This is a genomic window from Microbacterium sp. 22195 (assembly GCF_052056515.1).
Lineage (GTDB): Bacteria > Actinomycetota > Actinomycetes > Actinomycetales > Microbacteriaceae > Microbacterium.
Genome location: NZ_JBQEPE010000001.1, coordinates 538,393 through 593,356, shown reverse-complemented (window position 1 = coordinate 593,356; position 54,964 = coordinate 538,393). Strand labels below are relative to the sequence as shown.

At 70.3% G+C, this 54,964-nt stretch carries 53 protein-coding genes, 3 tRNA genes and 1 pseudogene (1 of these 57 cut by a window edge); 31 read left to right on the top strand and 26 right to left on the bottom strand.

The genetic code is table 11. The features are described 5' to 3' along the window. Positions 1 to 1,635 carry the 5' portion of a maltotransferase domain-containing protein gene (locus ACTJJ4_RS02915; RefSeq protein ID WP_440941936.1) on the bottom strand. 438 nt of this gene lie to the left of the window's left edge, so the window shows 1,635 of its 2,073 coding nt (coding positions 1–1,635); the start codon lies at positions 1,633 to 1,635; the stop codon falls past the left edge of the window. A gap of 75 nt (positions 1,636 to 1,710) precedes the next feature. Continuing rightward, positions 1,711 to 3,780 (bottom strand): glycogen debranching protein GlgX, encoded by a 2,070-nt coding sequence (gene glgX, locus ACTJJ4_RS02910; protein ID WP_440941935.1) that lies wholly within the window; start codon positions 3,778 to 3,780, stop codon positions 1,711 to 1,713. A 110-nt stretch (positions 3,781 to 3,890) separates the two neighbouring features. On the opposite strand from glgX, the gene ACTJJ4_RS02905 reads away from it, so the two are divergent. From ACTJJ4_RS02905 to ACTJJ4_RS02885, 5 genes are read left to right on the top strand one after another with little or no spacing between them, the layout of a single operon-like run. Further along, positions 3,891 to 5,078 (top strand): cysteine desulfurase family protein, encoded by a 1,188-nt coding sequence (locus ACTJJ4_RS02905; RefSeq protein ID WP_440941934.1) that lies wholly within the window; start codon positions 3,891 to 3,893, stop codon positions 5,076 to 5,078. Positions 5,079 to 5,088: 10 nt separating this feature from the next. Then, complete coding sequence (mnmA, locus tag ACTJJ4_RS02900; RefSeq protein WP_440941933.1) at positions 5,089 to 6,183, top strand: tRNA 2-thiouridine(34) synthase MnmA; 1,095 nt, start codon at positions 5,089 to 5,091, stop codon at positions 6,181 to 6,183. A 40-nt stretch (positions 6,184 to 6,223) separates the two neighbouring features. Further along, positions 6,224 to 8,545: an NAD-dependent DNA ligase LigA gene (ligA, locus tag ACTJJ4_RS02895; RefSeq protein WP_440941932.1), complete on the top strand. Its 2,322-nt coding sequence runs from the start codon at positions 6,224 to 6,226 to the stop codon at positions 8,543 to 8,545. Beyond that, on the top strand, positions 8,538 to 9,053 hold the full coding sequence (locus tag ACTJJ4_RS02890) for an AAA family ATPase (protein WP_440941931.1): 516 nt from the start codon (positions 8,538 to 8,540) through the stop codon (positions 9,051 to 9,053). The genes ligA and ACTJJ4_RS02890 overlap by 8 nt, the downstream gene beginning before the upstream one ends. Next, on the top strand, positions 9,050 to 9,481 hold the full coding sequence (locus ACTJJ4_RS02885) for a GNAT family N-acetyltransferase (RefSeq protein WP_440941930.1): 432 nt from the start codon (positions 9,050 to 9,052) through the stop codon (positions 9,479 to 9,481). Before ACTJJ4_RS02890 ends, ACTJJ4_RS02885 begins: the two co-directional genes overlap by 4 nt. Before the next feature lie 167 nt (positions 9,482 to 9,648). On the opposite strand, the gene ACTJJ4_RS02880 is transcribed toward ACTJJ4_RS02885, so the two are convergent. From ACTJJ4_RS02880 to ACTJJ4_RS02850, 7 genes are all read right to left on the bottom strand, one after another. Further along, a complete protein-coding gene (locus ACTJJ4_RS02880; RefSeq protein WP_440941929.1) occupies positions 9,649 to 9,999 on the bottom strand; it encodes a nuclear transport factor 2 family protein in 351 nt (116 codons plus the stop codon). A 4-nt stretch (positions 10,000 to 10,003) separates the two neighbouring features. Then, entirely contained in the window at positions 10,004 to 11,908 is a 1,905-nt protein-coding gene (locus tag ACTJJ4_RS02875; RefSeq protein WP_440941928.1) for a DEAD/DEAH box helicase, read from the bottom strand. A gap of 44 nt (positions 11,909 to 11,952) precedes the next feature. After that, positions 11,953 to 13,653, bottom strand: a complete 1,701-nt coding sequence (locus ACTJJ4_RS02870) for a long-chain-fatty-acid--CoA ligase (RefSeq protein ID WP_440941927.1) — start codon at positions 13,651 to 13,653, stop codon at positions 11,953 to 11,955. A gap of 49 nt (positions 13,654 to 13,702) precedes the next feature. Then, on the bottom strand, positions 13,703 to 14,503 hold the full coding sequence (locus tag ACTJJ4_RS02865) for an ABC transporter permease (RefSeq protein WP_440941926.1): 801 nt from the start codon (positions 14,501 to 14,503) through the stop codon (positions 13,703 to 13,705). Positions 14,504 to 14,511: 8 nt separating this feature from the next. Then, positions 14,512 to 15,432, bottom strand: coding sequence for an ABC transporter permease (locus ACTJJ4_RS02860; RefSeq protein ID WP_440941925.1), 921 nt, complete (start codon positions 15,430 to 15,432; stop codon positions 14,512 to 14,514). Positions 15,433 to 15,512: 80 nt separating this feature from the next. Further along, positions 15,513 to 16,682, bottom strand: coding sequence for an ABC transporter substrate-binding protein (locus tag ACTJJ4_RS02855; protein WP_440941924.1), 1,170 nt, complete (start codon positions 16,680 to 16,682; stop codon positions 15,513 to 15,515). Between the two features lie 37 nt (positions 16,683 to 16,719). Beyond that, positions 16,720 to 17,802 carry an ABC transporter ATP-binding protein gene (locus tag ACTJJ4_RS02850; RefSeq protein ID WP_440941923.1) on the bottom strand — a complete coding sequence of 361 codons (1,083 nt, stop codon included), beginning with the start codon at positions 17,800 to 17,802 and terminating at the stop codon, positions 16,720 to 16,722. A gap of 112 nt (positions 17,803 to 17,914) precedes the next feature. On the opposite strand from ACTJJ4_RS02850, the gene ACTJJ4_RS02845 reads away from it, so the two are divergent. From ACTJJ4_RS02845 to gatB, 5 genes are read left to right on the top strand one after another with little or no spacing between them, the layout of a single operon-like run. Further along, entirely contained in the window at positions 17,915 to 18,682 is a 768-nt protein-coding gene (locus tag ACTJJ4_RS02845) for a FadR/GntR family transcriptional regulator (protein WP_440941922.1), read from the top strand. Positions 18,683 to 18,697: 15 nt separating this feature from the next. Beyond that, positions 18,698 to 19,483 (top strand): PDC sensor domain-containing protein, encoded by a 786-nt coding sequence (locus tag ACTJJ4_RS02840; RefSeq protein WP_440941921.1) that lies wholly within the window; start codon positions 18,698 to 18,700, stop codon positions 19,481 to 19,483. 40 nt (positions 19,484 to 19,523) lie between these two features. Beyond that, entirely contained in the window at positions 19,524 to 19,823 is a 300-nt protein-coding gene (gene gatC / locus ACTJJ4_RS02835; RefSeq protein ID WP_285632389.1) for an Asp-tRNA(Asn)/Glu-tRNA(Gln) amidotransferase subunit GatC, read from the top strand. Beyond that, entirely contained in the window at positions 19,820 to 21,334 is a 1,515-nt protein-coding gene (gene gatA, locus ACTJJ4_RS02830; RefSeq protein WP_440941920.1) for an Asp-tRNA(Asn)/Glu-tRNA(Gln) amidotransferase subunit GatA, read from the top strand. Before gatC ends, gatA begins: the two co-directional genes overlap by 4 nt. Continuing rightward, entirely contained in the window at positions 21,334 to 22,848 is a 1,515-nt protein-coding gene (gene gatB / locus ACTJJ4_RS02825) for an Asp-tRNA(Asn)/Glu-tRNA(Gln) amidotransferase subunit GatB (RefSeq protein ID WP_440941919.1), read from the top strand. Before gatA ends, gatB begins: the two co-directional genes overlap by 1 nt. A gap of 16 nt (positions 22,849 to 22,864) precedes the next feature. Here gatB and ACTJJ4_RS02820 read toward each other — a convergent pair whose 3' ends face one another. Together ACTJJ4_RS02820 and ACTJJ4_RS02815 are read right to left on the bottom strand one after the other, a co-directional pair. Next, positions 22,865 to 23,461 (bottom strand): TetR/AcrR family transcriptional regulator, encoded by a 597-nt coding sequence (locus ACTJJ4_RS02820; RefSeq protein ID WP_440941918.1) that lies wholly within the window; start codon positions 23,459 to 23,461, stop codon positions 22,865 to 22,867. Positions 23,462 to 23,539: 78 nt separating this feature from the next. Continuing rightward, complete coding sequence (locus tag ACTJJ4_RS02815; protein WP_440941917.1) at positions 23,540 to 23,914, bottom strand: SPW repeat protein; 375 nt, start codon at positions 23,912 to 23,914, stop codon at positions 23,540 to 23,542. A 127-nt stretch (positions 23,915 to 24,041) separates the two neighbouring features. Between ACTJJ4_RS02815 and dinB the strand changes: the two genes are divergently transcribed. The 3 genes from dinB to ACTJJ4_RS02800 are packed head-to-tail and all read left to right on the top strand — an operon-like array spanning position 24,042 to position 26,219. Further along, a complete protein-coding gene (gene dinB / locus ACTJJ4_RS02810; protein WP_440941916.1) occupies positions 24,042 to 25,298 on the top strand; it encodes a DNA polymerase IV in 1,257 nt (418 codons plus the stop codon). 38 nt (positions 25,299 to 25,336) lie between these two features. Beyond that, complete coding sequence (locus ACTJJ4_RS02805) at positions 25,337 to 25,654, top strand: hypothetical protein (protein WP_292703323.1); 318 nt, start codon at positions 25,337 to 25,339, stop codon at positions 25,652 to 25,654. Next, a complete protein-coding gene (locus ACTJJ4_RS02800) occupies positions 25,638 to 26,219 on the top strand; it encodes a hypothetical protein (protein WP_440941915.1) in 582 nt (193 codons plus the stop codon). The genes ACTJJ4_RS02805 and ACTJJ4_RS02800 overlap by 17 nt, the downstream gene beginning before the upstream one ends. A gap of 10 nt (positions 26,220 to 26,229) precedes the next feature. Here the strand turns inward: ACTJJ4_RS02800 and ACTJJ4_RS02795 are convergent, their stop codons facing one another. The 3 genes from ACTJJ4_RS02795 to ACTJJ4_RS02785 are packed head-to-tail and all read right to left on the bottom strand — an operon-like array spanning position 26,230 to position 27,328. After that, the gene (locus ACTJJ4_RS02795; RefSeq protein WP_440941914.1) at positions 26,230 to 26,700 is read right to left on the bottom strand and encodes a DUF2017 family protein; all 471 of its coding nucleotides are present in this window, start codon (positions 26,698 to 26,700) and stop codon (positions 26,230 to 26,232) included. Beyond that, a complete protein-coding gene (gene clpS, locus ACTJJ4_RS02790) occupies positions 26,697 to 26,987 on the bottom strand; it encodes an ATP-dependent Clp protease adapter ClpS (protein ID WP_292703626.1) in 291 nt (96 codons plus the stop codon). Before clpS ends, ACTJJ4_RS02795 begins: the two co-directional genes overlap by 4 nt. Next, positions 26,984 to 27,328: a metallopeptidase family protein gene (locus ACTJJ4_RS02785; protein WP_440941913.1), complete on the bottom strand. Its 345-nt coding sequence runs from the start codon at positions 27,326 to 27,328 to the stop codon at positions 26,984 to 26,986. The genes clpS and ACTJJ4_RS02785 overlap by 4 nt, the downstream gene beginning before the upstream one ends. A 109-nt stretch (positions 27,329 to 27,437) precedes the next feature. On the opposite strand from ACTJJ4_RS02785, the gene ACTJJ4_RS02780 reads away from it, so the two are divergent. The 3 genes from ACTJJ4_RS02780 to ACTJJ4_RS02770 are packed head-to-tail and all read left to right on the top strand — an operon-like array spanning position 27,438 to position 30,343. After that, a complete protein-coding gene (locus tag ACTJJ4_RS02780) occupies positions 27,438 to 28,991 on the top strand; it encodes a glycosyltransferase family 39 protein (RefSeq protein WP_440941912.1) in 1,554 nt (517 codons plus the stop codon). Beyond that, entirely contained in the window at positions 28,984 to 29,748 is a 765-nt protein-coding gene (locus ACTJJ4_RS02775; protein WP_440941911.1) for a polyprenol monophosphomannose synthase, read from the top strand. The genes ACTJJ4_RS02780 and ACTJJ4_RS02775 overlap by 8 nt, the downstream gene beginning before the upstream one ends. Further along, positions 29,741 to 30,343, top strand: coding sequence for a GtrA family protein (locus tag ACTJJ4_RS02770; RefSeq protein ID WP_440941910.1), 603 nt, complete (start codon positions 29,741 to 29,743; stop codon positions 30,341 to 30,343). Before ACTJJ4_RS02775 ends, ACTJJ4_RS02770 begins: the two co-directional genes overlap by 8 nt. On the opposite strand, the pseudogene ACTJJ4_RS02765 reads toward ACTJJ4_RS02770, so the two are convergent. From ACTJJ4_RS02765 to orn, 4 genes and pseudogenes are all read right to left on the bottom strand, one after another. Next, positions 30,283 to 31,320: pseudogene (locus tag ACTJJ4_RS02765) on the bottom strand (sensor histidine kinase); the annotation flags it as partial. The gene ACTJJ4_RS02770 and the pseudogene ACTJJ4_RS02765 sit on opposite strands and share 61 nt — an antisense overlap. A 248-nt stretch (positions 31,321 to 31,568) precedes the next feature. Next, positions 31,569 to 32,261 carry a response regulator transcription factor gene (locus tag ACTJJ4_RS02760; RefSeq protein ID WP_440941909.1) on the bottom strand — a complete coding sequence of 231 codons (693 nt, stop codon included), beginning with the start codon at positions 32,259 to 32,261 and terminating at the stop codon, positions 31,569 to 31,571. Positions 32,262 to 32,340: 79 nt separating this feature from the next. After that, positions 32,341 to 32,413, bottom strand: a tRNA-His gene (locus ACTJJ4_RS02755). 36 nt (positions 32,414 to 32,449) lie between these two features. Next, a complete protein-coding gene (gene orn / locus ACTJJ4_RS02750) occupies positions 32,450 to 33,076 on the bottom strand; it encodes an oligoribonuclease (RefSeq protein WP_292703239.1) in 627 nt (208 codons plus the stop codon). Between the two features lie 46 nt (positions 33,077 to 33,122). Between orn and ACTJJ4_RS02745 the strand changes: the two genes are divergently transcribed. Beyond that, positions 33,123 to 33,195: transfer RNA gene (locus tag ACTJJ4_RS02745), tRNA-Arg, on the top strand. 39 nt (positions 33,196 to 33,234) lie between these two features. On the opposite strand, the gene ACTJJ4_RS02740 is transcribed toward ACTJJ4_RS02745, so the two are convergent. Then, positions 33,235 to 34,233, bottom strand: a complete 999-nt coding sequence (locus ACTJJ4_RS02740) for a hypothetical protein (RefSeq protein ID WP_440941908.1) — start codon at positions 34,231 to 34,233, stop codon at positions 33,235 to 33,237. A gap of 90 nt (positions 34,234 to 34,323) precedes the next feature. Here ACTJJ4_RS02740 and ACTJJ4_RS02735 point away from each other — a divergent pair, with 90 nt between their 5' ends. Next, positions 34,324 to 35,829 carry an acetyl-CoA hydrolase/transferase family protein gene (locus ACTJJ4_RS02735; protein ID WP_440941907.1) on the top strand — a complete coding sequence of 502 codons (1,506 nt, stop codon included), beginning with the start codon at positions 34,324 to 34,326 and terminating at the stop codon, positions 35,827 to 35,829. A gap of 17 nt (positions 35,830 to 35,846) precedes the next feature. Here ACTJJ4_RS02735 and ACTJJ4_RS02730 read toward each other — a convergent pair whose 3' ends face one another. After that, positions 35,847 to 36,110 carry a hypothetical protein gene (locus tag ACTJJ4_RS02730; protein WP_440941906.1) on the bottom strand — a complete coding sequence of 88 codons (264 nt, stop codon included), beginning with the start codon at positions 36,108 to 36,110 and terminating at the stop codon, positions 35,847 to 35,849. A gap of 85 nt (positions 36,111 to 36,195) precedes the next feature. Here ACTJJ4_RS02730 and ACTJJ4_RS02725 point away from each other — a divergent pair, with 85 nt between their 5' ends. Beyond that, on the top strand, positions 36,196 to 37,098 hold the full coding sequence (locus tag ACTJJ4_RS02725) for an alpha/beta fold hydrolase (RefSeq protein ID WP_440941905.1): 903 nt from the start codon (positions 36,196 to 36,198) through the stop codon (positions 37,096 to 37,098). Here the strand turns inward: ACTJJ4_RS02725 and ACTJJ4_RS02720 are convergent. Beyond that, positions 37,070 to 37,543 carry an Lrp/AsnC family transcriptional regulator gene (locus ACTJJ4_RS02720; protein ID WP_285632329.1) on the bottom strand — a complete coding sequence of 158 codons (474 nt, stop codon included), beginning with the start codon at positions 37,541 to 37,543 and terminating at the stop codon, positions 37,070 to 37,072. The two genes, ACTJJ4_RS02725 and ACTJJ4_RS02720, sit on opposite strands and share 29 nt — an antisense overlap. Before the next feature lie 167 nt (positions 37,544 to 37,710). Here ACTJJ4_RS02720 and pdhA point away from each other — a divergent pair, with 167 nt between their 5' ends. Genes pdhA through ACTJJ4_RS02705 form a run of 3 tightly spaced genes read left to right on the top strand, consistent with a single transcriptional unit; the run spans position 37,711 to position 41,214 of the window. Continuing rightward, the gene (gene pdhA, locus ACTJJ4_RS02715; RefSeq protein WP_440941904.1) at positions 37,711 to 38,823 is read left to right on the top strand and encodes a pyruvate dehydrogenase (acetyl-transferring) E1 component subunit alpha; all 1,113 of its coding nucleotides are present in this window, start codon (positions 37,711 to 37,713) and stop codon (positions 38,821 to 38,823) included. A gap of 1 nt (position 38,824) precedes the next feature. Beyond that, positions 38,825 to 39,838, top strand: coding sequence for an alpha-ketoacid dehydrogenase subunit beta (locus ACTJJ4_RS02710; protein WP_440941903.1), 1,014 nt, complete (start codon positions 38,825 to 38,827; stop codon positions 39,836 to 39,838). After that, complete coding sequence (locus tag ACTJJ4_RS02705; protein WP_440941902.1) at positions 39,835 to 41,214, top strand: dihydrolipoamide acetyltransferase family protein; 1,380 nt, start codon at positions 39,835 to 39,837, stop codon at positions 41,212 to 41,214. The genes ACTJJ4_RS02710 and ACTJJ4_RS02705 overlap by 4 nt, the downstream gene beginning before the upstream one ends. Before the next feature lie 66 nt (positions 41,215 to 41,280). Here the strand turns inward: ACTJJ4_RS02705 and ACTJJ4_RS02700 are convergent, their stop codons facing one another. Continuing rightward, complete coding sequence (locus tag ACTJJ4_RS02700) at positions 41,281 to 41,874, bottom strand: TetR/AcrR family transcriptional regulator (protein ID WP_440941901.1); 594 nt, start codon at positions 41,872 to 41,874, stop codon at positions 41,281 to 41,283. 97 nt (positions 41,875 to 41,971) lie between these two features. On the opposite strand from ACTJJ4_RS02700, the gene ACTJJ4_RS02695 reads away from it, so the two are divergent. From ACTJJ4_RS02695 to ACTJJ4_RS02675, 5 genes are read left to right on the top strand one after another with little or no spacing between them, the layout of a single operon-like run. After that, positions 41,972 to 43,525: a carboxyl transferase domain-containing protein gene (locus ACTJJ4_RS02695; RefSeq protein WP_440941900.1), complete on the top strand. Its 1,554-nt coding sequence runs from the start codon at positions 41,972 to 41,974 to the stop codon at positions 43,523 to 43,525. A gap of 5 nt (positions 43,526 to 43,530) precedes the next feature. Continuing rightward, complete coding sequence (locus ACTJJ4_RS02690; RefSeq protein WP_440941899.1) at positions 43,531 to 45,423, top strand: ATP-binding protein; 1,893 nt, start codon at positions 43,531 to 43,533, stop codon at positions 45,421 to 45,423. After that, positions 45,420 to 46,586 carry an acyl-CoA dehydrogenase family protein gene (locus tag ACTJJ4_RS02685; protein WP_440941898.1) on the top strand — a complete coding sequence of 389 codons (1,167 nt, stop codon included), beginning with the start codon at positions 45,420 to 45,422 and terminating at the stop codon, positions 46,584 to 46,586. Before ACTJJ4_RS02690 ends, ACTJJ4_RS02685 begins: the two co-directional genes overlap by 4 nt. Positions 46,587 to 46,612: 26 nt before the next feature. Then, positions 46,613 to 47,089, top strand: coding sequence for a MaoC family dehydratase (locus ACTJJ4_RS02680; RefSeq protein WP_292703215.1), 477 nt, complete (start codon positions 46,613 to 46,615; stop codon positions 47,087 to 47,089). Beyond that, on the top strand, positions 47,089 to 47,892 hold the full coding sequence (locus ACTJJ4_RS02675; protein ID WP_440941897.1) for an HpcH/HpaI aldolase/citrate lyase family protein: 804 nt from the start codon (positions 47,089 to 47,091) through the stop codon (positions 47,890 to 47,892). The genes ACTJJ4_RS02680 and ACTJJ4_RS02675 overlap by 1 nt, the downstream gene beginning before the upstream one ends. Positions 47,893 to 47,913: 21 nt before the next feature. On the opposite strand, the gene ACTJJ4_RS02670 is transcribed toward ACTJJ4_RS02675, so the two are convergent. Continuing rightward, positions 47,914 to 48,501 carry a histidine phosphatase family protein gene (locus ACTJJ4_RS02670; protein WP_440941896.1) on the bottom strand — a complete coding sequence of 196 codons (588 nt, stop codon included), beginning with the start codon at positions 48,499 to 48,501 and terminating at the stop codon, positions 47,914 to 47,916. 9 nt (positions 48,502 to 48,510) lie between these two features. After that, the gene (locus ACTJJ4_RS02665; protein ID WP_440941895.1) at positions 48,511 to 49,356 is read right to left on the bottom strand and encodes a Sir2 family NAD-dependent protein deacetylase; all 846 of its coding nucleotides are present in this window, start codon (positions 49,354 to 49,356) and stop codon (positions 48,511 to 48,513) included. 70 nt (positions 49,357 to 49,426) lie between these two features. Between ACTJJ4_RS02665 and ACTJJ4_RS02660 the strand changes: the two genes are divergently transcribed. After that, positions 49,427 to 50,248, top strand: coding sequence for a TrmH family RNA methyltransferase (locus ACTJJ4_RS02660; protein ID WP_440941894.1), 822 nt, complete (start codon positions 49,427 to 49,429; stop codon positions 50,246 to 50,248). 48 nt (positions 50,249 to 50,296) lie between these two features. Here ACTJJ4_RS02660 and ACTJJ4_RS02655 read toward each other — a convergent pair whose 3' ends face one another. Continuing rightward, the gene (locus ACTJJ4_RS02655; RefSeq protein WP_440941893.1) at positions 50,297 to 51,127 is read right to left on the bottom strand and encodes an SGNH/GDSL hydrolase family protein; all 831 of its coding nucleotides are present in this window, start codon (positions 51,125 to 51,127) and stop codon (positions 50,297 to 50,299) included. A 111-nt stretch (positions 51,128 to 51,238) separates the two neighbouring features. Between ACTJJ4_RS02655 and ACTJJ4_RS02650 the strand changes: the two genes are divergently transcribed. The 3 genes from ACTJJ4_RS02650 (at position 51,239) to ACTJJ4_RS02640 (ending at position 54,756) form a co-directional block, all read left to right on the top strand. After that, positions 51,239 to 52,978: a DEAD/DEAH box helicase gene (locus tag ACTJJ4_RS02650; RefSeq protein ID WP_440941892.1), complete on the top strand. Its 1,740-nt coding sequence runs from the start codon at positions 51,239 to 51,241 to the stop codon at positions 52,976 to 52,978. A gap of 130 nt (positions 52,979 to 53,108) precedes the next feature. Continuing rightward, entirely contained in the window at positions 53,109 to 54,197 is a 1,089-nt protein-coding gene (locus tag ACTJJ4_RS02645) for a VIT1/CCC1 transporter family protein (protein WP_440941891.1), read from the top strand. A 103-nt stretch (positions 54,198 to 54,300) separates the two neighbouring features. After that, entirely contained in the window at positions 54,301 to 54,756 is a 456-nt protein-coding gene (locus tag ACTJJ4_RS02640; protein ID WP_440941890.1) for an SRPBCC family protein, read from the top strand. A gap of 47 nt (positions 54,757 to 54,803) precedes the next feature. Here ACTJJ4_RS02640 and ACTJJ4_RS02635 read toward each other — a convergent pair. Next, positions 54,804 to 54,888, bottom strand: a tRNA-Leu gene (locus ACTJJ4_RS02635). Positions 54,889 to 54,964 lie beyond the last annotated feature (76 nt).

Below are 54,964 nucleotides of genomic sequence, written 5' to 3'. Positions count from 1 at the left end.
CTCCTCGGACCCCGGCCGGGCGACGTTCTCGATGAGCTCGTAGCCGGCGTAGACGCCCCAGGTGGGGGCCGCGGTCGCGGCGATGCAGGCGCGGATGCGATACGCCGCGCGCCCGCCGTACTGCAGGTACTCGGTGAGGATGTCGTGGGTGTTCACGAACAGGTTTGGCCGCATGTAGTCGCTGGTCTCCTGCGACACGCTGGTGAGGAACTCCTCGAGTTCGGCCTTGGTGTTGCGCCAGGTGAAGTAGGAGTAGCTCTGCTGGAAGCCGACCGCGGCGAGCGCGCGCATGACCGCCGGGCGGGTGAACGCCTCGGCGAGGAACACGACGCCGGGATCCTTCGCGTTGACCTGTGCGATCAGCCACTCCCAGAACTGCAGCGGCTTGGTGTGCGGGTTGTCCACCCGGAAGATCCGCACGCCCAGGCCGACCCAGTGCCTGACGACGCGCAGCATCTCGGCGTAGATGCCCTCGGGGTCGTTGTCGAAGTTCAGCGGATAGATGTCCTGGTACTTCTTGGGCGGGTTCTCGGCGTACGCGATGGTGCCGTCAGGGAGCGTGGTGAACCACTCCGGATGCTCGGCGACCCATGGATGGTCGGGGGATGCCTGCAGGGCGAGATCCAGGGCGACCTCGAGGCCCTGCTTCTGGGCCGCGCGCAGCAGCGCTGTGAAATCCTTCTCGGTGCCGAGCTCGGGATGCAGTGCGTCGTGCCCGCCGTCGGGGGATCCGATCGCGTAGGGCGAGCCGGGGTCGCCGGGCTCGGTGGTCAGGGTGTTGTTGCGCCCCTTGCGGTTGGTCTCGCCGATCGGATGCACGGGCACCAGGTACAGCACGTCGAAGCCCATCCCTGCGACGCCGGGCAGGCGCTTGATCGCGGAACGGAACGTGCCGCTCTTGACCGTGCCGTCCTTGCGTCGTACGGCGCCCTCGGAGCGCGGGAAGAACTCGTACCAGGAACCCACGCCCGCGCGGGCGCGCTCGACGGTCAGCTCGAGCCAGTCGCTCACGGAGCCGAGCGACGCCATCGGACGGTCCGCGAAGACGGCGGCGAGGCCGGAATCCGTCGACACCGCGGTGAGCTCACCGGCCTCCGCTCCCTTCAGCCGCTTCACGGCGCCGCGCAGCCGGGTGCGCTCGGCCGTCGGGCGATCCTTCTCGGCCGCAGCGGAGGTCAGCAGTTTCGCACCGAGAGCGCTCATGACCGCGATGTCGACTCCGGCCTCCGCCTTGACGGATGCTGCGTGCGCCCAGGTGGCGAAGTCGTCCGCGAAGCCTTCGAAGCGGTACCGCCACGGGCCCTCGAGGTCGAGGGCGATGTCCGTGACCCAGCGGTCGGTGCCGTCCTGTCGCGCGGTGAGCCGGTGCAGGGACTCCCCGCCGGCGGGATCGATCAGGCGCACGTGCACGCCGATGCGATCGTGGCCCTCGCGGAAGGAGACGACGCCGAAGGGCACGACCTCGCCTGCGAACGCCTTCGGCGGGTATCCCTGGGGCACATGCGGGGTGGGGGAGAAGAGCGGGATCCTCCCCGCCTTCACGCCTTCCGGGGTGCCGGTCTCGGCGGCAGGCCGCAGAGGAATCCGGGCGGGGCTTCTCAGCGCCGCGGGTTCTTGAGCGGTTCGTGCTGCCACACCATGAATGTACCGCTCAGCGGGCCCCGCGCCAGCCCATCGGATCGCGGGTTACGAGGCGCGTGGGGAATCCGGTCATTCCACCCGGAACAGGCGCATCGAGGTGCCCGGAACGGGCAGCACCTCGCCCGGTGCATGCCGGCGCTGCTCGCTCTGCGGCGTGTCGTCCGCGCTGGACCACAGCTCGACGAACGCCGTCGCGCCCTCGATCGAGTCCGGCAGTCGCACGTCGATCGGCGACTCGGTGCCGTGCACGATCAGCAGGATGCGATTGGACGCGCCGTTCTCAGGGACGCTGGCCGCCACGTACTGCAGGGTGCGGTTGCGGGGGTCGTTCCACTGCTCGACCTCCATGGTCTCGCCGTTCTGGTCGAACCAGTCCATCACCGAGGAATCGGGGATGTGTTCACCCAGCCGCGCGTACCTGCTCGGACGCAGGGCCGGGTTCTCGGCGCGCAGGCGGGTGAGCAGGGCGACGTGCGCCGTGAGATCGCGCTGCCACTCCTCGTGCTCCCAGTTCAGCCAGCTCAGCGGCGAGTCCTGGCAGTAGGCGTTGTTGTTGCCGCGCTGCGTGCGCCCGAATTCGTCACCGGCCGTGATCATCGGGACGCCGGCCGACAGCAGCAGGGTGCCCAGCAGGTTGCGCATGGCCTTGCGGCGCTGCGCGAGGATCGTGGGATCGTCGGTGGGACCCTCGACGCCGTGGTTGAACGAGCGGTTCATGTCAGCGCCGTCGCGGTTGCCCTCGCCGTTGGCCTCGTTGTGCTTCACGTCGTACGCGACCAGGTCGTGCAGCGTGAAGCCGTCGTGCGCGGTGACGAAGTTGATGCTCGCCAGCGGGCCGCGCTCCTCGCTGTACGTGTTGGCGGAGCCCGCGAGCCGGTTCGCGAAGCCGCCGATGCCCACGGGCGCCGAGGCGCGGCGGGCGTAGTCGATGTCGCTCAACCAGAAGTTGCGGGCGCGATCGCGGTAGCGGTCGTTCCACTCGCTCCAGCCGTCGGGGAAGTTGCCGGTCTGCCATCCGCCCAGGCCCACGTCCCAGGGCTCGGCGATGATCTTGACATCCTGCAGGACCGGGTCGGTGCGGATCGCCGTCAGGAGCGGATGCTCGCGGTCGTACTCGTGGTTGGCGTCGCGGCCGAGCGCCGTGGCGAGGTCGAACCGGAAGCCGTCGATCTGCATCTCGGTCGCCCAGTACCGCAGCGAATCGAGCACCAGGCGCGCCGCGGCATCCGTCGCGGTGTTGACGGTGTTCCCGACGCCGGTGGTGTCGATGTAGCTGCCGTCCGGCTGCTGGCGGTAGTAGAGCGCGTTGTCGATGCCGCGCAGGCTCGAGCGCGGGCCGCCGAGGCCCTCCTCGCAGGTGTGGTTGTACACCACGTCGAGGATGACCTCCAGGCCCGCCTCGTGCAGGAGCTTGACCATGCCCTTGAACTCGGCGAGCACGGCCTCCGGGCCCTCCTTGCGGGCCGACTCGCTGGCGTAGGCGTTGTGCGGCGTGAAGAAGCTCAGCGTGTTGTAGCCCCAGTAGTTCGTCAGGCCCTTCTCGAGCAGCCGCGGCTCGGGCACGAACGCGTGCACCGGGAGCAGTTCGATCGCGGTCACGCCGATGCTCTTGAAGTACTCGATCATGGCCGGGTGGGCGAGCCCGGCGTAGGTGCCGTGCAGCGCGGCCGTGACGTCGGGGTGGCGCTTGGTGAGGCCCTTGATGTGCCCCTCGTAGATCACGGTGCGGTCCATCGGCGTGTTCGGCTTGCGCACGCCGCCCCAGTCGAAGCCGTCGGCGATGACGACGGAGCGCCACTCCTCGTAGCCGTCGCCCTGCGCGAGCCCGCGTCCGTACGGGTCGAGCAGCAGGGTCTCGGCGTTGAACGTGTTGCCTGGTCCGTGCGGACCGTCCACGCGCAGCGAGTAGCGCGCACCGGGCTGCAGCAGATCGGTCGTGACCTCCCAGACGCCCCCGGGCTTGCGGTCCAGCGGCACCTGGGCGGTCTCCCAGTCCAGGTCGTCGGCGTCGAAGACGACGACTTCGACCGAGGAGGCGTTCTGCGACCAGACGCGGAGCGTGGCGACGCCGTCGTGCAGGCGCACGCCGAGATCGTCGAGAGCGGAGCCGCCGAGGGACGGGGTGGACTGCGCGGGCATGAGGAACAGCCTAAACGTGCGCGGCGGACGGCCGTGAATCCGGGTGCCGGGACTGCTGAGCCTCGGTTCCGACAGCCCGCCCAGGGTTGTGGGGAGGCGACAATGGAGGGATGCGGTTCTACCTGGATCATGCGGCCACGTCACCTCTGCGCCCCGAGGCGCGGGAGGCGTGGCTGGCGGCGACCGACATCATCGGGAACGCCTCTTCCACGCATGGAGCCGGTCAGGATGCGCGGCGTGTGCTGGAGGAGTCCAGGGAGCGCGCGGCTGCCGCGCTGGGCTGCGAGCCGATCGAGGTGGTCTTCACCTCGGGCGGGACCGAGTCGATCAACACCGCCCTGCACGGGCTCTGGCGCTCGCGAGGAGCAGGGACGGACGCCGTGGTGCTGCCGGACGGCGAGCATCACGCGACCCTGGACACCGTCGCGGCCCTCGCGGAGGACGGCGCCGACGTGCGTGCGGTCCCGCTGGACCCGACGGGGCGGATCTCCGTGGAGCGGTTCGCCGTCGCGCTGAGTGAGGGTGGTGCCACTGCCGCCCTCGCGACCGCGCTGGCGGCGAACAACGAGGTCGGGACAGTCAACGACAGCGCGGCCCTGGCCGCGGCGGCGTCGGGTGCCGGCGTTCCGTTCCATCTGGACGCGGTAGCGGCGTGGGGGCACGTCCCGCTGTCGTTCCGCGCGCTGCGCGGTGATGCGTCCCCCGGCGCCGGGCTGGTCGCGATGACGGTGGCCGGTCACAAGCTCGGCGCCCCGGTGGGCATCGGCGCACTGGTCGTCGCACGGACCGCGCGTCTGGCGCCGCTGCTGCACGGCGGAGCACAGCAGCGCGGGCTCCGCGCGGGCACCCAGGACGTCGCCGGCGCTGCGGCCTTCGCCGTGGCCCTGGAGCTGGCCGAGGCCGAACGGGTCGCCGAGGCCGCACGTCTGACCGCTCTGCGGGACCGCCTGATCTCCGGCATCCGCACGGCGGTGCCCCGGGCCGAGCTTCTCGGCGATCCGGCCGACAGACTGCCGGGCAACGCGCACGTGCTCTTCCCCGGCGCCGTCGGGGAGAGCCTGCTGTTCCTGCTCGACATGGGCGGCATCGCGGCCTCCACGGGTTCGGCGTGCCAGGCCGGCGTGGCGGAGCCGTCGCACGTGGTCCTCGCACTCGGGCGCAGCGAGCAGGACGCGCGCAGCGTGCTGCGGTTCTCGCTCGGGCGCACCTCCACCGTCGCGGACGTCGACGCCGTGCTCGCGGTGATCGCGGACGCGTACGCGCGCGCATCCGGCCCTCGATCAGGCGCGCGTTCGTAGACTGGATGCCATGCGTGTTCTGGCGGCGATGAGCGGTGGAGTCGACTCGGCGGTGGCGGCGGCCCGCGCCGTCGAAGCCGGCCACGACGTCGTCGGCGTGCACCTGGCGCTGTCCCGCGCCGGAGGCACGCTGCGCACCGGCAGCCGCGGATGCTGCACGATCGAGGACGCCCTGGATGCCCGGCGCGTGGCCGACCTGCTCGGCATCCCGTTCTACGTGTGGGACTTCTCCGAGCGCTTCCGCGATGACGTGATCGAGGACTTCATCTCGGAGTACCGCGCCGGTCGCACTCCGAACCCGTGCCTGCGCTGCAACGAGAAGATCAAGTTCGCAGCCCTCCTGGAGCGCGCGCTGGAGCTCGGTTTCGACGCGGTCTGCACCGGGCACTACGCGACACTGGTGGACGGCGACGGAGGCCTGGAGCTCCACCGGGCGTCCGACAGCGCCAAGGACCAGTCCTACGTGCTGGGAGTGTTGAACGCGCAGCAGCTCGCGCACACCTACTTCCCACTGGGCTCCACGCCGTCCAAGGCGATCGTGCGAGCCGAGGCCGCCGAGCGCGGTATCAGCGTGGCGCAGAAGCCCGACAGCCACGACATCTGCTTCATCCCCGACGGCGACACGCGCGGATGGCTGGCCGAGAAGGTCGGCGCGGAGACGGGCGAGGTGATCGACCGCACCGGAGCCGTGGTGGGCACGCACGAGGGCGCGCACGCGTTCACGGTCGGTCAGCGTCGCGGGCTGCGCCTGGGCGTTCCCGCCGCCGACGGGAAGCCGCGATTCGTGCTGGAGGTCCGTCCGGTCACCAACACGGTCGTGGTCGGCCCCAAGGAGGCGCTCGCGATCGCGGAGATCTCGGGGGTGCGGTTCTCCTGGGCCGGCCCCGCGCCGCAGGCCTCCGAGTTCGCCTGCGAGGTGCAGATCCGCGCCCACGCCGACCCCGTGCCCGCGACCGCGTTCGTGACTGATGAGGGCGTGCGCGTCGTGCCCGAGCATCCGTTGGACGGCGTCGCACCAGGCCAGAGCGCCGTGATCTACGTCGGCACCCGCGTGCTCGGGCAGTTCACGATCGACACCACCGTGTCGGCCGTCCCCGTCGGCTGAGGTCCCCACCCGTGTCGGTGCTCGCTCGTAGACTTGCGGGGTGCCGGAGAACATCTCACTGGAAGACGCCCGCAGCGAGGCCGAGGAGCTGACCACCCGCATCCTCGACGCGAAGGACGCGTACTACGGACGCGACACATCGCTGGTCGACGACGCCACCTACGACGGCTGGATGCGCAGGCTGGAGGAGCTCGAGCGGCTGCATCCCGAGCTGCAGGGCCAGGACTCGCCCACCCAGATGGTGGGCGCGGCGGAGTCCACGGGGCTGGACACCATCGAGCACGCCGAGCGGATGCTGAGCCTGGACAACGTGTTCTCGCTCGACGAGCTGCGGGACTGGGAGACCAAGACGCGCGCCGCCGCCGGACGCGACGTCGCGTGGCTCACCGAGCTGAAGATCGACGGCCTCGCGATCAACCTGCGCTACGAGAACGGCGTCCTCACCTCGGCCGCCACCCGCGGTGACGGACGCGTCGGCGAGATCGTCACCGAGAACGCGCTGCGCCTGCCCGAGATACCCGAACGGCTGTCCGGCACGGGGCACCCTGAGATCGTCGAGGTGCGCGGCGAGGTCTTCATCCCGGTCGCGGCCTTCGAGCGCCTCAACGCCGCGCAGGCGGCCTTCCGCGACCGCGCCTACGCCGACGCTCTCGCACGCTGGGAAGCGCGCGGCGGTGCAGGCAAGAAGCCGTTCGACGAGGAGAAGGCCAGGGCGGCCGCCGCACGCCGCTTCCCGTCCTTCGCCAACCCGCGCAATGCCGCCAGCGGTGGCCTCCGTCAGCAGCTCGACAAGAAGAGCGGTCTCGAGCTGGAGGCGGGCCTGCTGCGCACCGAGTCGCTGGCGCTGTACGTGCACGGCATCGGCGCCTGGCCGAACCCGCCGGTCGCCGCGCAGAGCGAGGTGTACGACCTGCTCGCGGAATGGGGGCTGCCGACCAGTCCGCACACGAAGGTGTGCCACTCGACCGACGAGGTCGCCGAGTTCGTCGCGCACTACGGTGAGCATCGGCACGACATCGAGCACGAGCTGGACGGCATCGTCGTCAAGGTCGACGAGCTCGCACTGCACGCGGAGCTCGGGGAGACCAGCCGGGCGCCGCGCTGGGCCATCGCCTACAAGTACCCGCCCGAGGAGGTGCAGACCAAGCTCCTCGACATCGTCGTCTCGGTCGGCCGCACCGGGCGCGCGACGCCGTTCGCGGTGATGGCTCCCGCGCACGTGGCGGGGTCGGTGGTGCGTCAGGCGACGCTGCACAACAAGGACGTCGTCAAGGCCAAGGGCGTGCTGATCGGCGACACCGTGGTGCTGCGCAAGGCGGGAGACGTGATCCCCGAGGTGCTCGGTCCTGTGGTCGAGCGCCGCGACGGCACCGAGCGCGAGTTCGTCATGCCCGTCGGATGCCCGGAGTGCGGCACGCCGCTGCGCCCCATGAAGGAGGGCGACATCGACCTGCGCTGCCCGAACGCGCGCTCGTGCCCGGCCCAGGTGCGCGGGCGTGTGGAGCACATCGGGTCCCGCGGAGCGCTGGATGTGGAGGCGCTCGGTGAGGTGACGGCCGCCGCGCTCACGCAGCCCAGCCATCCCGCGGTGCCGCCGCTGGACACCGAGGCCGGACTGTTCTCGCTCTCCCTGGAGCAGATCGTGCCGATCTCGGTGGTGGTGCGGGACTCCGAGACGGGGCTACCGAAGGAGGACGAGGACGGGATCGTCAAGACCCGCTCGCCGTTCAGCCGGAACCCCACCGCCGACGAGAAGAAGGCGGGGATCGAGGGCCCGCAGCCGTCGTCCGCCGCGGTGAAGCTGCTCGCCGAGCTGGAGAAGGCAAAGACCAAGGAGCTGTGGCGGCTGCTGGTGTCGCTGAACATCCGCCATGTCGGCCCGGTCGCCGCGCGCGCTCTCGCGCAGTGGTTCGGCTCGCTCGACGCGATCCGTGCCGCATCGCGGGACGAGCTGGCAGCGGTGGAAGGCGTGGGCGGCATCATCGCCGACTCGCTGCTGAACTGGTTCGAGGTCGACTGGCATCAGGACATCGTGCGGCAGTGGGCGGATGCCGGTGTGCAGTGGTCCACGCCCGGCCACCCGGGCCCGGGCGCGGCGGTCGCCGAGGGCGGCGTGCTGGAAGGCCTCACCGTCGTCGCCACAGGATCCCTGGACGGCTACACGCGCGAGGGCGCGCAGGAGGCGATCATCAAGGCCGGCGGCAAGGCGGCGTCGTCCGTCTCCAAGAAGACCGATTTCGTCGCGGCAGGGCCCGGGGCGGGGTCGAAGCTCGCGAAGGCCGAGGAGCTCGGCATCCGGGTGCTGGACGCCGCGCAGTTCCACGTGCTGGTGACACAGGGCCCGGACGCCCTGGATGCCTGACCGTCTCATCGTCCTGAACGGGATGGCCGGAGCGGGGAAGACGACGCTCGCCCGCCCGCTGGCCACGGAGCTCGGCGTGCCGTTCGTGTCGAAGGATGCCCTTAAGGAGGCTCTCGGGGATGCGGTGGACGCACGACTGCCCACCCGAGCGCTCGGTGCCCTCGCGGCGGATGCGCTGTGGCGCATCGTCGGAATGCTGGAGGCGACGGTGCTCGTCGAGTCGGTCTGGCTGGCCGACCGCGACGAGGAGTGGTTCCGGCGCGGCTGGGAGTCCGCAGGTTCGCCGGCGGGTGTGGAGGTGTGGTGCGAGGCGCCGCGCGGGGTCATGCGCGAGCGGTTCTTCACCCGGCCACGGCACGCCGTGCACGACGACCAGGGCAGACGCGAGGAGTGGGAGCGGTTCGCGGATGCGGCGCGGCCGATGACAGGGTTCCCGGTGCTGCACGTCGACACCACCGGTCCCGTCGACGTGACCGCCCTCGCCCGCGCTGTGAAGGAGATGCTGTGAACGATGCGAACCTGGTGGACCTGGAGCCCGAGGACACGCGCTGGATTCGCGCCCTGCCCGTGCTGCGGGAGCTGCGCCCGCACCTGACGGACGAGCTGTTCGCCCAGGTGATGCGCGAGGCGGGACCGCAGGGGCTCCGGTTCACGGCGGTCTTTGTCGGCGAGCGGTGCGTGGCGATCGCGGGATGGCGGATCGTGGCCAGCACCAGTGCCATCCGCAAGCTGTACATCGACGACCTGTCCACGGCCGCGTCCGACCGGTCGCGCGGATACGGGCGGATGCTGATGGACGAGCTGCGCGAGCGGGCCGTCGCCGCCGGCTGCCGATCCCTGGAACTGGACTCCGGGGTGCAGCGCTTCGACGCGCATCGGTTCTACCTTCGCGAGCGGATGAGCATCACCGCGCACCACTTCGATCTCGACCTCTGAGCGGGTCTGGGCTCGCGTTCGTGGACGCGCCGCAGAATACGGCCGGCGGCCCGCTTCCAGATTATCGTCCTGGCCGCGATCATGGCCACGGGCTCCGTCACCGCCGTGCTCGTGGCGATCTGGCGGGGCGCCGTCGCCACGCGCGTCGCCGTGCCGCGCTGATCCGGTCAGCCCGTGGGTGTGCCCTGATGGTGCACCAGACGCCAGCCGCTGGACTCGCGATGCCAGAGCGAACTGCGCAGCGCCTGCCGGTCCGCCATGCGGGATCGCCAGAGAACGAGTACCACGTCGTCGGCGACCGCGCGGGCCTCGAGATCGTGCACTTCGATGACGCCCTCGTCCTCACCGGCGAGCTCGGCGATGATCTCGGTGCGGCTCCAGACCTGACCTGACGCCCCGAACTCCGTGAACTCGGGGGCGAGCAGCTCCTCGAGCCGGGCGGCATCGGAACGGCACGCGGGTGTCTGGAGCTCGCGCTCCAGCGCGAGCACCAGATCGAGGTCGCTGCTCTCGGGCATTCGCTCAGCCCTTGTGACGGGGCTTCCGGGCCGGACGGTCATCGCGCTCGAAGCGATCGCCGCGAGCGGGTTGGTCATCCCGGGAGTAGCCCCGGTCGCGACCCGCGTCACGCCCGCGTCGGTCGTCCTGGTATCCGCCACGGCGATCGCCGTCGCGGCGATCGCCGTCACGAGGCGCACGGCGGTTCGGCACGCCGCGATCGGGCTTGATCTCGATCAGGCGACCGGAGATGCGGGTGTCGCGCAGCTTCTCGAGCACGGAGGCGTCGAGGCCCACGGGCAGCTCCACGATGGAGAAGTCCGGCTTGATCGCGATCGCACCGAAGTCGTCACGGCCGAGGCCGCCCTCGTTGGCCAGGGCGCCCACGATCTGACGCGGTTCCACACGATGACGGCGGCCCACCTCGATGCGGTACGCGGCATAGTCGCCACGACCACGGCGCTCGCGCGGGCCACGGTCCGCGCGCTCCGGCCGGTCGGACCGCTCCCGCGGAGGACGGTTGTCGCGCTCGACGGCCCGCGACAGCTCGTCGCGCTCCGGGTCCAGCAGCAGCGGGGTGTCGCCCTGTGCGACGACCGCCAGGGCGGCGGCCACGTCGGCCTCGGGGACGTCGTGGTGGCGCACGTAGTGGGCGATGATGTCGCGGAACGCCTCGATCCGGCCGGCCTCCTCGAGCGCGGCCGTGATGGCGTCGTCGAAGCGGTTCAGGCGGGTGGTGTTGACGTCCTCGGTGGTCGGCAGCTGCATCTGCGTCGGCTGTTGACGGGTCGCCTTCTCGATGTGCTTGAGCAGGTAGCGCTCGCGCGGGGTGATGAAGCTGATCGCATCGCCCTTGCGTCCTGCGCGGCCGGTGCGACCGATGCGGTGCACATAGGACTCGGTGTCCGTGGGGATGTCGAAGTTCACCACGTGGCTGATCCGCTCCACGTCCAGACCGCGCGCGGCGACGTCGGTGGCGACGAGGATGTCGAGCTTGCCGTCCTTGAGCTGGTTCACGCTGCGCTCGCGTTGCACCTGCGGCACGTCGCCGTTGATCGCCGCGGCGGAGTATCCACGGGCGCGCAGCTTCTCGGCGAGGGTCTCGGTCTCGTTCTTCGTGCGCACGAAGACGATCATCCCGTCGAAGTTCTCGACCTCGAGGATGCGGGTCAGGGCATCCACCTTCTGCGCGTACGAGACGACGAGGTACCGCTGGGTGATGTTCTGGTTCGTGGTCGTCTTGCCCTTGATGGCGACCTCTTCGGGGTCGCGCAAGTACTGCTGCGCCAGGCGGCGGATGGTCGTGGGCATGGTTGCCGAGAACAGCGCGACCTGCTTGTCCTCGGGCGTCTGAGCCAGAATCTGCTCGACATCCTCGGCGAAGCCCATCTTCAGCATCTCGTCGGCCTCGTCGAGCACGAGGTACTTCAGCTCGGAGAGGTCGAGGGTGCCCTTTGCCTGGTGATCCATGATGCGGCCCGGCGTGCCGACGACGATGTGAACGCCTCGGCGCAGCGCGGACAGCTGCACGCCGTAGGCCTGTCCGCCGTAGACCGGGAGCACGCGGACGTCCTTCATACGCGCGGAGTACGCCTCGAACGCCTCGCACACCTGCAGCGCCAGCTCACGCGTCGGGGCGAGCACCAGCACCTGGGGCGTCTTCTGCGACAGGTCGAGGTTCTCGAGCACCGGCAGCGCGAATGCGGCGGTCTTGCCGGTGCCCGTCTGCGCGGTGCCGAGCACATCGCGCCCCTGGAGCAGCAGCGGGATGGTCGCCGCCTGGATGGGCGAGGGCGTCTCGTAGCCGAGGTCGCGGACGGCCTTCAGGACGGGACCGGTGATGCCGAGTTCGTCGAAGCCCGGCTTCGCGGTCTCCTCAGTCAGGGGGGAGGAGTCGGTGGGCACGGCGGCGTTATCGTCAGCAGTCACCAGCTAACGATAGTGCCTGCGCCTGTACGACCGCAGGAAGAGGTTCAGGAGCCGGAGGTCAGGGAGACCAGCTTCTCCTTCACCTGGCGCCGCAGCACCTTGCCGATCAGCGACTTGGGCAGCTCGTCGACCACGAAGATGCGGCGCGGGACCTTGTAGGGCGTGAGGATCCCGCGGGCGAACTCGCGGATCGCCTCGACGTCCACGTCCTTGTCGCCGTCCACGACGATCGCGGCGACGACCTCCTCGCCGGAGTGCTCGCTGGGAAGCCCGACGACGGCTGCGTCCACGACGTCCGGATGCTGGCGCAGGGCGCCTTCGACCTCGGTCGGGGCGACGTTGAAGCCGCCGGTGATGATGAGCTCCTTGATGCGGTCGACGATCCGGACGAAGCCGCCCTCGTCGATCGTGACGATGTCGCCGGTGCGGAACCAGCCGTCGACGAAGACCGCCTCGGTCTCCTCGGGCTTGCCGTAGTAGCCGGAGAACACCTGCGGGCCGCGGACGATGAGTTCGCCGGCGGAACCGGCGGGGACGTCCTGCGTGGGGTTCTCCGGGTCGACCACGCGGCACTCGGTGCCGGGGAGCGGCAGACCCACGGTGCCTGCCACGCGGTTCTCCGCCACGGGGTTGGCCATCAGGACGGGGGAGCACTCGCTGAGACCGTAGCCCTCCACGAGGAACCCGCCCGAGGCCTTCTCGAACGGCACGACCAGGTCGTGCGCCAGCGCCATCGCGCCGGAGATCGCCACCTCGGTGCCCTTCAGCGAGACGCCCTTCTCGTTCGCGGCGCGCAGCAGGCGCTCGGCGATCGGCGGCACGAGGGGAAGGAACGTGGCCGGGTGCTTCCTGGTGACCTCGAGCACCAGATCCGGGTCGAACTTGGGGAACAGCACCAGCCGGGCGCCCATGGACATCGCGAACGTCAGGCAGAGCGTGAGTCCATAGGCGTGGAACATCGGCAGCACCGCATAGACCACGCAGCCGTTCCCTCGTGTGATGGACGGCACCCACGCGCGCGCCTGAGCCGCGTTGGCCAGCAGGTTGCGGTGCGTGAGCGAGGCGCCCTTGGGCGTGCCGGTGGTGCCGGACGTGTACTGGATGATCGCCAGATCGTCGGTCTGCGGGCGCGGGTGCGTGGACGGCAGGGGAGCGGATGCCACGATCGCGTCCCATGAGATCGCGCCGCGCACCTTGGACGTGAGCGCCTCGCGAGACTCGCGTGCCTTCGCGATCGGCAGCTTCAGCAGCATCCTCGTCATGAAGGGCATCGCCCGGGTGACGTCGACCGAGATCAGGCTGTCGACGGCGAGATCCGAGGGGAACTCCTGCACCGTCTGGACGACCTTGCTCCACACGATCGCGTGCTTCGCGCCGTGATCCTCGAACTGCTTGCGCAGCTCGCGCGGCGTGTACAGCGGGTTGTGCTCGACGACCACGGCTCCGAGGCGCAGCACCGCGTAGAACGCGATGATGTGCTGGGGCGAGTTCGGCAGCACGATCGCGACGGGATCGCCCGCCTTCACGCCCAGTTCGCGCAGCCCGTTCGCCGCGCGGTCGATGGCGTCCTGCATCTGCCGGTAGGTGGTCTCCGCACCGAAGAACTGCAGCGCCGGGGCATCCGGGTAATCCCGCACCGAGGCCTCGACGATGTCGATCAGCGAGCCGGTCACCGGCGCGAGATCCTCGGGGACGCCTTCGGCGTAGCTGGCGGTCCAGGGGCGGGGAGGAACGAACGTCGTCACCCGCCCAGCTTATGCCGGGCGGGTGACGACGCCTGCCACGCGGACCGGATCAGCGACGCTGCTGCTCGCTGCCCGACAGCTTCTGCGCCATCGCGATCGGAAGGATGGAGACCAGCACCAGCACCACGGCGATCACCGAGACGATGGGAGCCTGGTTCGGGCGTGAGACGTTGTCGATGATGAACATCGGCAGCGTCTTGATTCCCGAGCCCGCGGTGAACGTCGTCACCACGATCTCGTCGAAGGAGAGCGCGAAGGCGAGCAGGCCGCCGGCGAGCAGCGCCGACCGCAGCTGCGGGAACGTGACGAGCCGGAAGGTGGTCCAGATGCCCGCCCCGAGGTCGGCCGAGGCCTCCTCCAGGTTGGTGCCCATCTGCCGCATCCGGGCGATCGCGTTGTTGAACACGGTCACGATGCAGAACGTGGTGTGCGCGATGATCACCGTCCAGATCGACAGCGGGACGCCCATGATGGTGCGGAACAGGTTGTTCAGGGCGATGCCCGTGATGATCCCGGGCAGGGCGATCGGCAGGATGACCAGCAGGTTCACCGTGCTGCGGCCGAAGAAGCTGAACCGCTGCAGGGCGAAGGAGAGCAGGGTGCCGAGCACGAGGGAGAGCACGGCCGAGATGACGGCGACCAGCGCGCTGGTCCCGACGGCCGCCATCGCACCCTCGCTGATGAACACCCTGCCCCACCACTCGAGGGTGAACCCGGGCGGAGGCCAGGAGAGCGAGGCCGAGGTCGAGAACGAGTTGAGCAGCACGACCAGCAGCGGCACGTACATGATCACGAGCACGACCGCGGCGATGACGCCGAGGGTGATGCGGGTTCCGAGCGAGATGCGCACGTCGCCTCCTACAGGTTGTCCAGGGCGCCGGTGCGACGCACGAGGAACAGGTAGCCGAAGATGATGATGATCGGGATCAGCGCGATGGCGGACGCCAGGGGAAGGTTGTTCGCCGCGCCGATGTCCTGGTAGACGAGCGTGCCGAGCATCTGGCTGCCGCCGCCGACGATGCCGACGGTGATGTAGTCGCCCAGGGAGAGCGAGAAGCTGAAGATCGTGCCGGCGATGATCGCCGGCCAGGCCAGCGGGAGCACCACCAGGCGCAGTGTGGTCCAGCTGCGGCCGCCCAGGTCGCCCGACGCCTCGAGCAGCGAGTTCGGCACGCGCTCGAGCCCGGCGTACACGGGCAGGATGACGTACGGCAGCCAGAGGTACGCGAGCGTGATGATGGTCGCGGGGATGCCGTAGCCGGGCGTGTGCCCGCCGAGCGGACGGAGCAGCCACTCCAGGATGCCGTCGTTGGAGAGCACCGAGCGCCAGGCGAAGGCCTTGACCAGGTAGGACGCCCACAGCGGCGTGAGCACCAGGACGACCAGCGCGCGCTGCATGGCGGGCGATGCGACCATCGCCATGAAGTAGGCGATGGGCACGGCCAGGAGCACGTCGATCGCCGTGACCGCGAGGGCCACCCCGACGGTGCGGAGCGTGATGCCCTGGTAGAAGCCGTCGGTGAGGACCGTGATCACGTTGTCGAGGGTGAACTCGGTGCGGATCTCGCCGGTGTACGTGTCGGTCGTCCAGAACGCGGTGACCAGCAGCAGCGCGAGCGCGACCACGTAGACCGCGCCGAGCCAGAACAGCGGCGCCGACAGGAGCAGTGCGAGGCGGGTCCGAGGGTGCGTGGACAGGTAGGCGGATCCGCGGCGCGCAGCGGTGCGCGGCGGGACGGGGATCGGCGTGCGGGGCGCCGTCGGAGCGAGCAGGGTCATCATCGTCCTCTCGGAGCGGGTGGCGGGGCGGTGGCTCCGGTCGCCCGGAGCTTCGCCCGGCCGCACCGGGTCCACCCACCTCATACCTGCTTCCCGGCGGTGGTCCACCCGGCGTAGTCGATGCACTTCACATCGGTGCGGCCGTCGAGGCACTTGGCGATCGGCGTGGTCCAGTACCAGATCTTGCTGGCGTAGTCGGCGTCTCCGGCGTGGTACGACTCGCAGTCGTCCCGGTAGTCGCAGGCCTTCTGGCTGGACGGCGCCTCTCCGAAGTACGCGGTCGCCTGCGCATTGGCCTCAGGGCTGGAGATGTAGTCCAGCCACGCGTAGGCGCAGTTCGGGTTCTTCGACTTGGAGGAGATCATCCAGGTGTCGCTCCAGCCGGTGGCGCCCTCCTTCGGAAGCGTGACGTCGGTGGTCGCGCCCTCTCCTGCCAGGGTGTTCTGGATCACCTGCCACGTGGTGCCGACCACGCTGTCGCCGGACTGGAACGACTGCACCTCCTTGAGGTAGTCGCCCCAGTACTCGCTGATGTTCGGCCGCTGCTCCTTCAGCAGGGACACGGCCGCGTCGAACTGCTTCTGATCCAGCGCGTACGGGTTCTCGATCTTCAGCTCCGGCTTGGTCGCCATGAGGTACATCGCGGCATCGGCGATGTAGATAGGGGAGTCGTAGGCGGTCACCTTGCCGGCGTTGTCGGATGCCTTGTCGAAGACGACGTCCCAGGAGTCCGGCGCGGTCGGGAACGTCTTGGTGTCGTACATCAGCAGGTTCGCGCCGTACCCGTGCGGCACGCCGTAGTGCTTGCCGTCGACCGTGTTCCAGTCGCGGTCCTTCAGGAAGTCGAAGATCCCGTCGTAGTTCTTCAGCAGATCGGTGTTGACCTCCACCACGTCGCCCGAGGCGATCAGGCGCAGCGACGCGTCGCCGGATGCCGAGACGACGTCGTAGTCGCCGGTCTTCATGAGGTTGAGCGCCTCGTCCGAGGTGCCGAACGTCTTTGCCTCGACCTTGCAGCCGGACGACTTCTCGAAGGCCGACACCCAGTCGACCTTCGGATCGTTGGACCCGTCCTCCACATAGCCCGGCCAGGCGAGGATCGAGACCTGGCCCTCGGTCTTGCCCAGCTTCGTGGCGGGACCGGCGTCGCCGCCGCCGGATCCGCCGGCCGTGCCGCAACCCGTGAGGGCCGCCGCGATGACGGTCGCGAGTCCGGTGACCGCGATCGCGGTGCGTGTGTTCTTTCGCATGTGATACTCCTTCGTTCGCTGCGGATGGGGATGTGCGTCAGCGGGCGCCGACGGCACGGATGGTGCGGGACGGGGTGTCGTTCTGCTCGCCGATGGGTGCGTCGTCGAGCACGACGACGTCGGCCTCGCGCCAGGAGACGTGCACCCTGTCGCCGTGGCTCTCGTGCACGCGGCCGCCGGTGTTCTGCTGCAGCGCGGTGATGCGCGTGCCGCTGTCGAGGTCGATCACGAGGCGGACGCCGGAGCCGAGGTAGATGGCCTCCACGACCGACCCGGTGACGCTGCGCGTGCCCGGCTCGGTGGAGGCGGCCGCACCGACGACGAGCTTCTCCGGCCGGAGCGAGTGGTGGCCGGGGCGCCCGAGCACCTCGCGGCTGGTCTCGACGTCGAAGAGGTTCGAGGTCCCGACGAAGTCGGCGACGAAGCGGGAGGAGGGCTTCTCGTACAGTTCGAAGGGCGTGCCCAGCTGCTCGATCCGCCCGGCGTTGAACACGGCGATCCGGTCGGAGAGCGTCAGCGCCTCCTCCTGGTCGTGGGTCACGAAGATGAAGGTGATCCCGAGATCGCGCTGGATCTGCTTGAGCTCCACCTGCATCTGTTCGCGCAGCTTCATGTCCAGCGCGCCGAGCGGCTCGTCCAGCAGCAGGACCTTGGGCTCGACGACGGTGGCGCGTGCCAGCGCCACCCGCTGACGCTGCCCGCCGGAGAGCTGGGTGGGCTTGCGGTCCGCGACGTGGTCGAGGCGGACGCTGGCGAGCGCCGCCCTGGCGCGCTCGCGCCGCTCGCGCCGGCCGACGCCGCGGACGCGGAGTCCGTACGCGACGTTGTCGAGCACCGTCATGTGCGGGAACAGGGCGTAGTCCTGGAACACCGTGTTGACGTCGCGGTCGAACGGGGGAGTGGAGGTGACGTCCTCTCCGAACAGGGACACGGTGCCGGAGGTGGGCTGCTCGAAGCCGGCGATGAGCCGGAGCACTGTGGTCTTGCCCGATCCGGATGGGCCGAGCATCGAGAAGAACTCGCCCTCCGCGATCTCGAGGTCGACGCCGTCGACAGCCGTCACGCTGCCGAATGCGCGCGTGAGGCCGGTGAGCCTGATCGCGACGTTCTTGTCAGTCATCACATCTCCTTCGATGCCAAATCCTCTGCAAGTAGATGTATTAAATCATATGAGAGCAGATGTTTGTCACCTCCGGCGTGTTACGGTCATCTCTCAGGAGAGAGGAGCACCCGTGACCCAGCTGACGGCAGGCGTCGATCCCGCGAGATCCGTCGTGTTCGCGCCGCTCTCCGACGTGGGCAGGGCGGAACTGGTGCTGCAGCGTCTGCAGAACGCGATCACCGGCGGCGTGCTGCACGACGGGGAGCGGCTGCCCAGCGAATCGGAGCTGGGCCGCAGACTCGGGGTAGCCGTCGTCACGGTGCGCGAGGCGCTGGAGTCCCTCCGGGACGCCGGCCTGATCGACACGCGTCGCGGCAGGGACGGCGGCAGCTTCGTCACGTTCGACCCGGAGACCGCGCGCCGGTTCGTGGACGCTCGCATCCACGGGCTCAGCAGACTCGACCTTCGCGACGCCGCGGTGCAGTACTCCGCGATCGCGGGCATGGCGGCGGAGATCGCTGCCGACCGGGCGAGCGAGGATGACGTGGCCGGTCTTCGAGAGTTGGAGGAGCAGGCGGATGCCACCACCGGCACCGGTGCGAGACGCGCCGTCGCGCGGTTTCAGCTCGAGGTGGCGGCGCTCAGTCAGTCGCCCCGCCTGGTGCGCGAGGAGCTGAGGCTGCAGGCCGAGATCGGCTCCCTGCTCTGGCTGTGCCTGCGCGACGAGCACGTCCGCACCCGCAGCACTGCTGCGCGCGCTGCCGTGATCGACGCCCTGGCCGCCGCGGATCCCGAGCGCGCACGGAGCGTGACGCTGCAGCGCATCACCGGAGCGGTCGAATGGCTGCTCGACGAGAAGACACGACTGGAACTGGAGTCGGGCGCATCCGCGTCCTGACCGGAAGGAACGAGCATGAACGGCAGAGTCGCCGATCACGGGCAGCGCACGGCTGCACACGTCCAGGAGGTCTTCCTCCCGGTCTTCGACCTCGTCGAGCTGTGGCGCGGCGAGATCACGACCCTGTTCGAGACCTTCGCCGCGTCCGGGCGGCCTCTCACGGCATCCGTCCTCGATCCGCTGATGCACGAGCTCGCCTCGCCCGCGCTCTCGGCGCCGCAAGGTCTGATCACGGGGGCCGGCTTCGTCGCGACGCCGGGCGTGCTGGCCGACGCCCCCTGGCATCTCGCCTGGTGGCTGCGCGAGATCCGCGGTCTCGACCGCGGCGACCGCGGCGGCATCCGGCGTCTCGAGGCCGTCGAGGACCCGGAGTCGGACGAGTTCCGCGACTACCGGATGCTGGAGTGGTGGCGCGTGCCCGAGCGCACCGGCGAGCGGCACGTCACCGGGCCCTACGTCGACTACCTCTGCACCGACGACTACACGATCACCGTCACCGTGCCTGTCGTGCATGCCGCGCGGATGGTCGGCGTGGTGGGCGTGGACGTGCACGTGTCCCGCATCGAGCCCATCCTGCTGCCGTCGCTGCGAGACGCCGAGGGCACCGCGACGATCGTCAATGCGCAGGGACGCGTGGTCGTCTCGAGCGAGACCAGGCGGGTCACGGGGTCGCTGCTCCGGGATGCGGAGGTGCACGACGCCCTCGCGGCGATCCACGACGGCGGTCGCACGAGCACCGTCGGCGGCACCACCGCGATCAGCTGCGGGGACACCGAGCTGATCCTCGTCCAGCAGCGCTGAGCCGTTCGGCGCGGCATGGCCGCTCTCGTAGACTGGGGGCGTGTCTGAAATCACCCCTGATCTTGTGCGCCATCTCGGCGTGCTCGCGCGCATCCAGCTCTCCGACGACGAGGTGACCCAGCTGACCGGTCAGCTCGACGCCATCGTCGACAACATCGCGAAGGTGTCCGAGGTGGCGACCCCCGACGTCGTCGCCACCAGCCACCCGATCGCGATGAGCAACGTCTTCCGTCCCGACGAGGTCGGTCAGACGCTCACGCACGAGCAGGTGCTGCAGAACGCCCCGGATTCCGCCGACGGACGATTCCGCGTGACCGCGATCCTGGGAGAAGAGCAGTGAGCGACATCATCCGCCTGACCGCGGCAGAGCTCGGCGAGAAGCTCGCCGCGCGCGAGATCTCCAGCGTCGAGGCCACCCAGGCGCACCTGGACCGCATCGCCGCCGTCGAATCCGACGTGCGCGCCTTCCTGCACGTCAACGAGAACGCGCTGGCCGCTGCCGGCGAGATCGACGCGCGCCGCGCCGCCGGCGAGCAGCTCGGCCCGATCGCCGGCGTCCCGCTGGCCGTCAAGGACGTGCTGGTCACCACGGACATGCCCTCCACCAGCGGATCGAAGATCCTCGAGGGGTACATGTCGCCGTTCGACGCCACGGTCGTCGCGCGCGCCCGCGCCGCCGGCCTGGTCCCGCTCGGCAAGACCAACATGGACGAGTTCGCCATGGGGTCCTCCACCGAGCACTCCGCGTTCGGCCCCACCCGCAACCCGTGGGACCTGAACCGCATCCCCGGCGGCTCCGGCGGTGGCTCGGCCGCCGCCGTGGCGGCGTTCGAGGCTCCGCTGGCGCTCGGCTCCGACACCGGCGGCTCGATCCGTCAGCCCGCCCACGTGACCGGCACGGTCGGCACCAAGCCCACCTACGGCGGTGTGAGCCGTTACGGTTCGATCGCTCTGGCCTCCAGCCTGGACCAGGTCGGGCCCGTCACCCGCACGGTGCTCGACGCGGGTCTGCTGCACGACGTGATCGGCGGCTACGACGCGAACGACTCCACCTCCCTGCGCGACGAGTGGCCCTCGTTCGCCGCCGCGGCCCGCGAGGGCGCGAACGGCGAGGTCCTCAAGGGGCTGAAGGTGGGCGTGATCAAGGAGCTGCCCGACTCCGGCTTCCAGTCGGGCGTCGCGGCGTCCTTCCGTGAGTCGCTCGCCCTGATGGAGGCGCAGGGCGCCGAGATCGTGGAGATCTCCGCCCCGCACTTCGAGTACGGCGTGGCGGCGTACTACCTGATCCTGCCCGCGGAGGCATCCAGCAACCTGGCCAAGTTCGACTCCGTGCGCTTCGGCCTGCGCGTCACCCCCGAGGGCGGCGCGACGGTCGAGGACGTGATGTCCGCCACCCGCGAGGCCGGTTTCGGTCCCGAGGTGAAGCGCCGCATCATCCTCGGCACCTACGCGCTCTCGGCCGGCTACTACGACGCGTACTACGGCAGCGCGCAGAAGGTCCGCACGCTGATCCAGCGCGACTTCGACCAGGCGTTCGCGCAGGTCGACGTCATCGCCACGCCCACGGCTCCGACCACCGCGTTCAAGCTCGGCGAGAAGATCGACGACCCGCTGCAGATGTACCTGAACGACCTGACCACGATCCCGGCGAACCTCGCCGGTGTCCCCGGCATCTCGATCCCGTCCGGTCTGGCCGCCGAGGACGGACTGCCCGTCGGCATCCAGTTCCTCGCTCCCGCCCGGGAGGACGCCAGGCTGTACCGCGTCGGCGCGGCGCTCGAGGCCGCGCTGGTGGATGCCTGGGGCGCACCGCTGCTGGAGAAGGCACCCGTCCTGGGAGGAGCACGCTGATGGCCGCCGTCAAGCTGATGGACTTCGACAAGGCTCTCGAACTGTTCGAGCCGGTGCTCGGCTTCGAGGTGCACGTCGAGCTGAACACGCGCACGAAGATGTTCTCCGCTGCGCCGAACCCCGCCAACGAGGAGTTCCACGGCGCCGAGCCGAACACCCTCATCGCGCCGGTGGACCTGGGCCTTCCCGGCTCGCTGCCGGTGGTCAACGCCACCGCCGTGCGCTCGTCGATCAGCCTGGGTCTCGCGCTGGGCTGCTCGATCGCCGAGTCCAGCCGCTTCGCCCGGAAGAACTACTTCTACCCGGACCTCGGCAAGAACTACCAGATCTCGCAGTACGACGAGCCGATCGCCTTCGAGGGCTCGGTCGAGGTCGAGCTGGAGGACGGCACCCTGGTGACCATCCCGGTCGAGCGCGCGCACATGGAGGAGGACGCCGGAAAGCTCACCCACATGGGCTCCACGGGTCGCATCCAGGGTGCCGAGTACTCGCTGGTGGACTACAACCGTGCGGGCGTGCCGCTGGTGGAGATCGTCACGAAGCCGATCTTCGGCGCGGAGCACCGCGCGCCGGAGTACGCCAAGGCGTACATCTCGGCCATCCGCGACATCGTCCGCGGCCTGGGCATCTCCGAGGCACGGCTGGAGCGCGGCAACCTGCGCTGCGACGCCAACGTCTCGCTCCGCCCGCGCGGCCAGGAGAAGCTCGGCACCCGCACCGAGACCAAGAACGTCAACTCCATGCGCTCGGTCGAGCGCGCGGTGCGCTACGAGATCCAGCGCCAGGCGGCGATCCTCGCCGACGGCGGATCGATCACGCAGGAGACGCGGCACTGGCATGAGGACACCGGCACGACCTCGCCGGGTCGTCCGAAGTCGGATGCCGATGACTACCGCTACTTCCCGGAGCCCGACCTGCTTCCCGTGCAGCCCTCGCGCGAGCTGGTGGAGGAGCTGCGCGCCGCACTGCCCGAGCAGCCCGTCGCGCGTCGCCGCAGGCTGAAGGCCGAATGGGGCTTCACCGACCTGGAGTTCCAGGACGTGCGCAACGGCGGACTCGTCGAGGTCGTCGAGGCGACCATCGCGGCCGGGGCGACGCCGGCATCCGCCCGCAAGTGGTGGACGGGCGAGATCACGCGTCTTGCGAACGCCGCCGAGCAGGACGCGTCCGAGCTGGTCAGCCCGGAGAACGTCGCCGCACTGCAGAAGCTCGTCGACGCGGGAACCCTGACGGACAAGCTGGCGCGCCAGGTGCTCGAGGGCGTCATCGCCGGTGAGGGCACCCCGCAGCAGGTCGTGGATGCCCGCGGCCTGGCCGTGGTCTCCGACGACGGCGCCCTGATCGCCGCCATCGACGAGGCGCTTGCCGCTCAGCCGGACGTGATGGCGAAGATCAAGGACGGCAAGGTGCAGGCCGCCGGCGCGATCATCGGTGCGGTGATGAAGGCCATGAAGGGCCAGGCCGACGCCGCCCGCGTGCGGGAGCTGATCCTGGAGCGCGCCGCCCAGCAGTGACCGTCCGGGCTGCTGTTCAGATCGCGTGAGCGCTGGACAGCAGCCCGGCGCTCAGCAGTCGCGCGACGGCGCGGAGGCTGGCGGCCTCGTGCAGATGCTCGCGGTCCGAGGAGGCCGCCTCCAGCGGGCGGGCGGTGATGGTCGCCGCCCACGCCGACGCCGCGGCGCGCAGCGCGCGCGTGTCCACTGCGGCGGTCAGGCTGGCTCCCAGCGCGTGCTCGATCGTCTCGTGCAGGGCATGGCGGTAGCGGGTGAGCACGGCGCGCACCTCCGGACGGGTGTGCGCCTCGTGCCAGATCACCTCCCGAAGCACGCCGGATGCGTCGCGGTCGCCGAGCACGCGCTCGCCCACGTTGACCAGCGTCTGCACCGGATCCCCCGGCACCGCCAGGGCTGCAGGGTCGAGCGCCGCGGGATCGAGCCGCTCCTCGAGCAGCGCGCTGAGAATCTCCGGCTTGGTGCGGAAGTAGTAGAACAGCAGGCCCTTGGGCACTCCCGCGGCATCCGCGAGGCGTGCCGTGGAGGTCCCGTCGAAGCCGTGACGGGCGAAGAGCGCCTCCGCCGCATCCAGGATGCGGCTGCGGGTGCGCACCGGATCGGCGTCCTCGGTCATCTCGCCCTCCCGGCATCCTCGTGTCGTGATGCGGGGCGGCGGTCGCCCGTCGCCCCGATCTCTGTCGTGCGCTGCAGGTCAGGCGTGCGCTGCCCGATGTCCGCCGGGACTCGCATGATGCGCCTTCTCAGCGGGTACGAGCGCCCAGAGCCCTGCGACCACTCCGACACCACCGCAGATCCACGCGGTCCATGCGGGACCGGCGCTTCCGGCGAAGGAGCCGAACCACGGCGAGAGGAACAGCAGCGCACCGATCGCGGCGAGGATCCACTCCATCGACACGAGTCCCGGCGCCGCCAGGCTCCACACCGCGGCCGCGATCATCAGGATGCCCAGCACGACCATCATGGAGACCGACGCGCCTGTGCGCGGAGTCGTCCACATGGTCGCCAGGACGGCGTACAGTCCGGCGGCGACGGCCACCCAGTCCTGCCAGCGTGTCCACCTCTTCATTGAACTCATCCTCCTTGCAGAAAGAATGGCTCCCGAATCGGGGGTCGAGGCCCAGTGTACGCCCGGTTTTGACCGAACGGTCAAGTTTCGTGCATCCGGTGTCGGCGGCCTCCGGGAGAATGGAGGGATGGGACGTGGAGACGGATCGGGACGGCTCGTCTCGCCGGAGGGAGCGGACGATGCCGGGACCGGCATCCTGCACGTCGACATGGACGCGTTCTACGCCTCGGTCGAGATCCTGTACGACCCGTCCCTGCGCGGACTGCCCCTGATCATCGGGGCGCCGGACGGCCGCTCGGTGGTGTCGAGCGCGTCGTACGAGGCGCGACGCTTCGGCGTCCGCAGCGCGATGCCGGTGTCGCAGGCGCTGCGTCTGTGCCCTCAGGCGCGTGTGGTCCCACCCGACTTCACGAAGTACCGGGCCGTCTCCTCCGCGGTGATGGACGTGTTCCACAGCGTCACCCCGCTGGTGGAGCAGCTCTCGATCGACGAGGCGTTCCTCGACGTGCGCGGCGTCCGGCGACTGTGGGGCAGCCCGGGGCGGATCGCGGTGCTGCTGCGTCGGCGCGTGCAGGAGGAGGTGGGCATCACCTGCAGCGTGGGTGTGGCCGCGACGAAGCACGTCGCGAAGATGGCGTCCACCATCTCCAAGCCGGACGGGATGCTCATCGTGCCGGCCGCGCGCACCCAGGAGTTCCTCGATCCGCGGCCGGTCGGCGCGATGTGGGGTGTGGGTCCGAAGGCCGCCGAGGCGCTGGAGCGACGCGGCATCCGCCTCATCCGCGATGTGCGCGAGACGCCGCTCGACGCGCTGTCCCGCGCCGTGGGTCCCGCGCTGGCGCAGCGGATGCAGCAGCTCGCGCGCGGCGAGGACGCCCGCGCGGTGCAGACCGAGCGCGTGGAGAAGAGCGTCGGACACGAGGAGACGTTCGAGCACGACATCGCGGATGCCGAACTGCTGCGCTCCGAGCTGCTGCGCCTGGCCGACCGGGTCGGTGCTCGCCTGCGCTCGAGCGGCTGGCAGGCGGGCGCCGTCGCGATCAAGATCCGCTTCGCCGACTTCTCCACCCTCAGCCGCACCGTGTCGCTGCCCGAGCCGACCGAGGTCGGCCAGCGGATCGGGGAGATTGCCGTCGCGCTGTTCGACCAGATCGCGAGGCGTGATCCCGTGCGTCTGGTGGGGGTGCGGGCCGAGAAGCTCCGGGAGGCGTCGGGCGGCGCGCTCGCGCTCTGGGACGACGACGAGGACCAGCGCCGGCTGGAGGGGACGCTCGACGACGCCAGGGCGCGGTTCGGCGTCGGCATGATCACCCGGGCCAGGCATGTCGGCCGATCCGGCGATCGGTCCGCGGGCGAGCAGCCGAGGCCGTTCGGCCGGGAGTGAGCGTCGCGACAGTCCTGCGCGTCGGCTAGCGTGGGAGGATGCCGAACATTGCACTGAAGCTGGGCGAGCAGGCCGCATCCTTCGGAGTGAAGGGTGCCTATGGTGAGTCCCTCGAGATCGACGGCGTGAGCGTCACGCCAGTTGCGCTGACGATCACGGGCTTCGCCGGCGGTGGCGTGGAACAGGGTGAGGGCGGAACCGGTGGCGGCATCGCCGTCCCGCTCGGCGTGTACGTCCGCCGCGAGGAGGGGCTGCGGTTCGAGCCGAACATCGTCTCGCTGCTGGCCGTCGCCGTGCCCTTCGTGTGGGTGGTCGGCCGCGCTCTCAGCCGTGTGATCCGTGCACTCAAGAAGTGACGATCCGCTCGATGCCGCGCTGACCGCGGCGACCGCGCGCATCCGCGACGCGATCCTCGCCGTTCAGGCGTCCAACCCCGTGGTGGTGATCGACGGACGCAGCGGTGCGGGCAAGAGCAGCCTTGCCGCGCGGGTGATGCGCGCGTGGCCTCTGCGCACTCCGGCTCAGCTGATCGCGCTGGATTCCATCTACCCCGGATGGACCGGGCTCGAGGAGGGCGCGGAGATCGCCCGGGAGTCGGTGCTCGTGCCGCACGGCCGCGGGCTGCTGGGGACCTGGCACCGCTGGGACTGGGAGCGCGAGCAGACGGCCGAGGCGCATGCGGTCGATCCGGCGCTGGGACTGGTGCTGGAGGGGTGCGGCGCACTGACGCCGGCATCCGCTCGTCTGGCGGACGTGACGGTGTGGGTCGACGGTCCCCACGCGTCCCGGCGCACCAGGGCGCTGGAGCGGGACGGAGACGGGTTCCGGCCGTTCTGGGACATGTGGGCGGCACAGGAGGACGCGCACATGGCCGCCCACGATCCGCAGAGCCTCGCCGGGATCAGCATCCGCACGCCGTAGTGGTGCCGGCTCACTCCTCGTCCAGGCGGTCGGCGAGCTGGACGAGCAGCTCCAACCGGTAGCCCAGCCAGTCGTACGTGCCGTAGCGGGGATCGTCGGGATCATGTCGGTCGTCGCGGTCGATGCCCAGGCGCGAGGCGAGGACGAGTCGCATCGCCGAGAGCGTCCGCAGCCAGCCGTCCAGGTCCGCGCGGGGGACCTCGACGATGTCGGCGCCGGCATCCGTCTCGAACCGCTCCAAGGCCGTCCGGACGGTCCGCGCGTCCGAGATCCGCTGGCCGACGAGGTCGTCGCGCGTGCCGCGCCGGTACTCCTCGGCCGCCGCCGGGTCGTCGGGGTAGGCGTCGGGCGCGAGACGCTCCAGCGCCTCGTCCGGAGTCTCGCGCGGTGCATCCAGCAGCGCGACGAAGTCGTCGAGGAGAGCGATGAGGTGACGACCCTCGATGCTCGCGAACGGGACGGACAGCGCGCCACCGGTCATTCGCCCGCCTCCCGCACCGTCGCCCACAGCCCGAAGCCGTGCATCGCCTGGGCGTGCACCTCCATGGTCTCGCGCGGACCGGTCGCGACGACCGCGTGCCCGTCGTTGTGCACCGCCAGCATGAGCCGGTTGGCCTTCTCCTGCGGGTAGCCGAAGTAGGTGCGGAAGATGCGGGCGACGTAGCTCATCAGGTTCACGGGGTCGTCCCACACCACCAGCTGCCAGGGCACCAGCGGTGCGGCTGTCAGCTGCTCGTCCATCACCGGGACGGATGCCGGCCCGCTCATGCCCACCCCAGTTCATGGAGCTGCTCGTCGTCGATGCCGAAGAAGTGCGCGATCTCGTGCACGAGGGTCGTGTGGATCTCGTCGCGCAGCTGCTCCTCGTCGTCGCACTCGGCCAGATGCGGCTCGCGGTACACGATGATCCGGTCGGGGAGTTCGCCCATGCCGTACTGCCCGCGTTCGGTCAGGGCGAAGCCCTCGTACAGGCCGAACAGCTCCTCGCCGTCCTCCGCGGCGTCCTCGACCACGAACACCACGTTCTCGAGGCCGTCGACCATGTCGTCGGGGAGCAGATCGAGTTCGTCGACCACGAGCCGCTCGAACTCCTCGGCATCCATCTCCATACCTCGATGCTATCCAGGCCCAGGCTCACCGGTCGTTCGTGTGAGAACTCTCATGCCGGGAGGCCGGATTTCATAGGATGCGCGGATCGGCCGGCGATTGGCTCGTCTCATGGTCATCACGGAGAGAGAGCTCGTCCAGGACGAGCAGCGTCGCGAGCGGCACCGGCCGGTGCTGCGGGCCGCGGCGCTGCCCGCGGGCATCGGGGTCGCCGTCGCTCTCGTCGACTACATCGGCGCGGGCATCCCGTCCTATTGGGGCGACGAGGCCGCGAGCGTCATGTCCGGCCAGCGGTCGCTGCCCAGCCTGCTGCAGGAGCTGAGCGCGGTGGATGCCGTGCACGGCCTCTACTACATGCTGCTGCACGTCTGGATGTGGGCGTTCGGCACGGGGGAGTGGGCGACCAGGGCGCTCAGCGCGATCGCTGTCGGCGCACTGGCCGTGGGCGTGTTCACGCTCGGCCGGATGTGGTTCGACCGGCGCACCGCGATCATCGCGGGCGCACTGGTGGCGGTCATTCCGCGCGCCAGCGCGCTGGCCATCGAGACGCGCGGGTACGCCATCACCGCAGCGGCCGTCGTCTGGCTGACCGTGCTGTTCTCGCATCTGCTGCGGCAGGGCGCTCCGAGGCGCCGCTGGGTGCTGTTCGGGGTGCTGGCCGGCCTGTGCTCCTGGTTCTTCCTCTACCTGCTGCTGGTGCCGCTCGCGCTCTGTGCGGTGACGTTCCTCGTCCCGCACCGCGGCGCCCTGCTGCGACGCGGCGTGCGCGGACTCCGCGGCGACCTGACGGCGGCGGCCGCGGCGACGCTCATCGCGGCGCTGCCGATCATCACGCTGGCGGCGTTTCAGCGCAATCAGGTGAGCTTCCTGGCCCACCGCGGCTATCTGTCGCCGAAGGGCGTGCTCGTCACGCCCTGGTTCACGCACGGCGCGGTCGCCGCCGTCATGTGGGTCCTGATCGCCCTCGGCGTCGCGTTCGCCCTGCGCCGGCCCGCCGAGCGCACGAGCGCGCGTCTCGCTCTGACCTGGCTTCTCGCGCCGGCCGCGGTGCTCATCGCCGTCGACGTCATCGTCGCCCCCACGTACAACCCGCGCTACCTCGCGATCAGCCTGGGCGCGGTCGCCCTGCTCGCCGCGCGGGGGCTGATCGGCATCCTGTCCGTGGTCGGACGCCGGATGCCGGGTCTGGCGCCGGTCGCGGCCGTCGTGCTGGCAGCCGTGGTGCTGGGCGTCACGGTGCCGCAGTACCTGCATCAGCGCACGCCGTATGCGAAGGACGGCGGAGCCGACTTCCGATTCGCCGCCCAGGTCGTCGGGCAGCGAGCGCACCTCGGGGATGCGGTGCTGTTCGGCGAAGGTCCGCGACCCTCCCGCACGTCGAGGCTGGCCTTCCGGCTCTATCCGGAGGACTTCGCCGGCCTGCAGGACCCGCAGCTGCTCGCCTCGTACGACACCCGCGCCGGGCTCTGGGACGAGCTCGCCTCCGTCTCGGCGACGGCACCGGAGCTGCAGGAGAGCACCGTCTGGCTGCTGGAGGCGAAGGGCGCCCGGACCGCCTCCGCCGACCTGTCCGCGCTGCGTCGCGCCGGCTACACGCTCACGGCACAGCAGCACGTGCACCGCACCACCGTCTACGAGTTCACCAAGGGAGCCCATCATGCCTGAGACGACCGTCGTCATCCTGCCGACCTACAACGAGTCCGAGACGCTTCCCGGGATGATCTCCCGCATCCGCGCGGCGGTGCCCGAGGCCGACCTGCTGATCGTCGACGACTCCTCGCCGGACGGCACCGGAGCGCTCGCTGACGCCATCTCCTACGCCGATCCCGCTGTGCACGTGCTGCACCGCACGGTCAAGCAGGGCCTCGGCCCCGCCTACCTCGCGGGCTTCAGCTGGGCGCTCCGCCACGGGTACGACCGCGTGGTGCAGAGCGACGCCGACGGGTCGCACCGGCCGGAGGACCTGCCCGCGCTGCTGGCGGCGTCCGAGGACGCCGACCTCGTGATCGGCTCGCGGTGGGTCGCCGGGGGATCGGCACCGGGATGGGCCTGGCGGCGCCTCCTCCTCTCACGCGCCGGCAGCCGGTATGCGGGGATCATGCTGCGCCTGCCGCAGCGCGACATCACCGGCGGGTACCGCGTGTTCCGCGCGGATGCCCTGGACCGCATCGTCCGCGCCGGCATCGGCAGCCGTGGATACTGCTTCCAGATCGAGATGCTCGACCGCGCCGTCGCCGTCGGCGGTCGCATCGTCGAGGTGCCGATCACCTTCGACGTGCGCGGCGGCGGCGAGTCCAAGATGTCGGGTCGCATCGTCGTCGAGGCGCTGCGACAGGTGACGGCATGGGGCATCGCCCGCCGGCTGCACCCGCACTCCGACCGGGCGGTGGTGCAGGCGCCGCGGGAGCACGCCCATGTCTGAGCGGGCGATGACGGACGGCCGCGCGGGAGCCCTGCTCACCCAGGTGGTGCGCTTCGGCGTCGTGGGCGGCATGGGCTTCATCGTCGACATCGCGGTGTTCAACGTGCTGCGCGCCCACACCCCGTTCGGGTGGGCGTGGTGGCCGGTCGCGGCCAAGGCGATCTCGACCGTGCTGGCGATCGCCGTCAACTGGATCGGCAACCGGTCCTGGACCTTCCGCGAGCACCGCCGCGCGGACACCGGGCGCGAGGCCGTGGAGTTCCTCGTCGCGAGCCTGATCGGCGGGGGCGTGTCGCTGCTGTGCCTGGTGGTGTCGCGCGACGTGCTCGGCCTCACCAGCGCGCTCGACGACAACGTCTCGGCGAACGTGGTCGGGCTGCTCCTCGGCTCCGCCGTGCGCTTCTGCGCCTACCGCTGGTGGGTGTTCGGAGACCGGCGTCTGCCGTCACCGGAGCCGTCCGGGGAGTCGGAGATGAGCGGGATGCGGATGCCGACCTCGGCCCCCGCGATGCGATCCGAGGAGATGGACGCCGAGCCGCCTGCCAGCTCCGCCACGCGTGCGACGATCGCCAGGCCCAGCCCGCCGCCCGCGTAGGCGGAGGAGTCGCTGCGCGTGAAGCGCTCGAACGCCCGGTCGGCGACCGACGGATCGAAGCCGGGTCCGTCGTCGGCCACGATCAGCTCGATGTCCGCGGCGTTCTGACGCAGCGTGACCGCCACGTGCACCGGGTCGCCCTTCGACGCGCGCAGCGCGTTGTCGATCAGGTTGTCGACCACCCGCGCGGCATCCGCCCGGTCGAGCCGAGCTCGCGCCTCAGGCGCGGAGAGGTCGAGGTCGAGGTCGACGGAGCCGCGCAGATCGGAGGCCGGCTCGGCGAGTCGCCAGCGCACGTCGTCGACGCGTTCCGTGATCTCCTCGGCGAGTTCGCGGAGCGTGCTGTCGCCCGAGGCCGCGCCGGCTTCGATCCGCGACAGTTCCAGCATGCTCTGCGCGAGCCGGATGAGCCGGTTGAGGGTGGCGCGGGACTCGGCCAGCAGGGTGCGATCGGCATCCGGGTCGGCACCGTCGACGAGCTCGAGCTGCGCGCGCAGCACGGCGAGCGGATTGCGCAGCTCATGACTCGCGTCCGCCACCATCTGCTGCTCCCGCGCGCTGGCGGCCCGGACGTCCTCGATCAGCTGGTTGAGGGTGCGGGCGAGCGAGTCGATCTCGTCGCCGGCGCTGCCGACGGGCAGCAGCTCCTTCTCGCTGCGTCGCAGGGCGAGGCGCTCCGCGCTGCGCCTGAGACGCTCCACCGGACGGAGCGCGGCCGTGGCGATCACCCACGCGCCCGCGGCGAAGATCACGGCGCTGCCGATCACCAGGACCCACAGCAGGGCGACGACACCCGACACGATTCCCGCGGCGATGTCGCTGTCGCGGGTCACCAGCACCGTCCAGGTGCCCTGCGGCGTCTCGACGGCGTCGACGTACACGTAGTAGGTCTCGCCGTGATGCACCTCGCGCAGCGTGGGGCCGGGGACGGTGAGCTCGTCGATCCGGGTCCGGAGGGCCTTGGGCAGCGTGTTCATCTTCTCGGTCCCGTCCGGGGCGATGATGGCCACGTGCTGGTCGATGCCGGGCTTCTCGAACGGCTCGGACGGATCCTCGACGATGATGCCGCGATAGACCTCGGCGATGTTGTGCAGCACAGCCTTCTCGCGCGACACGGCGATCGAGGAGATCTGCGCGTAGACCGCGATGCACGCGGCCAGCACCAGCAGCACCACCACGGCGGTGGAGCCGATGATGATCCGGGCGCGGATCGACAGCGTGCGTCTCATCCGGCCGCCTCGGGCTCCGGTGCGGAGATCAGTCGGAAGCCGACGCCGCGCACGGTCTCGATGCGCACGCCGGAACCCGCATCCGCGAGCTTGCGCCGGATGTAGCCGACGTACTGGTCGACGACGTTGGAGGCGAAGTGCGGCGACCCCCAGATCTCGGACAGGATCCACTCGCGGCTCAGCGTGTCGTCCGGCCGCTCCAGGAAGGCTCGCAGCAGGTCGAACTCGCGGCGGCTGAGAGGGACGTCGGCTCCGTCCACCTGCGCGGCCGCGCGGTCGACGGCGACGGTGATGTCGCCGACCTCGAGGCGATGGCTCTCCAGGTGGTCGCGACGTCGCAGAGCACGCAACCGGGCGAACAGTTCCGCGAACTCGAACGGCTTGATCAGGTAGTCGTCCGCCCCGGCATCCAGACCGCGCACCCGATCTCCGAGAGCATCGCGCGCGGTGAGCAGCAGGATGCCGATCCGCTCGTCGCGATCGCGCAGCCGCGAAGCCAGTTCGAAGCCGTTCATCCCGGGAAGGTTCACGTCCACGACGGCGAGCTGGAACTCGTCCTGTCCGCCGGCGAGCAGCGCCGCGATGCCGTCACCAACGGCGGTGACCTCATAGCCCTCGCGCCGCAGATGGCGCGCGATGAGATCGGCGAGCTGCGGCTCGTCGTCCACGACCAGAACCCGGGTGACCACATACGGATTCTAGGTGCGGGGGCGCCGCTTCCCGGGATGCGAAGAGCCCCGGCGTCATGACGCCGGGGCTCTTCCTCTGGGTGGCTAACGGGGCTTGAACCCGCGACCCCCGCGACCACAACGCGGTGCTCTACCAACTGAGCTATAGCCACCATGTGCCCGCCGGAGCAGGCAACTCCACGAGTCTATTACATGTTCGGGGCGAACTTTGACACGACGGCCGTGGAGATCTCGCGCGCCTCGTCCGAACTGGGTCCGGGCTCGGCGACGAAGACCGCTTCGCGGTAGTACTGCAGCTCGCGGATCGACTCCAGGATGTCGGCCAGAGCGCGGTGCCCGCCGTTCTTCTCAGGCGCCTGGAAGAACACGCGCGGGTACCACCGGCGGGACAGTTCCTTGACGCTGGACACGTCGACGTTGCGATAGTGCAGGTACTGGTCGATCTGCGGCATGTACTTGGCGAGGAACATCCGGTCGGTGCCGATCGTGTTGCCGGCGAGCGGTGCCTTGCGCTCCAGGGGGACGAACCGCTTGATGTACTCGAGCGTCCGCTCCTCGGCCTCGGCCAGCGACACGCCGCCGGGGATCTCCTCGATCAGCCCGGAGGTGCGGTGCATGTTCGTGACGAACTCGTTCATGTTCGCCAGCGCCGCGTCGTCCGGCTTGATCACGATCTGGAATCCGGGATCGAGCGGGCGCAGCTCGAAGTCGGTGATGACGACGGCGATCTCGACCAGCTCGTCGACCGCGAGGTCGAGGCCCGTCATCTCGCAGTCGATCCAGACGAGCCGATCGTTCTCAGACGCAGAAACCATGCCTCGATCTTATCGACGGGTCCGACACGGTAATCTGGGGGATCTCGCCTCCTTAGCTCAGTGGATAGAGCAACAGCCTTCTAATCTGTCGGTCGCTGGTTCGAATCCAGCAGGGGGCACGACACGGCATCGTCCGCCGGACGCCGGGACGGTGACGCTCAGACGTCGGGCTGAGCCGGTTCGATCCGGACGCGACGCGCGATCCGCTCTCCCAGACGATGCGCGGCGGCATCCAGCTCGTCGGGCCGCCGGCCGGACGCGAGCCGGATCGCGGTCTCGCCGCCGGCGGATGCCGGATCCTGGCACACCAGCTCCAGCCAGGAGCCGCCGGGGCCCTTCGCCGGGCTGAGCTTCCGCACAACCACGGCGAGCACCCGTTCCAGGGGGATGACGAGCAGCTCCCGATCGCAGACGATCAGCGCGGCACCGTCCTGGGACAGGCTCACGGTTCCCTGCAGCTCCGCGCAGCGCGGAACCGGGTCGCGGGCGAACTCGACCGTGGTGGGCAGCGGACGCGCTGTCGCGAGCCGCGCCGCGGCCGCCCTCCCTCCGCTGCCCGGAAGGTGCAGCACGACGGAGGCGGTGTCGATCCAGCGCGCCTCCCGCTCGGACGCCGCCCGCCGGTAGCCGGGTGAGAACGCCACTCGGCAGGCGGTCACCAGGCGCGGGTCCCGCTCGTGCGCGCGATTCCTGGAGACGAACGACTGGAGTGACGGCGGCCAGACCGTGAGCGTGATGCCTGCCGGCCCCGCGGTCCAGGCGCAGCCGACGGTGTTGGCCTTGCGACCGATCTCCGCGGGCCCGAGCAGCGTGCAGAAGGACTCCGCGGCGATCCGGATGTTCTCGAGAGGGTCATCCGACACCCAGACGCAGGTGAAGAAGAGGTCCGGCGGCTGCGTGCTCGAGGTGCGGAAGGCGTTCGCGGCGATCGGGAAGATCATGCCCTCGAGCCCGGCGCCCGCTCCCGCCACCGAGATCACATCCCAGTCGTAGGACGGATGCGGCGACGAACCGAACCGGGCGACGAGGTCCCGCGTGGATGTCCGCCAGGGGACCCCCTGATCGTCGAGCGCCCGCTGCACGGGGTTCATCCCGCCGGGCGGGACGGGAAGGACGGTCGGCCGGAAGTCAGGCAGCTGGTCGATCGGCGCGGGCATGCGCCCATTATCCGGTGGGCGTCCCTCGGCATCCCGTGCGCCGTGCCGTCGGCATCCGGAGCCGGGCCGACACGATGCGAGAATCGGGGCATGACTCGAATCAGCTGCCCGGTGCTCGCGACGAAGGTGACCTCCGCGGAGCACGCGGCGTCGTTCATCGACGACGGCGACAACGTCGCGATGAGCGGATTCACCGGAGCGGGCTATCCGAAGTCCGTGCCGACGGCGCTCGCGCACCGGATCCGCGCTGCGCATGACCGTGGCGAGCGGTTCAGCATCGGCCTGCTCACCGGGGCCTCGACCGGCGCCGAGGTCGACGGCGTGCTCGCCGAGGCCGAGGGCATCCACCTGCGCACGCCGTTCCAGTCCGACCCGGTGCTGCGAAGGCAGATCAATGACGGAGCGGTCGACTACATCGACACGCACCTGTCCCACCTCGCCCAGCAGGTGTGGTTCGGCTTCTACGGGACCATGAACGTCGCCGTGATCGAGGTGGCGGCGATCCTCCCCAACGGCCTGCTCGTGCCGTCGTCCTCGGTGGGCAACAACAAGACGTGGCTCGATCTGGCCGACAAGGTCATCATCGAGGTCAACAGCTGGCAGCCCCGCGCGTACGAGGGCTTCCACGATGTGTACTACGGCACCCGGCGCCCTCCGCTGCGCACGCCGGTGCAGATCACCGAGGCGACGCAGCGCATCGGAGACCCGTATCTCAAGGTCGATCCCGCCAAGGTGGTCGCCGTCGTCGAGACGCACGCCCCTGATCGCGACAACGTCTTCTCCCCGGTGGACGCGGCGTCGAAGGCGATGGCGGACCACATCCTCGACTTCCTGCGCTTCGAGGTGAAGGCGGGCCGGTTGCCCGAGAACCTGCTGCCGCTCCAGTCCGGTGTCGGCAACGTCGCGAACGCCGTGCTCGCGGGCCTCGAGGAATCGGAGTTCGAGCACCTGACGGCGTACACCGAGGTGATCCAGGACGAGATGCTGCGGCTGCTCGAGTCGGGGCGCTTCGATGCGATCTCCGCCACGTCTCTGTCGCTCACGCGGGAGATGGCGGAGTACTTCAACGCGAACATCGAGGCGTTCAAGGGAAGGATCCTGTTCCGCACGCAGGAGATGTCCAACCATCCGGAGATCGTGCGCCGACTCGGCGTGATCGCGATCAACGGCATGGTCGAAGCCGACATCTACGGGCACGTGAACTCGACGAACGTGCTTGGCAGCCAGATGATCAACGGCATCGGCGGATCTGGCGACTTCGCCCGCAACGCGTACCTGAACTTCTTCGTCTCCCCGTCGGTGGCGAAGAGGGGAGCGATCTCCGCCATCGTGCCGATGGCTTCGCATGTCGACCACACCGAGCACGACGTGCACGTGCTGGTCACCGAGCAGGGCATCGCCGATCTCCGCGGCCTGGCGCCGGTCAAGCGCGCGAGGAAGATCATCGAGAACTGCGCGCATCCCGACTACCGGGATCGGCTGCTGGACTACCTGGAGCGGGCGCAGGCGCAGGCGAACGGACGGCTGCACATGCCGCATCTGCTCGACGAGGCGCTGAGCTGGCACTCGGCGTTCGCGAAGACCGGGCACATGTGACGCTCCGCGCTGCGGAGTCAGCTCCGCAGCGCGGCCACCGCGTCATCGGCATCCCAGAACTCGCCCACCAGGCGGAAGGCACCGGACGGCAGATGCAGGCGCTCCGCGCGATAGCGGATGCCGAGCGGGTCGGCCACGACGCGCAGATGGCCGCGGATGGTTCCCGAGGCGGCGATCACACGCCAGAGATGATCGCCTGCCCGCTCGAGTCGCTCGGCGCGCGAACGGAGGACGGGGGTCTCCCACAGCACGGCGGGGAGGGCGTCGGTGATCGTGGTCATGGCTGCTCGCCTCCTTCATCCAGGAACTGCTCTCCTTCGAACATAAGGACGGCCACCGACATCGGCGTCCCGTAGACTCGAGGCCATGTCCGCAGCCTCGCCGTACGCCGCCCGACTCGGGGAGATTCCCACCGAGCGACGCGAGGTCGAGGTGCTGGGATCCACCACCGCCTACTGGGTCTACGGTTCCGCAGGCGAGGAGGCCCCGACTGTCATCGCCGTGCACGGCTTCCGCGGCGAGCACCACGGCCTGGAGCCGGTGATCGCGTACCTTCCCGATGTGCGGGTGATCTCACCCGACCTGCCCGGCTTCGGCGAGACCCCGCCGATCCCCGGGCGCGAGCACGACCTGGCGCTGTACTCCGGCTGGCTGGCCGAGTTCGCGCGCGCAGTGGCACCGGACGCCGTGATCCTCGGCCACTCCTTCGGATCGATCGTCTCGTCAGCCGCGGTCGCGGGCGGGCTGAAGACTCCGCAGCTGATCCTGATCAACCCGATCGGCGCCCCCGCGCTGGAGGGACCGAAGGGTGTGCTGACGCGACTCGCGGTGCTCTACTACTCGCTCGGCGCGCGACTCCCGGAGAGGATCGGCACCGCTCTGCTCCGCAACCCGCTGATCGTGCGCGTGATGAGCATCGCGATGGCCAAGACCAGGGACCCCGCGCTGCGGCGCTTCATCCACGACCAGCACGACACCTACTTCTCGCGATTCTCGGACCGCGACGTGCTGCACGACGCATTCGTCACGAGCGTCTCGCACGACGTGCGCGCGTTCGCCGGCGTGATCGACACGCCCACGCTCCTCATCGCGGCGCAGCGCGACGACATCACGCCCATCGAGGCCGAACGTCGTCTGGCGCGGATGTTCCCCGACGCCGAGCTGGTGGAGATCGCCGAGGTCGGGCACCTGATCCACTACGAGACGCCCGCGGAGGCCGCGGGCGCCATCCGTCGCTTCCTCAGGCTTCCCGTCGCGCGAGGCCGATGAGCCCCGCCACCCGGAAGGGGATGACCTCGCCCATGGCGAGTGAGGTCTCGGTGCGCTCCACGCCGTCGATCGACAGGATGCGCGCATCCGTGTCGAACAGATGGCGGGCGTCGCGGCAGGCCACACGGGCGAGCAGGTCGATCGATCCGCTCAGGCCGTGCGCCTGCACGACCTCGGGCACGCGCGCGAGTTCGGCGATGATCCGCGGCAGCTCGGTCTGCCGCACGCCGATGCTGATGAAGGCCTGCAGAGGGAAGCCCAGCACTTCGGTCGAGTAGGACCGCTCGTAGGACTCGAACACGCCCGTCTGCTCGAGCCGGGCCATCCGGGCCTGGATCGTGTTGCGGGAGAGGCGGAGCCGCTCGGCGAGGGCGACGACGGTGGTGCGCGGATCCTCCGCCAGTGCGGTGAGCAGTTCGAGATCGACGCGATCGAGGGCTGGCATAGTGCCACACGATATCAGGATCACGCGGGCACCTTCTGGGCAACATGCTCAACTGGCGCAGACATGCTTGAGCGAGGTGTCAGGTGGACGTACCCTTCAGATAAGCCGACGGAGTCGTCGGATCAGCCGTGCACGCCCCACAAGGGCCCCACGTCAGGAGGACGCCGATGTCACCGCACATCTCACCGATCACCGACACGGAGAGCGATCTCGAGCTCACCGAGCGCATCATCGCTCCGGATGGGACGCGGGTGGCGAACCCGCAGCTCGACCGCTACATCCAGGACATCGACTTCGACGCCCTTCGCGATCTGCATCGCGACATGGTGGTGCTCCGCCGCATCGATGCCGAGGGTGTCGCGCTGCAGCGCCAGGGCCAGCTCGGCCTGTGGGCGCCGTGCAACGGCCAGGAGGCCGCGCAGATCGGCACCGGCCGCGCGCTCGAGGCCCGCGACTTCGTCTTCCCCAGCTACCGCGAGACCGGCGTGATGTACAGCCGCGGCGCGCAGCCCGGCGACTACGTGCGCATGTGGCGCGGTGAGGAGGGGGCTGCCTACGACCCGGCCGAGCTGCGCATCGCCCCGCTGCAGATCATCATCGGCGCGCAGACCCTGCACGCCGTGGGGTACGCCATGGGCATCCAGCACGACGGCGCCGACGAGGTCGCCGTGACCTACCTCGGCGACGGCGCCACGAGCCAGGGCGACGTGAACGAGGCGATGGTGTTCGCCTCGTCCTATCGCGCTCCCGTGGTGTTCGTCTGCCAGAACAACCACTGGGCGATCTCGGAGCCGGTCGGGCTGCAGTCGCAGTTCCCGCTCGCGGGTCGCGCCCCCGGATTCGGCATCCCGAGCCTCCGTGTGGACGGCAACGACGTGCTCGCGTGCATGGCTGCCATGCGCTGGGCCCTCGACCACGCGCGCTCCGGCAAGGGCCCGGCCTACCTCGAGGCGGTCACGTACCGGATGGGCCCGCACACCACCGCCGACGACCCGAAGCGCTACCGCGACGAGGCCGAGCTCGAGCAGTGGCGGCGCCGCGATCCGATCGCGCGACTGGAGGCGCACCTGCGCGCCGCGGGCGAGTTCCCGCAGGAGCACGTCGACGCCGTGCAGGCGCAGGCCGACGAGATGGCGCGCGAGATGCGCGCTGCCTGCCTGGGCATGGTCACCCGCCCCGCACTCGCGGTCTTCGACCGCGTCTACGCGGAGCCGCACTCCGGCCTGGAGCGCGAGCGCGACGAGTACGCCGCGTACCTCGCCACCTTCGAGGAGGCGTGACATGGTGCAGATGACCCTGGGCAAGGCCCTCAACGCCGGCCTCCGCCAGGCGATGCGCGACGACGACAAGGTCGTGCTGATGGGAGAGGACATCGGAACCCTCGGTGGCGTCTTCCGCATCACCGACGGACTCCAGGAGGAGTTCGGGGCCAAGCGCGTCATCGACACGCCGCTCGCCGAATCCGGCATCGTCGGCACCGCCGTGGGTCTGGCCTTCCGCGGCTACCGGCCGGTGATCGAGATCCAGTTCGACGGGTTCATCTACCCGGCGTTCGATCAGATCGTCTCGCAGGTCGCGAAGCTGCACTACCGCACGCAGGGCAGGATCAAGATGCCCATCACGATCCGCGTGCCGTGGGCCGGGGGCATCGGCGCGGCCGAGCACCACTCCGAGTCGCCCGAGGCGTACTTCGTGCACACGGCAGGGCTGCGCGTGATCGCGGTCTCCGACCCGCAGGACGCGTATCGCTGCCTGCAGCAGGCCATCGCGAGCGACGACCCCGTGCTGTTCTTCGAGCCGAAGCGGCTCTACCACCACAAGGGCGAGGTCGATCTGGAGGCGCCGCTGGCCGATGCGCCGCCGATGGGGCTCGCCCGGGTGGTGCGACAGGGCACGGATGCCACGCTCATCACTTACGGCGCGATGGTGAGCACGGCACTCGACGCAGCCGCTGCGGCCGAGGACGAGGGGATCTCGCTCGAGGTCATCGACCTCCGGTCCCTCTCGCCGGTCGACTACGAGACCGTCACGGCGTCCGTGCGCCGCACCGGACGCGTGGTGGTCGCGCACGAGGCCTCCCGGGAGGCGGGCGTCGGCGCCGAGATCATCGCCAGCATCACGGAGTTCTGCTTCGAGTACCTCGAGTCCGCGCCGCTGCGCGTGACCGGGCACGACATCCCGTACCCGCCCGCGAAGATGGAGAAGTTCCACCTGCCCGACCTCGATCGCATCCTGGATGCCGTCGATCGGGTGATGGACCGGCCGAACAGCCTCACGAAGGGGGCGCAGCAGTGATCGCGGAGTTCCGTCTGCCCGACCTCGGCGAGGGGCTGACCGAGGCCGAGGTCGTCCAGTGGCTGGTCAAGCCCGGCGATCCGGTGACACTGAACCAGACACTGGCGGAGGTGGAGACCGCCAAGGCCGTCGTCGAGCTGCCCTCGCCCTATGAGGGGACGGTGTCCACGCTGCACGCGGACGCGGGTGACACGGTCGCCGTCGGCGCGCCGCTGATCGCCTTCAATGTGGCCGGTGCCGAGCCGGAGGCTCCCGTGACCGCGGGCGACGAGAAGCGAGCGGATGCCGAGGAGAAGGCGCAGCCGAACCTGGTCGGATACGGCGCCGCCCCGGCATCCGGTGCCCGTCCCGCCCGGCGCGCCCGCCGGGGAGTCGCATCCGCCGCCACGGAGGCGGATGCCGCGGTGATCGCCGCCGCACCGCACGACGCTCTGCCGCCCGCGGTCGCGGAGCCCGTCATCGGCGAGCGCCCGCGCTCCACTCCGCCGGTGCGCGCCTACGCGAAGCGTCGCGGCGTGGACCTCGTGCTGGTCGCAGCCGAGGTGGGGGATCGCGTCATCACCCGCTCCGACGTCGACGCGTACGCGGACCGCGTCGGAGCCGCGACGGCGGAGCCCGCCGAGCATGAGGTGGCCGGAGCATCCGCACTGACCGTTCCGACGGCACCGGCGGGCGAGCGCGCACAGACCCGCATCCCCATCAAGGGCGTGCGCAAGGCGACAGCCCAGGCCATGGTGCGCAGTGCCTTCACCGCTCCGCACGTCACCTGTTTCCACACGGTCGACGTCACGGCGACGATGGAGCTGATCGACCAGCTGCGCGCGGACCGGTCGCTGTCGGAGCACCGCATCGGACCGCTGGTGCTGATCGCGAAGGCCGTCTGCCTCGCCCTGGGGCGCAACCCCTCGCTCAACGCGACCTGGGACGAAGAGGCGGGCGAGATCGTCCAGAACCACTTCGTCGACCTGGGGATCGCGGCAGCCACCGAGCGCGGCCTCATCGTCCCGATGATCCGCGACGCCGAGCGCCTGTCGCTGACCGGGATGGCGGATGCGCTGACGCAGCTCACGCAGACCGCGCGCTCCGGCAAGACGAGCCCGGCGGAACTCGCCGGCGGGACGTTCTCGATCACGAACATCGGCGTCTTCGGAATCGACGCCGGCACGCCGATCCTGCCGCCCGGGCAGTCCGGCATCCTCGCCGTGGGTGCGGTCAGGCGCCAGCCCTGGGAGTACAGGGGCGAGATCGCGCTGCGTCAGATGATGACGCTGAGCGTGTCGTTCGATCACCGCCTGGTGGACGGCGCAGAGGGATCGCGCTTCCTGAAGGACGTTGCTGACCTGCTGGAGCAGCCCGGCCGGGCGATGCTCTTCTGAGCGCCTGAGAGGGTGCACGGCTGAGGGCGGGACTCCCCGGAGTTCCGCCCTCAGCCGTGCGCGACCTCAGCTGCCGGCGAGGAGGGCTGAGAGCGCCATCGCCGTGAGCAGGCGCGCGGTGTCAACCCGGGCGCGCAGCGCCGTGCTGGTGGAGTGCGGCGTGGAGTTGAGCAGCCCGAAGCAGGCCTGAACCCGCAGTCGCAGCGCGTCACGGTCATCGGCGACCAGCGCGGCCAGCGAATCGATCCAGAGCTCGATGTAGGCGCGCTGCAGTCGTCGCACGTCAGCGCGGCTCTCGTCGGTGAGATAGACGAAGTCGCGATCCTGCACGCGGATGACGTCGGCATTGCCCAGTGCGAAGTCGACGTGGAAGACCACCAGCGCCCGCATGCGGTCCTGCTCCGAGGCGGCGGCGGAGGACACGTCCTGGCCGCCCGCCACCAGCCGTTCGCTGACGCCGATCAGAAGCGCGCCGAGCAGCGCCTGCTTGCCGGCGAAGTGGCGGTAGACCGCGGGTCCCGAGACGCCGACCGCGGCGCCGATGTCCTCCAGGCTCACGCCGGTGTAACCGCGCGCGGCGAAGAGCTCCGCGGCCGCGGAGAGGATGGCGTCGGTGCGCTCGGCCTTCGCACGATCGCGGGCGGTCCCAGGCGTTGTCATTTCGGTTAATCCTCGCTAACCTGAATTATCCGGTTAATGCACACTAACCAACTCAGCGCGAAATATCAGCACTGACGTGCGTCGAGGAGGACCCACGATGGCTCTCACCCAGCAGGAACTGGCCGAGGAGCTGCGCGAGCGACTCGCCACGGCGGCTCTGGGAGGTCCGGAGCGCTCCCGGGAGCGGCATGTCGCCCGCGGCAAGATGCTCCCGCGCGACCGCGTCGCCCGGCTGCTGGACGAGGGGAGCCCCTTCATCGAGATCGCGCCCCTCGCGGCGGACGGCCTCTACGGTGGCGAGGCACCCGGTGCGGGCGTGATCGCGGGGATCGGGCTGGTGCACGGCAGGCACGTCATGGTGGTCTGCAACGATCCCACGGTCAAGGGCGGCACGTACTTCCCGATGACCGTCAAGAAGCACCTGCGCGCGCAGGAGATCGCGCTGGAGAACCGCCTGCCCTGCCTGTATCTGGTCGACTCGGGCGGCGCCTTCCTGCCCAAGCAGGACGAGGTCTTCCCCGACCGCGACCACTTCGGCCGCATCTTCTTCAATCAGGCACGCCTGTCGGCCGAGCGCATCCCGCAGCTCGCCGCCGTTCTGGGGTCCTGCACGGCGGGCGGGGCGTACGTCCCGGCGATGAGCGACGAGACCGTGATCGTGCGCAACCAGGGCACGATCTTCCTCGGCGGCCCGCCCCTGGTGAAGGCCGCGATCGGCGAAGTGGTGACGGCGGAGGAGCTAGGCGGGGGAGAGCTCCACGCCAAGCGCTCGGGGGTGGTCGACCACCTGGCCGAGGACGACGAGCACGCCCTGGAGATCCTGCGCGACATCGTCGCGACTCTGCCGAAGCCCGCAGCGCCCGCCTGGGAGGTCGTCGCCCCGCGCCCCGCCGCGCAGACCGGCAGCCTGTACGACGTGGTGCCCGTCGACGTGAACGCCGCCTACGACGTGCACGAGGTCATCGACCGGCTGGTCGACGCCGACAGCTTCTCGGAGTTCAAGCCGGAGTACGGCACGACCCTCGTCACCGGGTTCGCCGTGCTGCACGGGCACCCGATCGGGATCGTCGCGAACAACGGCGTGCTGTTCAGCGAGTCCGCGCTCAAGGGCGCGCACTTCATCGAGCTGTGCGACCAGCGCGGCATCCCGCTGCTGTTCCTGCAGAACATCACCGGCTTCATGGTCGGCCGCGACGCGGAGGCCGGCGGCATCGCCAAGGACGGCGCGAAGATGGTCACCGCCGTCGCCACCACGCGCGTCCCCAAGCTGACGGTCATCATCGGCGGCTCCTTCGGAGCAGGCAACTACTCGATGTGCGGGCGGGCCTACTCGCCGCGGTTCCTGTGGAGCTGGCCGGCGAGCCGCATCTCGGTGATGGGCGGCCCGCAGGCCGCATCCGTGCTCGCCACGGTCAAGGAGGAGCAGCTCGAAGGACGCGGCGAGCCCTGGACGCCCGAGGAACGTGCGGACTTCGAGGCCCCGATCCGTCAGCAGTACGAGAGCCAGGGCGAGCCCTACTACGCCACCGCCCGCCTGTGGGACGACGGCATCGTCGACCCGGCCCAGACCCGCGACCTGCTGGGCCTCGCCCTCGACGTCGTCTCCCGCAGCCCCCTGCCCGAACCGCGCTTCGGCCTCTTCCGGATGTGATGCACATGAGCACCTTCGATTCCGTTCTCGTCGCCAACCGCGGCGAGATCGCCCGTCGCGTCATCCGCACCCTGCGCGACCTCGGCATCCGCAGCGTCGCCGTCTACAGCGATGCGGATGCCGAAGCACCGCACGTCCGAGAGGCCGATGACGCCGTGTGGATCGGCGGGGCGGCTGCAGCCGACTCCTACCTGCGCGTCGACGCCATCATCGACGCGGCCAGGCGCTCGGGCGCCCAGGCGATCCACCCCGGCTACGGGTTCCTGTCCGAGAGCGTCGCGCTCGCGCAGGCCTGCGACGACGCCGGCATCGTGTTCATCGGGCCGCACGTGCGCGCCCTCGAGATCATGGGAGACAAGGCCCGTGCCCGCGACCACGTGTCGCAGCACGGCGTGCCCGTCGTGCCCGGCTTCAACGCGGTGGGCATGGACGACGAGCAGATCCGCGCGCATGCCGACGAGGTCGGCTACCCGCTGCTGGTCAAGCCCAGCGCCGGTGGCGGCGGAAAGGGCATGGAGGTCGTGCGCTCGGGCGAGGACTTGGCGTCTGCGCTCGCGACGGCACGGCGGGTCGCCAGAGCCGCCTTCGGCGACGACGCGATGGTGCTGGAGCGTCTCGTGCAGCGCCCGCGGCACATCGAGGTGCAGGTCTTCGGCGACACCCACGGCACGGTGATCGCTCTGGGGGAGCGCGAGTGCACGCTGCAGCGCCGTCACCAGAAGGTGATCGAGGAGGCGCCGGCCGCTCACCTGGCGGATGCCGTGCGGCAACGGCTGCTCGATGCCGCGGTCGCCGCGGCGACGAGCGTCGACTACGTCGGCGCCGGCACCGTCGAGTTCCTCATCGAGGCCGATTCGCCAGACGACATCTTCTTCATCGAGATGAATACCCGCCTTCAGGTGGAGCACCCCGTGACCGAGGAGGTCACCCGCCTGGATCTTGTCGCGCTGCAGGTGCAGGTCGCGGCGGGCGGTGCGCTTCCGGAGCCCCCCGAGGTACGTGGTCATGCCGTGGAGGCACGCGTGTACGCCGAGTCCCCCGAGCGGGGCTTCCTGCCCTCCACAGGGCGCGTCCTGCTGTTCGACGCGCCGCGCGGTGTGCGCGTGGATGCCGCGGTGGAGACCGGCTCCGAGGTCACCGGCTTCTACGACCCGATGATCGCGAAGGTGATTGCTTTCGCACCCGACCGGGAGAGCGCGCTGCGCCGGCTGGACGCCGCCCTCGCGCGCACCGTCGTGCTGGGCGTGGAGACCAACATCTCCTTCCTGCGCGCCCTCAGCACGCACGAGCGCGTCGTCGCCGGCGACCTCGACACGGGGCTGATCGAGACCATGCTGCCGCTGCCGACGCAGCAACCGACCGAGTCGATGCTGGCGGCTGCCGCGCACGCCGTGCTCCGCCCGCATGCACGCGGTGCCGCCGCGCTGTGGAGCGAGGTGCCCGGCTGGCGGATCGGGTCGCCTCAGCCGCTGCCGCGCACGGTCTTCCTCACGGATGACGACGAGCAGGTCGAGGCGCCGGCCGCCTACACCCACGGCATCCCCGTGCTGGCCGACGCAGACGGAGCGATCTGGGCATCCGAGGCTGGCGTCACGCTGCGACTGCGCCCGCTCTCACGGCGGGCGCGCATGCAGCGCCGGCTCGCGGAGCTCGAACGGGCATCCGGCCCGCGCGACCCCGAGGGCCGCGCCCCCATGCCCGGATCGGTCGTTGCGCTGCACGTCGCCGACGGCGACACCGTCCGCGAAGGAGATCCCCTCGTCTCGATCGAGGCGATGAAGATGGAGCATCCGGTGGTCGCGCCGCACGACGGCACGGTGCACCTGCTGGTCGCCGTGGGCGATCAGGTACGGCGCGACCAGCCGGTCGCCCGCGTCAGCGAAGTGGAGACATCATGACCGACGACCTCAGCAGCATCGGCCTGAACGAGGAGCAGCGCGAACTCGCCGCCATGGTGCGCGACTTCGCCGAGCAGGTGGTGGCGCCGCAGGCCTACGAGGCCGACCGCTCCCACACGCTCAACCTCGACGTGGTGCGCCAGATGGGCGAGCTGGGCCTGTTCGGCCTGCCGTTCTCGGAGGAGTACGGCGGACAGGGCGGCGACTACCTGGCCCTGGGTCTGGCCATCGAGGGTCTCGCCCGCGTGGACCAGTCCATCGCCATCACGCTCGAGGCCGGTGTCAGCCTGGGCGCCATGCCGATCTACCGGTTCGGCACCGAGGAGCAGAAGCAGGAGTACCTGCCCTCGCTGCTCGCCGCGGAGCACCTCGCCGGCTTCGGCCTGACCGAGCCGGAGGCCGGCAGTGACGCCGGTGCTTCCCGCACCACTGCCCGTCTCGAGGACGGTGAGTGGATCATCGACGGATCCAAGCAGTTCATCACCAACTCCGGCACCGCCATCACGCGCTTCGTGACGGTCACGGCCGTGACGGGGGTGAACGACGGTCGCAAGGAGATCTCCACGATCATCGTGCCCAACGGCACCCCGGGCTTCACCGTGGAGCCCGCGTACGACAAGGTCGGCTGGAACGCGTCCGACACGCACCCGCTCACCTTCCAGGGCGTGCGCGTCCCGGAGGGCAACCTGCTGGGCGAGCGAGGCCGAGGGTTCAAGAACTTCCTCAGCATCCTCGACGAGGGACGCATCGCCATCGCCGCTCTCGCCACGGGGGCCGCGGAGGGCTGCCTGGAGGCGGCCGTCGACTACGCCAAGAAGCGCACCATCTTCGGCTCCGCGCTGAGCACCCGCCAGAACGCACAGTTCACGCTGGCGCGCATGCGCGCCCGCGTGCACACGGCGCGCCTCGCATGGCACCACGCCGCGCGTCTGCGCGATGCCGGACTGCCGTTCGCCGAGGAGGCGGCCATCGCCAAGCTCGTCTCCGGCGACGCCGCGATGGACAACGCCCGCGACGCGACCCAGATCTTCGGCGGCAACGGCTTCATGAACGAGTACCCGGTGGGCCGTCACTACCGCGACTCGAAGATCCTCGAGATCGGCGAGGGCACCACCGAGGTGCAGCTCCTGGTCATCGCCCGCAAGCTCGGCCTGGCCGGCTGAGTCCGCAGAGGAGCTATGGTGCGATCATGACCGACATCGTCCAGCGCGGGCTGTACTTCGAGGAGTTCGAACTCGGTGCCAGGTACCTGCATCGTCCGGGCCGCACCGCGACCGAGGCCGACAACGTGCTGTTCACGACCCTCACCATGAACACGCAGGCCCTGCACCTGGATGCCGCGTTCGCGGGGGCTGAGCAGCCGTTCGGGCAGCGCCTGATGAACTCGATGTGGACCCTGTCCACCATGGTCGGCGCCTCGGTCGCGCAGCTCACGCAGGGAACGCTCGTGGCGCAGCTGGGACTCAGCGACATCGCCTTCCCGCACCCGGTGTTCCACGGCGACACGCTGTACACCGAGAGCGTGATCACCGACAAGCGCCTGTCGTCGTCCCGGCCGGGGCAGGGGATCGTCACGATCGCGCACACGGGTCGCAACCAGGACGGCGTGATCGTGGCGACCGCCACGCGCGTGGCGCTGATGCACTGCATGCCGGAAGGGGAATGATGACCTTCGACCTCGGACCCGCCCTGCTGTTCTGCCCGGCCGACCGTCCGGAGCGCTACCCCGGCGGGCTCGCGAAAGCGGATGCCGTGATCCTCGACCTCGAGGACGCGGTGCTTCCGGATGCCAAGGCGCAGGCGCGCGAGCATCTCGTGGCGGCGGATCTCGACCCCGCGAGGGTGATCGTGCGCGTCAACGACCCGGCATCCGCTCATTTCGCCGCCGACCTCGAGGCCGTGGCGCGCACTCCGTTCCGCACCGTGATGGTCGCCAAGACCGAGGATCCGTCCGCGCTGGACGCCTTCGGCGACGAGTACTCCCTGCTGGCGCTCTGCGAGACGGCGGCCGGCGTGCTGCACGCCGGGGCCATCGCCGCCCATCCGCGGGTCGCGGCTCTGATGTGGGGCGCGGAGGACCTGGTGGCGTCGATCGGCGGCACCGCGAGCCGGTTCCCGGACGGACGATACCGAGACGTGGCGCGACACGCGCGGGCATCCGTGCTGGTCGCCGCCGCGGCGCACGGGAAGGCCGCGATCGACGCGGTGCATCTCGACATCGACGACGAGGCCGGGCTCGCGGCCGAGGCGGCGGATGCCGTGGCGTCGGGGTTCCGCGCCACCGCCTGCATCCACCCGAAGCAGGTCGCGATCATCCGCGATGCCTACCGGCCCGATGCGGCGACCCTGGACTGGGCGCGCGCTGTGCTCGCCGCCGCCGAGGGGGAGCGGGGCGTGTTCCGCTTCCAGGGGCGGATGGTCGACGAGCCGGTGCTGCGGCACGCCAGGGCGGTGCTGAGCCGGGTCTGACCCGGATCGGGCCGAGGCGCGTCAGAGGACCGGGACGTCCTCGAGCAGTCGCAGCGAGCCCGGCGACACCTCGAAGCGGTGCAGCGACCCGTTCCCGAGCACACTGCCGATCTTGGGCAGCGTCCCGCCGGAGGCGTGGTCGATGAGAGATCGGATGACGCCGCCGTGGGTCACGACGATGATCGACTCGGCCGTCGGCGCGGAACGACGCCGTGCGTCACGCGCGATCCGGTGCAGGGCGCTCATCGCACGGATGCACACCTCGTCGAGTGTCTCCGCGCCGGGGACCACGGCGTGCCAGTCACCGTACGCGTCGATGTACTCCTGGACCAGCAGGCCCTCGCCTTCGCCGAACTCGCGCTCGCGCACATCGTGCACGAGCGCCGGCGCCTCGAGGCCGAGCTCACCCGCGATGATCTCCGCGGTCTCCCGCGCGCGGAGCAGCGGGCTCGCGTAGATCGCGTGATGCGTGTCCCTCGACAGCCGCCCGGCGGCCATGAGCGCATCCGCGCGTCCGGTGTCGTTCAGGGGGATGTCGGTGGACCCCTGAATTCGCCGAGCGAGGTTCCAGTCGGTCTGCCCGTGGCGCACAAGGGTGAGAAGAGTCACACTCCGACCCTACGCGAGAGCGCCTGCGAGGGCGCTCAGCACGGGGGAGGTGCCGCCGGTCAGCACGGCGTCGGCCCAGGCATCCGCCCTCGTCGGCTCGCGGTTGACGATCACCAGCGGGATGCCGCGGCGCCGTGCGCGCTCGATGATGCGGATGCCGGAGTTCACGGTGAGCGACGTGCCGGCCACGAGCAGCGCGTCCGCCGCGGTCACCACGGACTCGGCGGAGCGGAAGCGGGCGGCGGGGACGAACTCGCCGAAGAACACCACCTCGGGTTTGAGCATGCCCCCGCACACCGTGCAGGGCGGGATCACGAAGCCCTCCGTGCTCTCCGGTGTCACGTCCCCGTCGGGGTTCAGCTCGATGTTCTCGGGCGTGCGGACCCAGGGGTTCAGCGCCTCGAGCTGCTCGGCGATCGCCCGGCGGTCGAACACCTGTCCGCAGTCCAGACACAGCGTGCGGTGCATGGTCCCGTGGATCTCGACCACCCGGGAGCTTCCTGCGCGCAGATGCAGGCCGTCGACGTTCTGGGTGACCACGCCGCTCACCACGCCGGCGCGTTCCATCCGCGCCAGCGCCACGTGGCCCTCGTTCGGTTCCGGCGCGGTGAACGCCAGCCAGCCCAGGTGACCGCCCAGCCAGTAGCGGCGACGTGCGGACTCGTCGGCGAGGTAGGTCTGGATGGTCATCGGGTTCGCGCGCGTGCGAGCCCCGACGCCGCGATACGCGGGAATCCCCGAATCGGTGGAGATGCCGGCGCCGGTGAGCACCGCAACCCGTCGGCCTCTCAGCAGCCCCACGGCATGATCAATGCGCGTGCGGGTGTCGTCGTCGATCGTGTCCGGGAGCTGCACGCTCGGCAGTCTACGTCTCCGAGCGGGTCAGGGCTCCGCTGCCGCGGCACCTTCCTGACAGAGTGGAGGGATGCACGTGATCCCGGTCTCCGATCCCGCCGACCCCCGGCTCGACGACTACCGCTCGCTGACGGACACGGCGCTGCGCCGCAGGAACGAGACCGAGGGCGGGCTCTACATGGCCGAGTCCGCCAAGGTGATCGCCCGCGCCGTGCAGGCCGGCCACCGGCCGCGATCCGTGCTCACGCAGGAGAAGTGGCTGGACGCCGTCGTCGGCGCCCTGGGGGATGCGGGCAGCGTCGCCGACACGCCCGTGTACACGGCATCCGCCGAGGTGTCCGAGACGGTCACGGGCTTCGCCATCCACCGGGGCCCGCTCGCCGCCATGCACAGGCCGGCTTTGACGTCGGTGGCCGACGTGCTGCAACGGGCACGGCCGGACCGGGGCCGGATCGCCGTGCTCGAAGGGCTCACGGACCACACGAACGTCGGCGCCGTGTTCCGCTCCGCCGCAGCGCTGGGCGTGGACGCGGTGCTCGTGACGCCCGACTGCGCCGACCCGCTGTATCGCCGCTCTGTGCGGGTGTCCATGGGCACCGTGTTCCAGGTGCCGTGGACGCGCATTCCGGCATGGCCGGAGGGCATGCGCGAGCTGCAGGAGGCCGGATTCGTCGTGGCGGGCATGACGCTGGGCGCGGGCGCGATCGAGCTGGACGACCTCGTCGCCGAGGATCACACCCGGCTCGCGATGATCCTCGGCACCGAGGGCGACGGGATCCGCGCCGAGACGGACGCCCTGCTGGACCGCCGAGTCACGATCCCGATGATGGGCGGCGTGGACTCGCTGAACGTCGCGGCGGCATCGGCCGTCGCCTTCTACGCCACCAGATGAGCTCGCCGCGGAGAGCGCCTGGTCAGAGGGCCGGGCGCGGCCGCGCGATCAGCTCTCGGCGCCGGGTATCCGCACCGGAGACGGCTCGGGCCGCTTGGCCTCGACGTGGTCGCCCGAGGACTGGTGACGCAGCCGCCGCAGCACCCAGGGGACCAGGTGCTCGCGCGCCCAGCCGATGTCCTCGGCTCGCGCCTCGCGCCAGGTGCGCACCGGGACGGGGTCGGGCTGCATCGCCTGCAGGTCGTTCGGCACGTTGAGCGCACGCAGCACCATCCGAGCGATCTCGTGGTGACCGAGCGCGTTGTAGTGCAGCCGGTCGTCGTCGAAGAAGCGCGGGTCCTGCACGACCTTCAGCGACCACTGGTCGGCGATGATGCAGTCGTACCGGTCGCCGATCGCGCGCACGTTCTCGTTGTAGATCGCGACCTTGCCGCGGAACGGCCGGAACACCGGGGTGAAGCCGGTGTCGATCCCGGTGAAGAGAACCACCGCGGCGCCGGTGGAGGAGAGCCGGGCGACGGCGTCCTCGAGCTGAACGGCGATCTCGTCGGGATCGGTGCCCGGGCGGATCACGTCGTTCCCGCCGGCGCAGATCGAGACGAGATCGGGCTTGAGCGCGACCGCCGGCTCGATCTGATCCGCGACGATCTGGGCGATCAGCTTGCCGCGCACGGCGAGATTGGCGTAGGCGAAGTCGTCCACGTCCTGACCCAGCACCTCGGCGACGCGATCGGCCCAGCCGCGCAGCCCGCCTGGCAGATCGGGCGCGGGGTCGCCGACGCCCTCGGTGAACGAGTCGCCGACGGCGACGAACCGCCGCCAGGGGTGCGGTCCCTCGTTCTCGACGAACGGGGTGCGAGACGTCTCCTGGTCCACCATCGGGTTCTCCTTCGGCATCACGCGTCCGGAGTGCGGGCGCCTGAGAGAGCCTACCCGCGCTGATGGGTGGGCGCGCAGAGCGTTGTCGGCGGGCTGGATTATCGTTGAGCAGTGCTCTCTCCGTCCTTCCCTCAGCGCGCCCCGTGGGGTACCGCCGACAAGCTGAGGGCATGGCAGCGGGAGGCGCTGGACGCGTATTTCCAGGCCGATCAGCGGGATTTCCTCGTCGCCGCCACCCCCGGGGCAGGCAAGACCACCTTCGCGCTCACGCTCGCGGTCGAGCTGCTGCGCATGGGCGAGGTGAACCGTGTCATCGTGGTCGCGCCGACCGAGCATCTGAAGACGCAGTGGGCGGATGCGGCCGCGCGCGTCCACATCCGCCTGGATCCCCGGTTCCGCAACAGCCACTGGGCGCCCTCCCGGCAGTACCACGGCGTGGTCGTCACCTATGCGCAGGTGGCGGCGAAGTCCAGCGTGCACCGGCACCTGACCGAGGACGCGAGGACGCTCGTCATCCTGGACGAGGTGCACCACGGCGGCGACGCCCTCAGCTGGGGCGACGCCATCCGCGATGCCTACGGGCCGGCCCGTAGGCGGCTGCTGCTGTCGGGCACCCCGTTCCGCAGCGACACCGCGCCCATCCCGTTCGTGGAGTACATCCCCGACGAGTCCGGCGCACGGGTCTCCAGCACCGACTACCGCTACGGATACGGGCGGGCCCTGGCCGACGGCGTCGTGCGGCCGGTGCTGTTCCACATGTACTCGGGCAAGATGCGCTGGCGCACCAGCGCGGGTGACGAGCTCGAGGCGCATCTCGGACAGGACAACACCAAGGACGTCGCCTCGCAGGCCTGGCGCACCGCGCTGGACCCCGAGGGGGAGTGGATGCCGGCGGTGCTGTCCGCAGCCGATCGCCGCCTCACCGAGATCCGTCACCACGTCCCCGATGCCGGCGGACTCGTGCTCGCGACGGATCAGACGGTCGCGCGCGCGTACGCCAAGATCCTGCACAGCATCACGGGCGAGCAGCCGACCGTCGTGCTCTCCGACGACGCCTCGGCGTCCGAGCACATCGAGAGGTTCAGCGAGACGGACCGGCGCTGGATGGTCGCCGTGCGCATGGTGTCCGAGGGCGTCGACGTCCCGCGCCTGGCGGTGGGCGTGTACGCGACGTCGTCGTCGACCCCGCTGTTCTTCGCGCAGGCCATCGGGCGCTTCGTGCGCGCGAGGCGACGCGGCGAGGCCGCCAGCGTGTTCCTGCCGAACGTCCCCGTGCTGATGACCCTCGCGAACGAGATGGAGCGTCAGCGCGACCACGCGCTCGATCGGCGGGACAAGGACGATGACGGCCTCGAGGATTCGCTGCTGGAGAGCGCGAACCGCGAGGAGGACGCGTCCGACGCCCTCACCCAGGAATTCAGCTATCAGGCGATCTCGTCTCTGGCGCATTTCGATCGGGTCGTGTTCGAGGGCAAGGAGTTCGGTCAGCTCGCCGAGCCGGGCACCCCCGAGGAGGAGGAGTTCATCGGGTTCCCCGGTCTTCTCGAGCCCGAGCACGTGCATGAGCTGCTCATGCAGCGCCAGGCCAGGCAGGGCAGGCTGCGCCAGGCGCGGGAGGCGGCCACCCCGGTCGAGACGACGACCCTCCCCGCGCCCCTGCATCGCACCCTTCGCGAGCAGCGGCAGCTGCTGAACAGCCTGGTCGGCCTGTACGCGCGGCAGACCGGCGAGCCGCATGGATCCGTGCACGCAGAGCTGCGCCGGATGTGCGGCGGCCCGGCCGTCGCCCAGGCGACCGTCTCGCAGTTGCAGGCGCGGATCGACCTGCTGCGCAAGCGCGTACGGACCTGACGCCCCCGCACCGACCGCCCGGTGGCGCGCGCTGGTTCGGGCGTCCGAAATCCTGTCAATCCGCGTCCTGATGCGGTTCGGAGGTGCCCGCGTCGATACCGTGGAATGCTGATCTACCCACGGAGGATGCATGTCTGCCCCCGCCCACGCCACTGCTGCGGATCGCAAGCAATGGGCCCGCTATCTGGTCGAGGAACGCGCCGAGGGAGCCGTGTACTCCCGGCTCGCCGCTCGGAGAGAAGGCGAGGAGAAGGAGATCCTGCTCTCCCTCGCGGAAGCCGAGCGCCGCCACGAGCAGCACTGGCTCGATCTGCTCGGAGGGGAGGAGCCCTCCCGGCTTCCCCGGGCCGGTCTCCGCTCCCGGATGCTGGGCTGGATGGCCGGCAGGTTCGGGTCCATCTTCGTGCTCGCGCTCGCGCAGAGCGCCGAGGCGCGTTCGCCCTACGACAGCGAGAAGTACGCCACCCCGGCGATGCGGGCCGATGAGAAGGTGCACCACGAGGTGGTCCGCGGCCTCGCTGCACGCGGGCGTCGCCGGCTCTCCGGCTCGTTCCGTGCTGCGGTCTTCGGCGCGAACGACGGGCTCGTGTCGAACCTCGCGCTGGTGCTCGGCATCGGGGCGACGGGGGTCGGCTCAGGCCTGGTGCTCTTCAGCGGCATCGCCGGCCTTCTCGCCGGCGCCCTGTCGATGGGGGCGGGGGAGTTCGTCTCCGTGCGCTCCCAGCGCGAGCTGCTGGCCGCCACGGAGGAGAGCAACGACGCGGATGCCACCGCGGGCGATCTCGACATCGATGCCAACGAGCTCGCGCTCGTGTACCGGGCGCGCGGCATGGACGAGGACGAGTCGCTGGCACGCGCCCAGCGGGTCGTGAGCGCGGCGCAGGCCGGCATCCGTCGCGACGCGACCGGACCGATCGGCGTGCCGAACGATCACGAGATCGTCGGCAGCGACTGGACGGCAGCGATCTCCAGCTTCCTGCTGTTCGCGTCCGGCGCGATCGTGCCGGTGCTGCCGTGGCTCTTCGGGCTCACGGGCTTCACCGCGATCGTCGTAGCGCTGGTTCTCGTCGGAGTCGCGCTGCTCAGCACGGGTGCGATGGTCGGCATCCTCTCCGGCGGTCCGCCGCTCAAGCGCGCGCTGCGGCAGCTGGCGATCGGCTTCGGGGCGGCGGCGATCACGTACGTGCTCGGTCTCGTGTTCGGCGTCGGCGCGGTGTGAGCGGAGTCATGCGCTGAGTCATCCGCGTGTCGTCAACCCCCTTTCCGGGCTCGGCGACATGCGGATGACTGGATGCTCCGCACCGAAGAGCAAGGAGCAGAGCATGGCCCAGATCATCGAGACCGTGGATGTCGACGTCCCCGTGCGCGTCGCGTACGACCAATGGACCCAGTTCGAGAGCTTCCCCGACTTCCTCGAGGAGGTGGTCTCGATCACCCAGGTGGATGACACGCGCAACCACTGGGTCGTCGAGGTCGGCGGCGCGCGCCGCGAGTTCGACACCGAGATCACCGAGCAGCACCCGGATGACCGTGTCGCCTGGCGCAGCGTCGGCGGTGAGACAGCCCATGCGGGCGTGGTGAGCTTCCACCGCCTGAGCGACGATTCCAGTCGCGTGACCGTGCAGATCGACTGGAAGCCGGAGGGCCTGGCCGAGATGGTCGGCTCGATGGCGGGCCTCGCATCCCACGCGGTCAGGAAGGACCTCGACAACTTCAAGGACTTCATCGAGAACCGCAGAACGGCGACCGGCGCCTGGCGCGGCGATGTCGACGCCTGACGCGGAGAAGGCCCCGGATCTCTCGATCCGGGGCCTTCTCCGTTCTGTGCGCGAGGGGGGACTTGAACCCCCACGCCCTATGCGGGCACTAGCACCTCAAGCTAGCGCGTCTACCTATTCCGCCACCCGCGCAGGTGATGAAAAGTCGTTGCCGACCGAAGAATGACTCTAGCACGGTCCGCGGACAGCCACGAACCACGCCGACGCC

Bases quoted from the DNA above. Each gene is read 5' to 3' on its own strand.
- glgX (WP_440941935.1), bottom strand. From the start codon at position 3,780: ATGCCCGCGCAGTCCACCCCGTCCCTCGGCGGCTCCGCTCTCGACGAT.
- ACTJJ4_RS02905 (WP_440941934.1), top strand. From the start codon at position 3,891: ATGCGGTTCTACCTGGATCATGCGGCCACGTCACCTCTGCGCCCCGAG.
- mnmA (WP_440941933.1), top strand. From the start codon at position 5,089: ATGCGTGTTCTGGCGGCGATGAGCGGTGGAGTCGACTCGGCGGTGGCG.
- ACTJJ4_RS02890 (WP_440941931.1), top strand. From the start codon at position 8,538: ATGCCTGACCGTCTCATCGTCCTGAACGGGATGGCCGGAGCGGGGAAG.
- ACTJJ4_RS02880 (WP_440941929.1), bottom strand. From the start codon at position 9,999: ATGCCCGAGAGCAGCGACCTCGATCTGGTGCTCGCGCTGGAGCGCGAG.
- ACTJJ4_RS02860 (WP_440941925.1), bottom strand. From the start codon at position 15,432: ATGACCCTGCTCGCTCCGACGGCGCCCCGCACGCCGATCCCCGTCCCG.
- ACTJJ4_RS02855 (WP_440941924.1), bottom strand. From the start codon at position 16,682: ATGCGAAAGAACACACGCACCGCGATCGCGGTCACCGGACTCGCGACC.
- ACTJJ4_RS02850 (WP_440941923.1), bottom strand. From the start codon at position 17,802: ATGACTGACAAGAACGTCGCGATCAGGCTCACCGGCCTCACGCGCGCA.
- ACTJJ4_RS02840 (WP_440941921.1), top strand. From the start codon at position 18,698: ATGAACGGCAGAGTCGCCGATCACGGGCAGCGCACGGCTGCACACGTC.
- gatB (WP_440941919.1), top strand. From the start codon at position 21,334: ATGGCCGCCGTCAAGCTGATGGACTTCGACAAGGCTCTCGAACTGTTC.
- ACTJJ4_RS02820 (WP_440941918.1), bottom strand. From the start codon at position 23,461: ATGACCGAGGACGCCGATCCGGTGCGCACCCGCAGCCGCATCCTGGAT.
- ACTJJ4_RS02815 (WP_440941917.1), bottom strand. From the start codon at position 23,914: ATGAAGAGGTGGACACGCTGGCAGGACTGGGTGGCCGTCGCCGCCGGA.
- dinB (WP_440941916.1), top strand. From the start codon at position 24,042: ATGGGACGTGGAGACGGATCGGGACGGCTCGTCTCGCCGGAGGGAGCG.
- ACTJJ4_RS02805 (WP_292703323.1), top strand. From the start codon at position 25,337: ATGCCGAACATTGCACTGAAGCTGGGCGAGCAGGCCGCATCCTTCGGA.
- ACTJJ4_RS02795 (WP_440941914.1), bottom strand. From the start codon at position 26,700: ATGACCGGTGGCGCGCTGTCCGTCCCGTTCGCGAGCATCGAGGGTCGT.
- clpS (WP_292703626.1), bottom strand. From the start codon at position 26,987: ATGAGCGGGCCGGCATCCGTCCCGGTGATGGACGAGCAGCTGACAGCC.
- ACTJJ4_RS02785 (WP_440941913.1), bottom strand. From the start codon at position 27,328: ATGGAGATGGATGCCGAGGAGTTCGAGCGGCTCGTGGTCGACGAACTC.
- ACTJJ4_RS02780 (WP_440941912.1), top strand. From the start codon at position 27,438: ATGGTCATCACGGAGAGAGAGCTCGTCCAGGACGAGCAGCGTCGCGAG.
- ACTJJ4_RS02775 (WP_440941911.1), top strand. From the start codon at position 28,984: ATGCCTGAGACGACCGTCGTCATCCTGCCGACCTACAACGAGTCCGAG.
- ACTJJ4_RS02770 (WP_440941910.1), top strand. From the start codon at position 29,741: ATGTCTGAGCGGGCGATGACGGACGGCCGCGCGGGAGCCCTGCTCACC.
- orn (WP_292703239.1), bottom strand. From the start codon at position 33,076: ATGGTTTCTGCGTCTGAGAACGATCGGCTCGTCTGGATCGACTGCGAG.
- ACTJJ4_RS02740 (WP_440941908.1), bottom strand. From the start codon at position 34,233: ATGCCCGCGCCGATCGACCAGCTGCCTGACTTCCGGCCGACCGTCCTT.
- ACTJJ4_RS02735 (WP_440941907.1), top strand. From the start codon at position 34,324: ATGACTCGAATCAGCTGCCCGGTGCTCGCGACGAAGGTGACCTCCGCG.
- ACTJJ4_RS02730 (WP_440941906.1), bottom strand. From the start codon at position 36,110: ATGACCACGATCACCGACGCCCTCCCCGCCGTGCTGTGGGAGACCCCC.
- ACTJJ4_RS02725 (WP_440941905.1), top strand. From the start codon at position 36,196: ATGTCCGCAGCCTCGCCGTACGCCGCCCGACTCGGGGAGATTCCCACC.
- ACTJJ4_RS02720 (WP_285632329.1), bottom strand. From the start codon at position 37,543: ATGCCAGCCCTCGATCGCGTCGATCTCGAACTGCTCACCGCACTGGCG.
- pdhA (WP_440941904.1), top strand. From the start codon at position 37,711: ATGTCACCGCACATCTCACCGATCACCGACACGGAGAGCGATCTCGAG.
- ACTJJ4_RS02710 (WP_440941903.1), top strand. From the start codon at position 38,825: ATGGTGCAGATGACCCTGGGCAAGGCCCTCAACGCCGGCCTCCGCCAG.
- ACTJJ4_RS02700 (WP_440941901.1), bottom strand. From the start codon at position 41,874: ATGACAACGCCTGGGACCGCCCGCGATCGTGCGAAGGCCGAGCGCACC.
- ACTJJ4_RS02695 (WP_440941900.1), top strand. From the start codon at position 41,972: ATGGCTCTCACCCAGCAGGAACTGGCCGAGGAGCTGCGCGAGCGACTC.
- ACTJJ4_RS02690 (WP_440941899.1), top strand. From the start codon at position 43,531: ATGAGCACCTTCGATTCCGTTCTCGTCGCCAACCGCGGCGAGATCGCC.
- ACTJJ4_RS02685 (WP_440941898.1), top strand. From the start codon at position 45,420: ATGACCGACGACCTCAGCAGCATCGGCCTGAACGAGGAGCAGCGCGAA.
- ACTJJ4_RS02680 (WP_292703215.1), top strand. From the start codon at position 46,613: ATGACCGACATCGTCCAGCGCGGGCTGTACTTCGAGGAGTTCGAACTC.
- ACTJJ4_RS02675 (WP_440941897.1), top strand. From the start codon at position 47,089: ATGACCTTCGACCTCGGACCCGCCCTGCTGTTCTGCCCGGCCGACCGT.
- ACTJJ4_RS02660 (WP_440941894.1), top strand. From the start codon at position 49,427: ATGCACGTGATCCCGGTCTCCGATCCCGCCGACCCCCGGCTCGACGAC.
- ACTJJ4_RS02655 (WP_440941893.1), bottom strand. From the start codon at position 51,127: ATGGTGGACCAGGAGACGTCTCGCACCCCGTTCGTCGAGAACGAGGGA.
- ACTJJ4_RS02645 (WP_440941891.1), top strand. From the start codon at position 53,109: ATGTCTGCCCCCGCCCACGCCACTGCTGCGGATCGCAAGCAATGGGCC.
- ACTJJ4_RS02640 (WP_440941890.1), top strand. From the start codon at position 54,301: ATGGCCCAGATCATCGAGACCGTGGATGTCGACGTCCCCGTGCGCGTC.